At 62.0% G+C, this 57,262-nt stretch carries 51 protein-coding genes and 1 pseudogene (1 of these 52 running past the window's edge); 17 read left to right on the forward strand and 35 right to left on the reverse strand.

What is annotated here, in order from left to right:
- On the reverse strand, positions 1–1,238 hold the 5' portion of the coding sequence (gene arcD, locus ABTV29_RS16315; RefSeq protein ID WP_433765436.1) for an arginine-ornithine antiporter. The gene continues 190 nt to the left of window position 1, outside the view; only the first 1,238 of its 1,428 coding nucleotides appear in the window; it begins with the start codon at positions 1,236–1,238; its stop codon lies off the left edge, out of view.
- A gap of 418 nt (positions 1,239–1,656) precedes the next feature.
- On the opposite strand from arcD (ABTV29_RS16315), the gene arcD (ABTV29_RS16320) reads away from it, so the two are divergent.
- The 10 genes from arcD (ABTV29_RS16320) to ABTV29_RS16365 all read left to right on the forward strand — a co-directional run bounded on the left by arcD (ABTV29_RS16320) (position 1,657) and on the right by ABTV29_RS16365 (position 11,222).
- Positions 1,657–3,084: an arginine-ornithine antiporter gene (gene arcD / locus ABTV29_RS16320; protein ID WP_433765438.1), complete on the forward strand. Its 1,428-nt coding sequence runs from the start codon at positions 1,657–1,659 to the stop codon at positions 3,082–3,084.
- 31 nt (positions 3,085–3,115) lie between these two features.
- The gene (gene arcA, locus ABTV29_RS16325; RefSeq protein ID WP_433765439.1) at positions 3,116–4,372 is read left to right on the forward strand and encodes an arginine deiminase; all 1,257 of its coding nucleotides are present in this window, start codon (positions 3,116–3,118) and stop codon (positions 4,370–4,372) included.
- A 72-nt stretch (positions 4,373–4,444) separates the two neighbouring features.
- Positions 4,445–5,455, forward strand: coding sequence for an ornithine carbamoyltransferase (locus ABTV29_RS16330; protein ID WP_433765440.1), 1,011 nt, complete (start codon positions 4,445–4,447; stop codon positions 5,453–5,455).
- Positions 5,456–5,609: 154 nt separating this feature from the next.
- On the forward strand, positions 5,610–6,539 hold the full coding sequence (gene arcC, locus ABTV29_RS16335; RefSeq protein WP_433765442.1) for a carbamate kinase: 930 nt from the start codon (positions 5,610–5,612) through the stop codon (positions 6,537–6,539).
- Between the two features lie 62 nt (positions 6,540–6,601).
- Complete coding sequence (locus ABTV29_RS16340; RefSeq protein WP_433765444.1) at positions 6,602–6,964, forward strand: DUF5064 family protein; 363 nt, start codon at positions 6,602–6,604, stop codon at positions 6,962–6,964.
- 51 nt (positions 6,965–7,015) lie between these two features.
- Positions 7,016–7,594, forward strand: coding sequence for a hypothetical protein (locus tag ABTV29_RS16345; protein WP_433765446.1), 579 nt, complete (start codon positions 7,016–7,018; stop codon positions 7,592–7,594).
- Between the two features lie 27 nt (positions 7,595–7,621).
- Positions 7,622–8,293 carry a MarC family NAAT transporter gene (locus ABTV29_RS16350; protein WP_433765448.1) on the forward strand — a complete coding sequence of 224 codons (672 nt, stop codon included), beginning with the start codon at positions 7,622–7,624 and terminating at the stop codon, positions 8,291–8,293.
- Positions 8,294–8,392: 99 nt separating this feature from the next.
- On the forward strand, positions 8,393–8,647 hold the full coding sequence (locus ABTV29_RS16355) for a hypothetical protein (protein ID WP_433765449.1): 255 nt from the start codon (positions 8,393–8,395) through the stop codon (positions 8,645–8,647).
- Positions 8,648–8,709: 62 nt separating this feature from the next.
- Positions 8,710–10,287 carry a DUF3300 domain-containing protein gene (locus ABTV29_RS16360; RefSeq protein ID WP_433765451.1) on the forward strand — a complete coding sequence of 526 codons (1,578 nt, stop codon included), beginning with the start codon at positions 8,710–8,712 and terminating at the stop codon, positions 10,285–10,287.
- Between the two features lie 26 nt (positions 10,288–10,313).
- The gene (locus ABTV29_RS16365; protein WP_433765452.1) at positions 10,314–11,222 is read left to right on the forward strand and encodes a DUF2950 family protein; all 909 of its coding nucleotides are present in this window, start codon (positions 10,314–10,316) and stop codon (positions 11,220–11,222) included.
- Between the two features lie 112 nt (positions 11,223–11,334).
- On the opposite strand, the gene ABTV29_RS16370 is transcribed toward ABTV29_RS16365, so the two are convergent.
- The 3 genes from ABTV29_RS16370 to ABTV29_RS16380 form a co-directional block, all read right to left on the reverse strand.
- Complete coding sequence (locus ABTV29_RS16370; RefSeq protein WP_433765454.1) at positions 11,335–14,223, reverse strand: EAL domain-containing protein; 2,889 nt, start codon at positions 14,221–14,223, stop codon at positions 11,335–11,337.
- Between the two features lie 344 nt (positions 14,224–14,567).
- Positions 14,568–15,416: an SDR family NAD(P)-dependent oxidoreductase gene (locus ABTV29_RS16375; protein ID WP_433765456.1), complete on the reverse strand. Its 849-nt coding sequence runs from the start codon at positions 15,414–15,416 to the stop codon at positions 14,568–14,570.
- Between the two features lie 78 nt (positions 15,417–15,494).
- Complete coding sequence (locus ABTV29_RS16380; protein ID WP_433765457.1) at positions 15,495–16,940, reverse strand: mechanosensitive ion channel domain-containing protein; 1,446 nt, start codon at positions 16,938–16,940, stop codon at positions 15,495–15,497.
- A gap of 287 nt (positions 16,941–17,227) precedes the next feature.
- Here ABTV29_RS16380 and ABTV29_RS16385 point away from each other — a divergent pair, with 287 nt between their 5' ends.
- On the forward strand, positions 17,228–18,871 hold the full coding sequence (locus tag ABTV29_RS16385; RefSeq protein WP_433765459.1) for an acetolactate synthase large subunit: 1,644 nt from the start codon (positions 17,228–17,230) through the stop codon (positions 18,869–18,871).
- Between the two features lie 169 nt (positions 18,872–19,040).
- Here ABTV29_RS16385 and ABTV29_RS16390 read toward each other — a convergent pair whose 3' ends face one another.
- Together ABTV29_RS16390 and ABTV29_RS16395 are read right to left on the reverse strand one after the other, a co-directional pair.
- Entirely contained in the window at positions 19,041–21,101 is a 2,061-nt protein-coding gene (locus tag ABTV29_RS16390; RefSeq protein ID WP_433765461.1) for a pyridoxamine 5'-phosphate oxidase family protein, read from the reverse strand.
- Between the two features lie 159 nt (positions 21,102–21,260).
- Positions 21,261–22,154 (reverse strand): LysR substrate-binding domain-containing protein, encoded by an 894-nt coding sequence (locus ABTV29_RS16395; RefSeq protein ID WP_433765463.1) that lies wholly within the window; start codon positions 22,152–22,154, stop codon positions 21,261–21,263.
- Positions 22,155–22,257: 103 nt separating this feature from the next.
- On the opposite strand from ABTV29_RS16395, the gene ABTV29_RS16400 reads away from it, so the two are divergent.
- Positions 22,258–23,679: an aldehyde dehydrogenase family protein gene (locus ABTV29_RS16400; RefSeq protein ID WP_433771904.1), complete on the forward strand. Its 1,422-nt coding sequence runs from the start codon at positions 22,258–22,260 to the stop codon at positions 23,677–23,679.
- A gap of 244 nt (positions 23,680–23,923) precedes the next feature.
- Here the strand turns inward: ABTV29_RS16400 and ABTV29_RS16405 are convergent, their stop codons facing one another.
- Complete coding sequence (locus ABTV29_RS16405; protein ID WP_433765465.1) at positions 23,924–24,928, reverse strand: aldo/keto reductase; 1,005 nt, start codon at positions 24,926–24,928, stop codon at positions 23,924–23,926.
- Positions 24,929–25,048: 120 nt separating this feature from the next.
- Here ABTV29_RS16405 and ABTV29_RS16410 point away from each other — a divergent pair, with 120 nt between their 5' ends.
- A complete protein-coding gene (locus ABTV29_RS16410; RefSeq protein ID WP_433765466.1) occupies positions 25,049–25,993 on the forward strand; it encodes a LysR substrate-binding domain-containing protein in 945 nt (314 codons plus the stop codon).
- Between the two features lie 129 nt (positions 25,994–26,122).
- Here the strand turns inward: ABTV29_RS16410 and ABTV29_RS16415 are convergent, their stop codons facing one another.
- The 3 genes from ABTV29_RS16415 to ABTV29_RS16425 all read right to left on the reverse strand — a co-directional run bounded on the left by ABTV29_RS16415 (position 26,123) and on the right by ABTV29_RS16425 (position 28,404).
- Positions 26,123–26,365, reverse strand: coding sequence for a DUF2790 domain-containing protein (locus ABTV29_RS16415; RefSeq protein ID WP_433765468.1), 243 nt, complete (start codon positions 26,363–26,365; stop codon positions 26,123–26,125).
- A gap of 291 nt (positions 26,366–26,656) precedes the next feature.
- Positions 26,657–27,280, reverse strand: coding sequence for an NIPSNAP family protein (locus tag ABTV29_RS16420; protein ID WP_433765470.1), 624 nt, complete (start codon positions 27,278–27,280; stop codon positions 26,657–26,659).
- A 107-nt stretch (positions 27,281–27,387) separates the two neighbouring features.
- The gene (locus ABTV29_RS16425) at positions 27,388–28,404 is read right to left on the reverse strand and encodes a succinylglutamate desuccinylase (RefSeq protein WP_433765472.1); all 1,017 of its coding nucleotides are present in this window, start codon (positions 28,402–28,404) and stop codon (positions 27,388–27,390) included.
- An 85-nt stretch (positions 28,405–28,489) separates the two neighbouring features.
- Here ABTV29_RS16425 and ABTV29_RS16430 point away from each other — a divergent pair.
- Positions 28,490–29,050 (forward strand): annotated as a pseudogene (locus ABTV29_RS16430) (TetR/AcrR family transcriptional regulator); the annotation flags it as partial.
- Here ABTV29_RS16430 and ABTV29_RS16435 read toward each other — a convergent pair.
- The 6 genes from ABTV29_RS16435 to ABTV29_RS16460 all read right to left on the reverse strand — a co-directional run bounded on the left by ABTV29_RS16435 (position 29,006) and on the right by ABTV29_RS16460 (position 34,654).
- Positions 29,006–30,010, reverse strand: coding sequence for a DMT family transporter (locus ABTV29_RS16435; RefSeq protein WP_433771906.1), 1,005 nt, complete (start codon positions 30,008–30,010; stop codon positions 29,006–29,008). The pseudogene ABTV29_RS16430 and the gene ABTV29_RS16435 overlap by 45 nt on opposite strands.
- Complete coding sequence (locus tag ABTV29_RS16440; RefSeq protein WP_433765474.1) at positions 30,010–30,708, reverse strand: ABC transporter permease subunit; 699 nt, start codon at positions 30,706–30,708, stop codon at positions 30,010–30,012. Before ABTV29_RS16440 ends, ABTV29_RS16435 begins: the two co-directional genes overlap by 1 nt.
- Before the next feature lie 43 nt (positions 30,709–30,751).
- A complete protein-coding gene (locus ABTV29_RS16445; protein ID WP_433765476.1) occupies positions 30,752–31,465 on the reverse strand; it encodes an ABC transporter permease in 714 nt (237 codons plus the stop codon).
- A gap of 129 nt (positions 31,466–31,594) precedes the next feature.
- A complete protein-coding gene (locus ABTV29_RS16450; RefSeq protein ID WP_433765478.1) occupies positions 31,595–32,377 on the reverse strand; it encodes a transporter substrate-binding domain-containing protein in 783 nt (260 codons plus the stop codon).
- Between the two features lie 28 nt (positions 32,378–32,405).
- The gene (locus ABTV29_RS16455) at positions 32,406–34,409 is read right to left on the reverse strand and encodes an aminotransferase class I/II-fold pyridoxal phosphate-dependent enzyme (protein ID WP_433765480.1); all 2,004 of its coding nucleotides are present in this window, start codon (positions 34,407–34,409) and stop codon (positions 32,406–32,408) included.
- Positions 34,364–34,654 carry a hypothetical protein gene (locus tag ABTV29_RS16460; protein WP_433765481.1) on the reverse strand — a complete coding sequence of 97 codons (291 nt, stop codon included), beginning with the start codon at positions 34,652–34,654 and terminating at the stop codon, positions 34,364–34,366. The genes ABTV29_RS16455 and ABTV29_RS16460 overlap by 46 nt, the downstream gene beginning before the upstream one ends.
- A gap of 245 nt (positions 34,655–34,899) precedes the next feature.
- Here ABTV29_RS16460 and ABTV29_RS16465 point away from each other — a divergent pair, with 245 nt between their 5' ends.
- Genes ABTV29_RS16465 through ABTV29_RS16475 form a run of 3 tightly spaced genes read left to right on the forward strand, consistent with a single transcriptional unit; the run spans position 34,900 to position 38,603 of the window.
- Positions 34,900–36,429, forward strand: coding sequence for an efflux transporter outer membrane subunit (locus ABTV29_RS16465; RefSeq protein WP_433765483.1), 1,530 nt, complete (start codon positions 34,900–34,902; stop codon positions 36,427–36,429).
- Complete coding sequence (locus ABTV29_RS16470) at positions 36,422–37,555, forward strand: HlyD family secretion protein (protein ID WP_433765484.1); 1,134 nt, start codon at positions 36,422–36,424, stop codon at positions 37,553–37,555. The genes ABTV29_RS16465 and ABTV29_RS16470 overlap by 8 nt, the downstream gene beginning before the upstream one ends.
- A 19-nt stretch (positions 37,556–37,574) precedes the next feature.
- Positions 37,575–38,603 (forward strand): DUF2955 domain-containing protein, encoded by a 1,029-nt coding sequence (locus ABTV29_RS16475; RefSeq protein ID WP_433771908.1) that lies wholly within the window; start codon positions 37,575–37,577, stop codon positions 38,601–38,603.
- A gap of 109 nt (positions 38,604–38,712) precedes the next feature.
- On the opposite strand, the gene ABTV29_RS16480 is transcribed toward ABTV29_RS16475, so the two are convergent.
- The 19 genes from ABTV29_RS16480 to ABTV29_RS16570 all read right to left on the reverse strand — a co-directional run bounded on the left by ABTV29_RS16480 (position 38,713) and on the right by ABTV29_RS16570 (position 56,746).
- The gene (locus ABTV29_RS16480) at positions 38,713–39,168 is read right to left on the reverse strand and encodes a hypothetical protein (protein WP_433765486.1); all 456 of its coding nucleotides are present in this window, start codon (positions 39,166–39,168) and stop codon (positions 38,713–38,715) included.
- A 44-nt stretch (positions 39,169–39,212) separates the two neighbouring features.
- The gene (locus ABTV29_RS16485) at positions 39,213–39,560 is read right to left on the reverse strand and encodes a Rieske (2Fe-2S) protein (RefSeq protein ID WP_433771910.1); all 348 of its coding nucleotides are present in this window, start codon (positions 39,558–39,560) and stop codon (positions 39,213–39,215) included.
- A gap of 8 nt (positions 39,561–39,568) precedes the next feature.
- Positions 39,569–39,886: a YciI family protein gene (locus ABTV29_RS16490; RefSeq protein ID WP_433765487.1), complete on the reverse strand. Its 318-nt coding sequence runs from the start codon at positions 39,884–39,886 to the stop codon at positions 39,569–39,571.
- Between the two features lie 3 nt (positions 39,887–39,889).
- A complete protein-coding gene (locus tag ABTV29_RS16495) occupies positions 39,890–40,762 on the reverse strand; it encodes a dioxygenase (RefSeq protein WP_433765489.1) in 873 nt (290 codons plus the stop codon).
- Positions 40,763–40,807: 45 nt separating this feature from the next.
- Positions 40,808–41,875: a maleylacetate reductase gene (locus ABTV29_RS16500; protein ID WP_433765491.1), complete on the reverse strand. Its 1,068-nt coding sequence runs from the start codon at positions 41,873–41,875 to the stop codon at positions 40,808–40,810.
- An 8-nt stretch (positions 41,876–41,883) separates the two neighbouring features.
- On the reverse strand, positions 41,884–43,347 hold the full coding sequence (locus ABTV29_RS16505) for an aldehyde dehydrogenase family protein (RefSeq protein WP_433765493.1): 1,464 nt from the start codon (positions 43,345–43,347) through the stop codon (positions 41,884–41,886).
- Positions 43,348–43,437: 90 nt separating this feature from the next.
- Positions 43,438–44,457, reverse strand: a complete 1,020-nt coding sequence (locus ABTV29_RS16510) for a hydroxyquinol 1,2-dioxygenase (protein ID WP_433765495.1) — start codon at positions 44,455–44,457, stop codon at positions 43,438–43,440.
- Between the two features lie 48 nt (positions 44,458–44,505).
- On the reverse strand, positions 44,506–45,000 hold the full coding sequence (locus ABTV29_RS16515) for a hydroxyquinol 1,2-dioxygenase (protein ID WP_433765497.1): 495 nt from the start codon (positions 44,998–45,000) through the stop codon (positions 44,506–44,508).
- A gap of 240 nt (positions 45,001–45,240) precedes the next feature.
- A complete protein-coding gene (locus ABTV29_RS16520) occupies positions 45,241–46,170 on the reverse strand; it encodes a LysR substrate-binding domain-containing protein (RefSeq protein WP_433765499.1) in 930 nt (309 codons plus the stop codon).
- A gap of 460 nt (positions 46,171–46,630) precedes the next feature.
- Positions 46,631–47,092 carry a nuclear transport factor 2 family protein gene (locus ABTV29_RS16525; protein ID WP_433765501.1) on the reverse strand — a complete coding sequence of 154 codons (462 nt, stop codon included), beginning with the start codon at positions 47,090–47,092 and terminating at the stop codon, positions 46,631–46,633.
- Positions 47,093–47,132: 40 nt separating this feature from the next.
- Positions 47,133–47,522 carry a c-type cytochrome gene (locus ABTV29_RS16530; RefSeq protein ID WP_433765503.1) on the reverse strand — a complete coding sequence of 130 codons (390 nt, stop codon included), beginning with the start codon at positions 47,520–47,522 and terminating at the stop codon, positions 47,133–47,135.
- A 61-nt stretch (positions 47,523–47,583) separates the two neighbouring features.
- Positions 47,584–49,311 (reverse strand): FAD-dependent oxidoreductase, encoded by a 1,728-nt coding sequence (locus ABTV29_RS16535; protein WP_433765505.1) that lies wholly within the window; start codon positions 49,309–49,311, stop codon positions 47,584–47,586.
- Between the two features lie 66 nt (positions 49,312–49,377).
- Positions 49,378–50,295 carry a transporter gene (locus tag ABTV29_RS16540; RefSeq protein WP_433765507.1) on the reverse strand — a complete coding sequence of 306 codons (918 nt, stop codon included), beginning with the start codon at positions 50,293–50,295 and terminating at the stop codon, positions 49,378–49,380.
- A gap of 350 nt (positions 50,296–50,645) precedes the next feature.
- Positions 50,646–51,680 carry a branched-chain amino acid ABC transporter permease gene (locus ABTV29_RS16545; protein ID WP_433765508.1) on the reverse strand — a complete coding sequence of 345 codons (1,035 nt, stop codon included), beginning with the start codon at positions 51,678–51,680 and terminating at the stop codon, positions 50,646–50,648.
- Positions 51,680–52,543, reverse strand: a complete 864-nt coding sequence (locus tag ABTV29_RS16550; protein WP_433765510.1) for a branched-chain amino acid ABC transporter permease — start codon at positions 52,541–52,543, stop codon at positions 51,680–51,682. The genes ABTV29_RS16545 and ABTV29_RS16550 overlap by 1 nt, the downstream gene beginning before the upstream one ends.
- 2 nt (positions 52,544–52,545) lie before the next feature.
- A complete protein-coding gene (locus ABTV29_RS16555; protein WP_433765511.1) occupies positions 52,546–53,250 on the reverse strand; it encodes an ABC transporter ATP-binding protein in 705 nt (234 codons plus the stop codon).
- A gap of 3 nt (positions 53,251–53,253) precedes the next feature.
- Complete coding sequence (locus ABTV29_RS16560) at positions 53,254–53,979, reverse strand: ABC transporter ATP-binding protein (RefSeq protein ID WP_433765513.1); 726 nt, start codon at positions 53,977–53,979, stop codon at positions 53,254–53,256.
- 26 nt (positions 53,980–54,005) lie between these two features.
- Entirely contained in the window at positions 54,006–55,316 is a 1,311-nt protein-coding gene (locus ABTV29_RS16565) for an ABC transporter substrate-binding protein (RefSeq protein WP_433765515.1), read from the reverse strand.
- Positions 55,317–55,399: 83 nt separating this feature from the next.
- On the reverse strand, positions 55,400–56,746 hold the full coding sequence (locus ABTV29_RS16570) for an outer membrane beta-barrel protein (RefSeq protein ID WP_433765516.1): 1,347 nt from the start codon (positions 56,744–56,746) through the stop codon (positions 55,400–55,402).
- Positions 56,747–57,262 lie beyond the last annotated feature (516 nt).

Here is a 57,262-nt window from a genome sequence, read left to right on the forward strand (position 1 = left end):
TACAGCAGCCATACCGCATAGCCCAGGGCGATGGCGCCGATCAACAGATCCTTGGTCCGTTGCGCCGAAGCCTGCTCGTAGGTTTCGCCGCGTCCGCTCAACAGCACCGCATAGGCCGCCGACCACAGGTACGGCACCAGGATCATCGAGGACGCGAGGTAAATCAGGCTGGTATAGGTGCCGGCGGAAAACAGCGTGATGAGCAAAAACAGTTGAATCATGACGTTGGTCAGCCACAAGGCGTTGACCGGCACATGATTGGCATTTTCCCGGGTCAGGAATTCAGGCATGGTCCGGTCCTTGGCCGTGGCGAAGAGAATTTCCGCGCACAGCAGCGCCCACGACAGCAAGGCGCCCAGCAGTGAAATGGCCAGGCCGATGCTGATCAGCAATGCACCCCACGGGCCGACAATGTGCTCCAGCACCGCCGCCAGCGACGGGTTCTGCAAGGTGGCCAATTCCGGCTGGCTCATGATGCCCAGCGACAACAGGTTCACCATCACCAGCAGAGCCAGCACGCCGATAAAACCGATGACCGTCGCCCGCCCGACATCCGAACGTTTTTCCGCCCGGGCCGAATAGACACTGGCCCCTTCAATACCGATGAATACGAACACGGTCACCAGCATCATGTTGCGCACCTGGTCCATCACGCTGCCGAAGCTCGGGTTGCTGCGCCCCCAGATATCGCGGGTAAAGACATCGGCCTTGAAGGCCACGGCGGCAATGACGATGAACATGATCAGTGGCACGACCTTGGCCACGGTGGTCAATTGGTTGATGAACGCGGCTTCCTTGATGCCGCGCAGCACGAGCAAGTGCACGGACCACAACAGGACGGAGGCACAACCAATGGCCACCGGAGTATTGCCCTGGCCAAAGACCGGAAAGAAATAACCCAGGGTGCTGAACAGCAATACGAAATAGCCGACATTGCCCAGCCAGGCGCTGATCCAGTAACCCCAGGCGGACGAGAAGCCCATGTAGTCGCCGAAACCCGCCTTGGCGTAGGCATAGACGCCGGAGTTGAGCTCCGGCTTGCGATTGGCCAGGGTCTGGAACACGAAGGCCAGGGTCAGCATGCCGACGGCGGTAATCCCCCAGCCGATCAGCACGGCACCGGCTTCAGCGCGTTCCGCCATGTTCTGCGGCAGGGAAAATATCCCGCCGCCAATCATCGAACCGACCACCAGCGCTATCAGCGCACCCAAGCGAAGCTTCTGTGTCGGCTGCGACATGCTTGTGTCTCCCTCCACGGCAAAACTGACGTTGTAAAACCATCGACTGGTTGTAACAAACTGTCTGAAAGATAGCGTAATAACCGATTTGCGCTAATGCGAACTTGGCGGCTTTATAGCCAGTGGCAATAACAAAGTAGCGCTTTTACTTCGATTGACTACTTTTCAGGCAAAGGATCCAAAAAGCAAAAAGCCACTCTTTACAAGAATAAAAACTGAACTAATGTCTAGACTCAGTTGTATCCCCACCATTACAGCAAAGCCTCTGGAAAAGGCCTTTGCGGTTATCAATTGATTGGCCGAAATATCATGAGGCCTTCATTTAGCCCGCAGTTGTATGCCATTGATCCAGGTCAGTCGATTGAACAGCGAATGGAAATAGTCTGCTTTCTCTCTTCTCGCACAATGGAGTCAACCTATGTCTGAATCTCCCGGAAAGTTGCGATTGGGTGCACTTGTTGCGCTGGTTGTCGGTTCGATGATTGGCGGCGGGATCTTCTCGTTGCCGCAGAACATGGCCGCCAGCGCCGACGTGGGCGCGGTACTGATCGGGTGGGCAATCACCGCGGTCGGCATGCTGACCCTGGCCTTCGTGTTCCAGACCCTGGCCAATCGCAAGCCTGACCTGGATGGCGGGGTCTACGCCTACGCCAAGGCCGGTTTCGGCGACTACATGGGCTTCTCTTCGGCCTGGGGCTACTGGATCAGTGCCTGGCTGGGCAACGTCGGCTACTTCGTCCTGTTGTTCAGCACCCTGGGTTACTTCTTTCCGATCTTTGGCGAGGGCAATACCGTCGCGGCGATCATCGGCGCATCCGTGCTGCTGTGGGCCGTGCACTTGCTCGTGCTGCGGGGCATCAAGGAAGCCGCGTTCATCAACCTGGTGACGACGGTAGCGAAGATTGTGCCGCTGCTGCTGTTCGCCCTGATCGCGTTGTTCGCCTTCAAACTGGAGATTTTCACCGCCGACATCTGGGGCGTGAAAAACCCGGACCTGGGCAGCGTGATGAACCAGGTCCGCAAGATGATGCTGGTCACCGTATGGGTGTTCATCGGCATCGAAGGCGCGAGCATTTTCTCGGCGCGGGCGGAGAAACGCAGCGACGTCGGCCGGGCCACCGTGATCGGCTTCATCACCGTGCTGCTGTTCCTGGTGCTGATCAACGTGCTGTCGCTGGGCATCATGACCCAGCCGGAACTGGCCAAACTGCAGAACCCGTCGATGGCTGCGGTGCTCAAGCATGTGGTGGGTGACTGGGGTGCGGTCCTGATCAGCGTCGGCCTGATCATCTCCCTGCTCGGTGCGCTGCTGTCGTGGGTATTGCTCTGTGCGGAGATCATGTTCGCTGCCGCCAAGGACCACACAATGCCGGCGTTCCTGCGCAAGGAAAACGCCAATCACGTACCGGTTAACGCCTTGTGGCTGACCAACGCGATGGTCCAGCTGTTCCTGATCATCACGCTGTTTTCGGCCAGTACCTACCTGTCGCTGATCTACCTCGCCACCTCGATGATCCTGGTGCCCTACCTGTGGTCCGCGGCCTATGCGCTGCTCCTGGCGGTGCGCGGCGAAACCTATGAGAACGCTGCGTCCGATCGCAGCAAAGACCTGCTGATCGGCGTTATCGCACTGATTTATGCGGTCTGGCTGATCTATGCCGGTGGCGTCAAATACCTGCTGCTGTCCGCCCTGCTCTATGCGCCCGGCGCGATCCTGTTCGCCAAGGCCAAGCTGGAACTCAAACAACCGGTATTCACCCACGTCGAGAAGCTGATTTTCGCCTTGGTGATCGTGGGCGCCCTGGTGGCGGCCTACGGTCTCTACGACGGCTTCCTGACCCTGTAACGACTGCTTTTTCATCTGGAGGAACACTGAAATGACCACGGAAAAAGTTAAGTACGGCGTTCATTCCGAAGCCGGCAAACTGCGCAAAGTCATGGTTTGCTCCCCAGGCCTCGCCCACCAGCGGCTGACCCCGAACAACTGCGATGAATTGCTGTTCGACGATGTGCTGTGGGTTGCCCAGGCCAAACGCGACCATTTCGATTTCGTCACCAAGATGCGTGAGCGCGGGATCGATGTGGTTGAAATGCACAACTTGCTGACGGACATCGTCGCCATCCCCGAAGCACTGGACTGGATTCTTTCACGCAAAATCACCCCCGATACTGTCGGGGTGGGCCTGATCAACGAAGTGGACTCCTGGCTGCGCACCCTGGAACCTCGCCATATCGCCGAGTTCCTGATCGGCGGCGTCTCCGGCGATGACCTGCCGGACGCTTTCGGCGGCAAGGCGATCCAGATGTTCCGCGACTTCCTCGGCAACTCCAGCTTCCTGCTGCCGCCTCTGCCCAACACCCAGTTCACCCGCGATACCACCTGCTGGATCTACGGCGGCGTGACGCTCAACCCGATGTACTGGCCGGCGCGCCGTCAGGAAACCCTGCTGACCACCGCCATCTATAAATTCCACCCGCAATTCACCAACGCCGACTTCCAGATCTGGTACGGCGACCCGGACAAGGATCACGGCGCTTCCACCCTTGAAGGCGGTGACGTGATGCCGATCGGCAACGGCGTGGTCCTGATCGGCATGGGCGAACGCTCGTCACGCCAGGCCATCGGCCAGCTGGCGATCAACCTGTTCAAGAACAAGGCCGTGGAGAAAGTGGTGGTTGCCGGCCTGCCCAAGTCCCGTGCGGCGATGCACCTGGACACCGTATTCAGTTTCTGCGACCGGGACCTGGTGACGATTTTCCCGGAAGTGGTCAACCAGATCGTCGGCTTCACCCTGCGCCCGGATGAGAGCAAACCAGGCGGCATCGACATTCGCCGCGAAGAAGGCCATTTCCTCGACGTCGTGGCCAAGGCCCTCAACCTCAAAGAGCTGCGCGTCGTACAAACCGGCGGTAACGCCTTCGCAGCCGAACGCGAACAGTGGGACGACGGCAACAACGTGGTGGCAGTGGAACCTGGCGTGGTCATTGGCTATGACCGCAACACCTACACCAACACCCTGCTGCGCAAGGCCGGCGTGGAGGTCATCACCATCAGCGCCGGCGAACTGGGGCGCGGGCGTGGCGGCGGCCACTGCATGACCTGCCCGATCATCCGCGACCCGATCGACTACTAACCCAATGTCCCTGGCCGACACTGCCACGGCAGGCTCGGCCAGGGGGATAACCGATACCTTAGGAGATCCGAAATGGCGTTCAATATTCATAACCGCAATCTGCTGAGCCTGGAACACCACACCACTCGCGAATTGCGCTATCTGCTCGACCTGTCGCGCGACCTCAAGCGCGCCAAATACACCGGCACCGAACAGCAGCACCTCAAGGGCAACAACATCGCGCTGATCTTCGAAAAGACCTCGACCCGTACCCGTTGCGCCTTCGAAGTGGCCGCCTATGACCAGGGCGCCAACGTCACCTACATCGACCCCAACTCCTCGCAGATCGGCCACAAGGAAAGCATGAAGGACACCGCCCGCGTGCTCGGGCGCATGTACGATGCCATCGAGTATCGCGGCTTCAAGCAGGAAATCGTCGAGGAACTGGCCAAGTTCGCCGGCGTCCCGGTGTTCAACGGCCTGACCGATGAATACCACCCGACGCAAATGATCGCCGACGTGCTGACCATGCGCGAAAACTCCGATAAACCGCTGCACGACATCAGCTATGCCTACCTGGGCGATGCCCGCAACAACATGGGCAACTCGCTGCTGCTGATCGGCGCCAAGCTCGGCATGGACGTGCGCATCTGTGCGCCAAAGGCACTGTGGCCAACCGACGACCTGGTGGCACGTTGCAAAAAATACGCTGAAGAAAGCGGCGCCCGCATCACCCTCACCGAAGATCCGAAAGCCGCCGTCAAGGGCGTGGATTTCATCCACACCGACGTCTGGGTATCGATGGGTGAACCGGTGGAAGCCTGGGCCGAACGTATCCAGCAATTGCTGCCTTATCAGGTCAACGCCGAACTGATGAAAGCCACAGGCAACCCGCGCACCAAGTTCATGCACTGCCTGCCGGCGTTCCACAACAGCGAGACCAAGGTCGGCAAGCAGATTGCCGAGCAATATCCACACCTGAAGAACGGCATCGAAGTGACCGATGACGTGTTCGAGTCGCCAGCCTGCATCGCCTTCGAGCAAGCGGAAAACCGCATGCACACCATCAAGGCGATTCTGGTGTCGACTTTGGCTGACCTGTAACGAACGGATCCGGTCAATGTGGGAGCGAGCCTGCTCGCGATGACGCTGGTTCAGACAAACACTTTTGTCGTCTGTTGCACCGCAATCGCGAGCAGGCTCGCTCCTACAGAAGACCAGGGAGCCTGCGACTTCTCTGTTTAGAAGGACTTGCATCATGCGTATCGTCGTTGCTCTGGGCGGTAACGCCCTGCTTCGCCGGGGTGAGCCCATGACCGCTGACAACCAGCGCGCCAATATCCGGATCGCCACCGAACAGATCGCCAAGATCCATCCCGGCAACCAACTGGTCATCGCCCACGGCAATGGCCCCCAAGTCGGCCTGCTGTCGCTGCAGGCGGCAGCCTACACCTCGGTAACCCCCTACCCGCTGGACGTGCTCGGCGCCGAAACCGAAGGCATGATCGGCTACATCATCGAACAGGAACTGGGCAATCTGCTGGACTTCGAGGTGCCCTTTGCCACCCTGCTGACCCAGGTCGAAGTCGACGCCAACGACCCAGCGTTCAAGAACCCCACCAAACCCATCGGCCCGGTGTATTCCAAGGCTGATGCAGAAAAACTCGCCGCCGAAAAAGGCTGGGCGATTGCCCCGGACGGCGATAAATACCGGCGCGTGGTGGCCAGCCCCAAACCCAAGCGCATTTTCGAGATCCGCCCGATCAAGTGGTTGCTGGAAAAAAGCAGCATCGTGATCTGCGCCGGCGGTGGTGGCATTCCGACGATGTACACCTCCCCCGGCAAGCTCGAAGGCGTGGAAGCGGTCATCGACAAGGACCTGTGCTCGGCGCTGCTGGCCGAACAGCTGGAGGCCGATTTGCTGGTGATCGCCACCGACGTCAACGCGGCCTTCATCGACTTCGGCAAGCCGACCCAGAAAGCCATCGCCCAGGCTCACCCCGACGAACTCGAACGCCTGGGCTTCGCCGCCGGCTCCATGGGCCCCAAAGTTCAGGCAGCCAGCGAATTCGCCCGCCATACTGGAAGAGTCGCCGTGATCGGTTCGCTGTCGGACATCGAAGCGATCGTTCAAGGCAAGGCCGGCACCCGTGTGAGCACTGCTACCCCGGGTATCAGCTACCGATAAAACCAAGTTCCGGGCAGGCTCATCCCCTGCCCCGGAACACGGCAATCCAAAGGGGAAAGAAAATGGCCATGTTCGAGCCAGGTCATCTGCACATCGAGCGCCACGCGCTGAACGACAAAGATGTCAGCTACAACATTCATCTCGATTACGAAGTCACCCAGGACCCCAAACAAGGCAAGGGCATGCTGTTTCGGATGCACGGCAGCATCCAGGGCAAGGACCTCGACGAGAAGTTCTACCTGCCCAAGGAAGAGGCCTACAACTTCGCCAGCAATGTGACAAAGATCGCCGAGAAATACGGTATTCCGAAGGCGATGAGCAGCATCGGCTCAATGCACAAACACTATGACCTCATGTTCGAGGACGTCCGGGTGCAACTGAATATGCAGTCCGGGGATACGGTCAATATCGAGCACTTCGAGTGATTGCAGCGCCTTGCCAGGATTCGTGCTGTCCAACCAATAAATGGAACGCTTATGAAACCCATCCGCTCCCTCGCCTCTGCCGTTGCCCTCGCCTCTCTGCTTTCAACCGCCTGCCTCACGGCCCACGCAGCTGATATTCCCTTAGGCAGTCGCGCCATCGAAGGGCATATCGTGTCGCGGGTGTTGGCGGTCGATGCCGCGAACTATCAGGTCACCATTGAAGGCCCCGACAAGACTGAAGTGCCCATCCAGCTCACCAACCAGGCGAAAAACCTGCACAACCTGAAGGTCGGCGACACCGTCGATATCCAGGTGATCCGCTCGGTCGCCTATGTGCTGGACACCCAGGTCGGTGGCGCGCCGGGCGTGAGCAACGAAGCGATGACTGTGCGTTCGACCAAGGATAATCCCAACCCGGGCGGTGAAGCGGTGCGCCAGGTCAAGGTCACCTCGAAGATCACCAAGGTCGACCTGAAAACCCACGAAGTGACCCTGATGCCTCCCGAGGGGAAACTCAAAGTGGTGAAAGTCGAGGACCCACAGCTTCAGGAGCGCATGAAAAACCTCAAGGTCGGGCAGACGGTCGACGCCGTCTATACCGAAGTGCTGAAGGTCCAGACTTCACGCTAGGCCGCGAATAAAGGACCCGGGCTCGATATGACAGATTTGCTCAATGCTATCGGGCTCGGGTTGCTGGCACTGCTGCCGTTGACCAACCCGCCGACCACAGTGGCGCTGTTTCTCGCCCTGAGCAAAGGGCTGAGTCAAAAGGAAAAGAACACCCAGGCGTTCCTGACGTCCTTCTATGTCTTTCTGATCATGGCGGTCACCTACTACATCGGTGCCTTTGTCATGGATGCCTTCAACATCTCCATACCGGGCCTGCGCATGGCCGGTGGCGGGATTCTCGTCATCATGGGCTTGAAGATGCTGTTTCCACCGCCACCCCAGCCCGCGGCCTCCGGCAGCGCAGCGGAACAACCGACATTTGCCTTTATCCCGCTGGCCATGCCGAGCACGGCCGGGCCTGGCACCATCGCGATGATCATCAGTTCCGCCGCCACCATCAAAAACAGTACGTTGTTTCCCCCGTGGGTCCTGCTGGTAGCCCCACCGCTGATCTTCCTGGTGACCGCGCTGATCCTCTGGGTATGCCTGCGTTGCTCGGGATGGATCATGAAAATCATGGGCCAGTCGGGCATTGAAGCCATATCGCGCCTGATGGGTTTTTTGCTGGTGTGCATGGGCGCTCAATTCGCAATTAATGGCTCGGTGGAAATCCTGCAAACCCTCATCGACCACAACGCGCACCTGCTGCGTCCGCAGTAGTTTTTTTCTTTCGCGGCGGGGATGAATGGCCGGTCTTTACCCGGCAGAGAACCTGAAAATCAGCTGTACTGAAATTCCGGGTTCATGGGAGAACGAATCATGAAAATGCCAAGGATGTATGGCTGGTTGGCGATGATTTTTCTGCTGGTGGTGAACGGCGCAGCGTGGGCCGCCACCGAGCGCTCCGAAAAGCGCCGGGCCGCGCGCGATACCCGGCAGGAAACCCGTCAGGATGCACGCCAGACGAAGCAGGACTGTCGAGCGGCCGACGCCAAGAGCAACCCCGAATGCCGGCAGGATAAACGAGAGACCCGCCGGGAAGGACGTCGCAAGGCCAGGGATATCAAGTACTGAATATTGATATTCGGGTTTTGCATCCGATCTGTGGAAATTGATCGATAGATATGGAGAGCACGATGCGCATTCCATTGCTTTACGCGGTGTCGGTCGTAGCGTTGATAAACGGTTATACCTGCCTGGCGCAGGCAGAGGATGCTCCTGCCGCAGCGCCTGCACCGGCGGCTACCCCTGCCACCACCGCAGCGGCACCCGCCGCGGCGCTGCCCAAGGACCCGGTATTCACCCAGGAGCAGCTGGATCAGATGCTGGCGCCCATCGCGCTATATCCCGACCCGCTGTTGGCACAGCTGCTGATGGCCAGTACCTATCCCGGGGAAGTCGCCGAAGCCGTCACCTGGTCCAAGGCCAATCCCAAGGCCACGGGTGATGACGCGGTCAAAAAGGTCGCGAACCAGCCCTGGGACCCAAGCGTCCAGTCGCTGGTGGCCTTTCCGCAGGTACTGGCGACCCTGGGCCAGGATCCGGTCTGGGTCCAGCGCCTGGGTGATGCCTTCCTGGCCCAGCCCGACGATGTAATGGGCGCCGTGCAACGCCTGCGGCATCAGGCCCAGGCCGCCGGCAACCTGCAGAGCAACCAGTATCAAAATGTCACGGTGCAGAATATAACGCCGTCGGCACCGGCTCCCGCAGCTGAATCCACCACGTCCTCAGCCCCTGCCCCGGCCAGCAGCTCTTCCACCATCGTCATCCAGCCCGCCGATCCGCAGGTGGTGTACGTGCCCACCTATAACCCGACGACCACCTACGGCACCTGGGCCTATCCGGCTTCGCCCCCGGTCTACTACCCGCCGCCGCCCGCCTATTACCCGGGGCAGGCGTTGCTGGCCGGGCTGGCGTTCGGGACCGGCGTGGCGATCATCGGCTCGTTGTGGGGCGACTGTGACTGGGGCAACAACGACGTCGACATCGACGTCAATCGCTACAACAACATCAATCGCAACAACCAGATCAACAACGGCAAGTGGCAGCACAACGCCGTACACCGCGATGGCGTGCCCTACCGCGACAACCGCAGCCGTCAGGAGTTCGGCCGCCAACTCAATGGTGCCGAACAACGCCAGGCCTTTCGCGGCGACAACGCCCAGCGCGCCCAGGCCCGTGACAAGGCCCGTGGCGCCATGGACCGCAGCGGTTTCGAGAGACCGGCCACCAGCAACCGCGAGGCCCGTCAACAGGCGCGGCAGGCGCAGTCCGGAATGTCCGACCGCAACCGGCTGCAAGGTGGCACAGACAGACCGCGGGCGGCTGACAGAGGCCAGGGCCTGGACAGAAACCAGATCGCCAACAGAAACCAGGGTGGCGAAAGAAATCAGATTGCCAACAGAGACCAGGGCGGCAACAGAAACATTCGCGACAACCAGCAGCCCCGCAGACAGGACGCCCAAGTGAATCAGCGCCGGCAGGACAGCACCCAGGCGCGTCAGAACTTCCAGAAGCGACCGACCGCCAGCCCCGGCAGTGCCCGCAACAATGCATTCGCCGGTGTGCGCTCTCCGTCTCAATCCAATGCACAAGCCATGCGTGGCCGGGCTAGCCAGGCTTCCGCCCAGCGTCCCAGTGGCATGCGTTCCGGAGGCCAGCATGTCAGCAGGCCCTCCGCTCCAATGCGTTCGAGAGGGGGGGGCCGCCGGTGAACAATTCACGTCGAGTCAAAGTGTTCATGAAGCGGCTTGCGCCCGCCCTGGCGATCAGCGCAAGTCTTTTGTGGTCGGGCATCGCGATGGCGCAGGAGGCTTTTTCCACCCCGGAAAAGGCCGCCGAAGCCTTCGTCAAGGCACTGGGCACCGAGCACGCCGATCAGGCGCGCCTGACCGAGCTGCTGGGTGAGAACTGGCGCAGCGTGATTCCCCGCGAAGGCGTGCAGCGCGAGGATGTGGATGCGTTTTTGAAGCAGTACCACGAGCAGCACCAGATCGAAAAACCCAGTGATCGCAAGGCCATCCTCGCGGTCGGGAATGCCAACTGGACAATGCCCATCCCCATGGTCAAGGACAAGAACGGCTGGCGCTTCGATATGAAGGCCGGCGCCGTTGAAATCCGTGCCCGCCGGATCGGCCGCAACGAACTGTCCACGGTGCAATCGGTGCTGGCCTATCACGACGCCCAGATGGACTACGCGTCGCAGGACCGTGACGGTGATGGCGCGCTCGAATACGCGCAGAAAATCTTCAGCACCCCCGGCGAGCACGATGGGCTCTATTGGGCGGACGACGACACAGGACAGATCAGCCCGTTGGGCCCCATGTTCGGCAACGCCTCAACCCTTGAAGACTGGCATGGCTACCACTTTCGCATTCTCAAGGGACAAGGCCCCTCCGCACCGGGCGGCGCCTACAGCTACCTGATCGGCGACAAGATGAGCCGCGGCTTCGCGCTGATCGCCTGGCCGGCGAAATACGATGACACCGGGGTCATGAGTTTCATGATCAGCTACGACGGCCAGGTGTTCGAGAAAGACCTGGGGCCCGACAGCGAGAAAATAGCGCTGTCGATGAAGCTGTTCGATCCGGATGACAGCTGGAAGGAAGTGCCCACCGATCAAAGCACGGAACAAGCGTCCTCCCTGTAGGAGCGAGCTTGCTCGCGATGGAACCAGGAACACCGTGGGGCATCAGGTGCCCATCGTTATCGTTGACGTCCATCGCGAGCAGGCTCGCTCCCACAGGAGGGGGCTCCGCGTTTCACAGCAAAGAGCTGGCCAGCAACGCTTCCAGCCCCATCGGCTTGGCGAAGTAGTAACCCTGGGCCTGTCCGGCGCCCATTTCGCGCAGCAGGTTCACTGTCTCTTCATCCTCGACCCCTTCGGCCACCACGCTGAGGTCCAGCGACTCGGCCATCCGCACGATGGCCCGGACGATTGCGCGGCTGCGAGGGCTGCTGGTCAGTTCGAGGATGAACGACTTGTCGATCTTCAAGCCGCTGAACCGGTATTGGTGCACATAGCTCAGGGATGAGAACCCCGCGCCGAAATCATCGAGCACCACCGACATGCCGTTGTCGGCCAACTGCTGCATGGTCAGGCGGGCAATGGCCGGCTCGGCCACCAGCGCACCTTCGGTCAGTTCCAGGCAGATCCGCGACGGCTCGACCCCGTGCCGCGCCAGCAGCGCCAGCACTTCGCCGGCGAATTCCGGGCGGGCCATGCTGTAGCTGGAGCAATTGACGTGCACCGCCGGCCAGTTGGCGTGCTCGGGCTGCGCGAGGATCACCGCGATGCGGGTGAGCATGTAAAGGTCCAGTCGTCCGATCAGGCGCAGGCCCTCGACGTCCGGCAAGAACTCGCCCGGGGCAATCACCCGGCCGCCCGGCTGATGCCAGCGAATCAAGGCTTCGAGGGCCAACAGTTCGCCGGTTTCGACGCTGACGATCGGCTGGAAATACGGCAGCAATTCGTCCGTGCGCTTGAGCGCGTTGCGCAGCGCCCCTTCCCGCTCGACCTGGTCGGAAACTTCACGGCGCACTTCCTGGTTGAACACCGCGTAGCTGTCGCGCCCGGCGCTCTTGACCCGGTACATCGCCGCATCGGCATCGCGCAGCAAGTCGGCCGGCTCGTTATGGAACTGACTGTCGGCACTGACGATGCCGATGCTGCAGGAGGAAAACACCTGATGGCCATTGATGAAAAACGGCAGGTCGAACGCCGCCAGGATCCGCTCGCCGATTTCGATCAGCGTGTCCATCGTGGCCTCGGGCGCCAGCACTGAAAACTCATCACCGCCCAAGCGCGCCAGCATGTCGGTTTCTCGCAGGCAACTGCGCAAGCGGTGGGCGACGTGCATCAACAGCAGGTCGCCAAAATGATGACCGAAACTGTCGTTGACCATCTTGAAGCGGTCCAGGTCGATGAACATCACCGCCAGTTGCCCGCCTTCGCTTTCGAACCGCGACCAGGCCAGGTTGAGGCGCTGTTGCAGGTAGGTGCGATTGGCCAGCCCGGTCAGCGCATCGTGGGAGTTTTCGTGTTGCAGCTTGGCATTGGCATGGTCGAGCTCGCGGGTGCGGTTCTGCACCCGGGCCTCCAGCTTGAGATTGGCGGCATGAATGGCTTCGGCGGCGGTACGTCGCGACAATGCGGTATCGATGTGCCGTGACACGAACGTCAGCAGTTCCTGGTCACGCTGGCTGTAGCTCACCTGCGAGGTATAGCTTTGCACGGCCAGCACGCCCCGCACCCCGTCGCCATCGAACAGGGGAATGCCCAGCCAGGAATAGGAGCGCACCGCCTCGTCGATTTCGATTTCACCCCGGTCGGACAGGCGGTCGGCCTCATCGAAATCGATCAGGCAGGGGCGACGCTGGCGGATCACATACTCGGTCAGGCCTCGTCGCCCCCGTCGCGCCGCCGGGCAGACGGTCTGCCGCTCATCGACGTAATAGGGAAAGGTCACTTCGCCGGTCGCGTCTTCGAACATCGCGATGTAGAAGTTCTGTGCGAACAGCAGGTCACCGACAATGCCATGCAGGGTTTGAAAAAACTCGGTCATGTCCACCGGCTGGCTCGACAGCTCGGCAATCTGGAACAACGCGCTCTGCAGGTGCTCGGCGCGCTCGCGCTCGGCCACTTCCTGGCGCAGGGCGTCGTTGACCGCCGACAGTTCCAGGGTGCGGCGCATCACCGTCTGTTCCAGGTCCTCACGGTGCAGAATCCGGTCCAGAGCCATGGCCACGTGGCGGGCGACCACCAGGAACAACGCGCGGTCTTCAGCGCTGTAGGTGCGAGACACCTCGTAGACTTGCATGGCGAGCATGCCAAACACCTCATCGGAGGCATTTTTCAACGGCGCGCCCATCCAGAACTCGGGACGATCACCCACGCAGTAAAAACGGCCCTCGGCCTGGGCTGCGAGAATGCCGGCCGAATCGATCAGCAACGGCTGGCCGGAAGTCAGCACCTGGCCGGTCAGCGACAGGCGCTTGGGGTCAAGGTATTCGTAGTTAGAGGACTCCAGGGCATCGACGTCAATTTTGTCGACGTAATACGGGTAGTCGATTTTGTGGGTATGCGGGTCATACAGCGCGAGGTAGAAGTTCTCCGCGTCGATCAGGCTGGCCAGCAACTGATGCACGCCGACAAGAAAGACCGAGCGGTCGCGGGTCGAGCTGGCCAGGTAGGTGATTTCATACAGCACCCGCTGGGTGATCTGCGCGCGGGCCAGGGTATTGGTCTGGACCTGAATGCCCAGGCGCTGGGCAAAATCGGCAAGCGCCGGCTGCGCGTCATTGTCGAGGGGCGCGAGCAGCCAGCCGAGCACACTTTCGCCTTTACCGGTCGGCCAGCGCTGCAAGCGCCGGGTCCGGCAAAAGGCTTCGAATTCTTCATTGGAAACGCTGGAGGGCCACTGCTCCCGTGGATCGCCCTGCCCGACCAGATACATTTGCTCACCGGCGCGGTAAACGGCCCACGCCGTTGTGTGGGGCCAGTTTCGCGCTGAATCCAGCAGATGTTCGATCATGTCGTCGTTGCCGGCGTACGCCACCGCGGCAGTCTCCGAATTCCCTATCAGTTGAGATGCGACAAGGTCGCAGTCGTTCGATTGCCGCGGCGAGCCGGTCAATTGACGAAAACTCATCAGCGCTCCATGAGCCAGAAACTGGCAAAACTCTCTTACTGATTACTAGCAAAGTGCCGGTGTGTTTCTCCTTTATAGCTTATGAGATCTTTTTTCAATCATTTTATTTCTGCAGGAGAGAGCTGGTTCACACCCAGGCTGGGCACGCGTGCCTTGTAATGATCGTTCCCACGCTCTGCGTGGGAATGCCTCTACGGACGCTCTGCGTTCGGCTTTGGACTCTGGGACGCGGAGCGTCCCGGGCTGCATTCCCACGCGGAGGGTGGGCACGATCAAATTCAGGCCGCCAGCGTCATCGTGACGTCCATCGCGAGCAGGCTCGCTCCCACAGGGACGGGTGTTGTTCATTTGCCCTGCACGAAGGCTTCGAACGCGTCGCCGTAATCGGCATGCCAGCGTGAGAGCGGCGGACGGTTTTCCACGAGATCGCCCGCGGCCCACAGGATCCGGCGTTCATCGAGCGCCCGGGGCACGTCGTTGTCCGGGCAGAGGATGTAAAAATCGCCGGCCTCCATGCGCTCCAGCATGAAGTCGACGGTCTGCTCCGAGGTCCAGGCCCCGGCGGGTTTGTCCTTGCGCCCCTGGGCCGCCAACTCGGTGAAGACAAAGCCCGGGATCAGCAAATGGGCATTGATGGCGCAGCCGGGGGTATTGCGCAATTGGTGTTGCAGCGACTCGCTGAACACTTTCACCCCGGCCTTCGACACGTTGTAAGCCGGGTTGCCCGGTGGCGTGGTAATGCCCTGCTTGGAACCGGTGATGATCACCAGCCCAGGGCGCCCCTGCTCGATCATTCCCGGAACGAAGGCCTGGGTGCTGCGGATGACGCCCCACAGATTGACCTCGATCATCTGCTGCCAGTTGGCGCCGTCGAGCGTCGTGGTCGCCGGCTGAATCCCGGCATTGCTCATCAGCACGTCGACTGAGCCGAAACGCTCCAGCACCGTTTTGCGCAAACTGGCCAGGTCAGTGTCGCGACTGACGTCGGCTTCGAGCGCCAGTACATCTTCGGCGCCCGCCAGGGCCTGTTCGGCGATCTCCTCGGCGGCATTCAGCAGCTTCTGCGCACCCAGATCGGCGATGCACACACGCATGCCCATGGCGGCGAAGCGTTTGGCGGTGGCCAGCCCGATGCCGGCGGCACCTCCGGTGATGACGGCCACGGCACCGGGTTTGAGCACGGGATGGGACATGGTGGGACTCCTCGATTACCTGAGTTTTTGATCGCTGTTCATTCCAGACACGCAGATGCATTCAAGGGTTCGAAGCAATCACGCCCGCCTGCGCAGCCATTGCAGGAAGCCTTTCTTCTCGATGGCTTTGGGCTCCTCCTGCAGCAATGTCTGGGAGATTTGCAAGCGGAATTCCACCAACGCCTTCATTGCTTCACTGATGTCATGGCGGGCTTCCACACAGGGCCGGAAGTACTCCTTCTCGATCCGGTACAGATAACAGAACGTCAGGGCGGCGAAATCCGCCGGCAATGCCTTGCCCGAAACAATCCCGGCTTCGCCGATGACTTCCCCCGGCCCCATGCGTCCGGCTTCGAACTTGACGCCTCCGCGGCTCAAGGCCACCGTCACCACGCCCGATTCAATGATGTACAAGTGCTCACTGATCTCCCCGCCCGGCAGGATCATTTCCCCGGGCTGGAACGCCTGGCGGGTCATGTTCTGGCTGACTTTGTCCTTCTCTTCGTCACTCAAGGTCGTGGAAAAAATGCTCGAGTGGTCCAGCAACGCCCGTGCCCGCGAATGCCGCACCGGCTCGTTGGTCTCGACCGTCGACAACCAGTTGATACCGGCTGCCAGCAAATGCCGGTACGCCAGGTCGAACAACTGATTGCGCACGGCGCGCTTCTGATCCATGGAAATCACGAAACCGCTGACTTCGTATTCCACCCCGCCGCTGCCGGTGCTCTTGATAGTGATCTTGGGCGCCGGTTTGGTCAGCAGGATGCGGCAGCCCTGCGCCGCCCGTTCCAGGGCATCGAACACTCGGTTGGGCCGAATATGGGGGCTGATCAGCAGGCTGATGGAAACGCCGAACATGTCGCTGGGGCGACTGAAGTTGGTGATCTTGGCCTTGGCCGCCATCGAGTTGGGGATGACGATCATGCTGCCCTGGGAGGTTTGCAGGAAGGTGGCCCGCCAGTCGATGTCGGTGACCCGGCCTTCGGTGCCGTCGATGGCGATCCAGTCATCGATCTGATAGGGCTTGGTGGTGTTGAGGACGATGCCGGAAAACACGTCGCTGAGGGTGCTTTGCAGGGCCAGGCCGACAATGATCGCCAGGGCACCGGACGTCGCCAGCACGCCCTTGACCGGCAGATTGAGCACGTAGGCCAGGGCGGCGATGACCGCGATCAAAAACAGCCCCGCGCCGAGCAAGTCCTGGATCAGGCGCCCGGTATGCCCGACGCGCTGCATCATCACCGCACCGATGATCACGGTCAGGGTACGCGCGCCGAACAGCCACCAGCCGATCTCCAGGGCCGTGGCCGCCATCTGCAGCGGCACGCTGTCGCCCGCGGGCGCCGGCTCCAGTGGGCTCAGGCCTTCGTTGAACAGCAGCAAACTGTACATCAGGAAAATGACCAGCCGCGCCAGCACCTTCCAGTTGTACTGTTTGGGACTGATCACACGCCACATCACCGTATCGATCAGGAGCAGGATCAGGGCGCCGATCAGGGGGCTTTCAGTGAACATGGACAGCATCAAGCACCTCCAGGCTAACCGCCGCCTGACGTCAAGAATCAAGCCAGTGAGTTCTCGCAATATCTGCCTTTGTAGGATAGCCAGCGGCGGCTGCCCCGTCCTTGCCGCCGGATTCAAGCCCGCCGGGGAACGTCTCGGCCGGACCAACGGTAATGCGCGCCATGGCAATGAGGCGATACTGGGCGATGCAGTATCAAAGACGGTGTTTGCCAGCAGGTTTACCAGTGGCTTGCGCGGCTTTGCGCGGGACCACTGACCCGACACCCCAACCCGAGGTACTAAACAAAATGGCCAAGGCTGCCGATGTCGTTGTGCAATGTCTGGAAAACGAGGGCGTGGAGTTCGTGTTCGGAATTCCCGGCGAAGAAAACCTGGACTTGCTTGAGTCCCTGCGCAAATCCTCGATCAAGCTGGTGTTGACCCGCCACGAACAACCCGCCGGCTTCATGGCCGCCACCTACGGCCGCCTGACAGGCAAGACCGGCGTCAGCCTGTCGACACTGGGCCCGGGCGCGACCAACCTGGTCACGGCCGGCGCCTACGCCTATCTGGGCGGCATGCCGATGCTGATGATCACCGGCCAGAAGCCGATCAAGAAGTCCAAGCAGGGCCGCTTCCAGATCCTCGATGTGGTCGGCATGATGCAGCCGTTGACCAAGTACACCCATCAGTTGGCTTCCGCCGACAACATTCCGTCCCGTGTCCGCGAAGCCTTTCGTCTGGCCCTGGAAGAAAAGCCCGGTGCCGTGCACCTGGAGCTGCCTGAAGACATCGCCGCCGAACAGACCGAGAGCATGCCGATCCCGCCGAGCCTGGTCCGCCGCCCGCTGGCCGAGCACAAGTCCATCGAAGGCGCCGTGGAGAAGCTCAAGGCCGCCCGCAGCCCGATTCTGGTGATCGGTGCCGGCGCCAACCGCAAGATGACCTGCAAGGTGCTCAAGCAGCTGATCGACAACACCGGCATTCCGTTTGTCACCACGCAAATGGGCAAGGGCGTGGTGGATGAGCGCCACCCGCGTTTTCTCGGCAACGCCGCCCTCTCCGCCGGCGACTTCGTGCATCGCGCCGTCGAGGCTGCCGACCTGATCGTCAACATCGGTCACGACGTGATCGAGAAGCCGCCGTTCTTCATGGTCCGTGGCGGCACCGAGGTGATCCACATCAACTTCCGCTCGGCCGAAGTCGATCCGGTGTATTTCCCGCAGATCGAAGTGGTGGGCGACATCGCCAATGCCGTGTGGCAGATCGGCGAGGCGCTGCAAGTCCAGCCGCACTGGGACTTCAGCCGCCTGATGGCGATCCGCGAGGCCAACGAAGCGCAGATCATCGAGGGTGCGGACGACAACCGTTTCCCGATCTACCCGCAGCGCTTCGTCGCCGATGTGCGGCGCGCCCTGCCATCCGAAGGCATCGTGGCGCTGGACAACGGCATCTACAAAATCTGGTTCGCGCGCAACTACAAGGCCCACAGACCCAATACCGTGCTGCTGGACAACGCCCTGGCGACCATGGGCGCGGGCTTGCCGTCGGCGATGGCCGCCAACCTGGTCTACCCCGATCGCCCGGTGGTCGCAGTGTGCGGCGACGGTGGTTTCATGATGAACAGCCAGGAACTGGAAACCGCCGTGCGCCTGAAGATGAACCTCACGGTGATCATCCTGCGTGACGACGGCTACGGCATGATCCGCTGGAAGCAGGCCAACATGGGCTTCACCGATTTCGGCCTGGATTACGGCAACCCGGACTTCGTCAAATACGCCGAAGCCTATGGCGCCAAGGGCCACCGGGTGGAAAGCGCCGAAGGCTTCCTGCCGTTGCTGCAACGCTGCATCGGCGAACCGGGCGTGCACCTGATCGACTGCCCCGTGGACTATTCGGAGAATGACTTCATTCTAAACAGCGAGCTCAAGCGCAGGAGTGCGCTGGTCTGATCTGCCTGCATGGCATCAATGATCGTTCCCACGCTCTGCGTGGGAACGATCAAACACAACCACTGTGGGAGCGAGCCTGCTCGCGATGACGGTGTGTCAGGCGACATGGATGTTGAATGTGCCGGCCCTATCGCGAGCAGGCTCGCTCCTACAGGGTTTCGCACCCGATTCAGATCTCCAGCACCAGCGGCTCGCTACCCTGCGCCGGCACTGCGCAGCAGATCAGCACTTCATCAGCGGCCAGGCCGGGTTCCGGGGTGTTGAGGTAATGCACCTGGCCGCTGCTCATGCGGGTCTTGCAGGTGCCGCAGGAGCCACCGCGACAGCTGAACTCGGGGTTCAGGCCACGGGCTTCCGCCAGTTCCAGCAGGGTCCCGGTGCCCGGTTCCCAGCGTGCTTCCTTGCCTGAGGTGGAAAACAGCACCTTCACCGATTCACTCGACACAGGCACCTGCTGCGCCGCCGGCACGCTGACTTCGGCGTCACGGACCAGCGTGGACGGGCCGAAGGTTTCTGCGTGAATGCGGTCGTCGGGAATGCGCAATTTGCGCAAACCATCGTACAGCGCCTGGGTAAAGCTCCCCGGCCCGCACAGGTAGAAGTCGTAGTCGTTGAGCGGCAGCACGGTCTTGAGCAGCTCGACGTCGATCCGGCCTGTCACGTCGTGACCTTCGCTGCCGTCGCCCTTACCTTCGAGGGGCGGTTGGCTGACCACACGCAGGACCTTCACCTTGTCCCCTGCCCGCGCCGCCAGTTCATCAACTTCCTTGCGGAAGGCCAGATCGTCCACGGAGCGGCTGCTTTGCACCACCCAGGTCGGGCGCATGCGGTTGATGCGTTTGCCCTGGTAAACCACTTCCCGCAGCATCGACAACAGCGGCGTCACGCCAACGCCGGCACCGAGCAGCACCAGCGGACGCCGTTCGGACGCCTGCACGGTGAAGTGTCCTTGGGGCGCGCGCCCTTCGATCCAGTCGCCGACCTGAATCCGCTCATGCAAGTGCGCTGACACCAGACCGTCGCGCTTGACGCTGATACGCAGGAATTGATCCGAAGGTGCGCTGGAAACACTGTAGGTGCGAATCGACGGGGCCTTCTGCCCTTCCAGTTGAACGCGCACGGGCAGGTGTTGCCCCGGTTCAAACCCGGGCAGGCCGACGCCATCGCCAGGTTCCAGATAAAACGAGCGAATGCTGCGGCTTTCATCGACGATGCGCGCCACCCGCAGCGCTCGCCAGTGGGTACGCAGAGCTTCGGCCTGCAGGCGCTCGGCGGCCTGCTCCCAGCTGCCGGTCATCATTGAGTTGGGCGATTCCCCTTCCACTGTATCCACCCAGCGCAGCGGAATCGCCGCCTTGCGGTGAACAACGCGCTGCGGCTTGAAGCGCCACAGCCGCTCGGCGCCCTGGAACGCGGCAATTTCGGGGTCGTCCAGCAACACTTCGGCGGTCCCGCTCATTTGCAGCAGATCACCGCTCTGGAAGTCGATGAACAACAGCCCGGCGCGGGGGTTGAGCAGGATGTTGCCCAGGGTGTTGAAAAACAGGTTGCCGGAGAAATCCGGAATGGTCAGCGTGCCGTCTTCCTCCATGCGTACAAAACCCGGCTTGCCGCCACGATGGGAGGCATCGACCTGGTTCTGGCCATCGCGCTCGACGTAGGTCGCGACATAAAACGAGTCGGCCGTGGTGGTCAGGCGACGCACCAGCGGGTCTGTCGCGGTCAACTCGAGGGCGACGTCCTCGATCTGGTCGGCGAATTCGTACTGGCGCAGATTGATGTAGCGCGGGCAATTGCCGTAGGCCTGGGTGACCGCAATCTCGATGCCGTTCTCCAGCTCACGCAGCACGTTGCCATTCATGCGGTTGCGCCGACGGGTGTGCAGCTCAATGCCCAGCATGCCGATGGCATCGCCCGGCTGCATGCCCTCTTGCGCCGGGTCGTTGGGCTGGGGCTCAAGCTTAATGTGCAGGCGTTCCGGTTCGGGGGAATGCATGAAGCCGGGTTGCCCCGTACGGATCGTGGCCCACACGTCGCCCTGGCGGTCCACGGCGCCAAGCACCACAAAAGGCAATTGCGCATAGAACTCGCGATGCTGGTCCGGCATCCAGGTCCGTGACATTTGTCGCTGGCCGACACCCACCATCATCTCCACCGCACCGACCGCACGTTGCAAGGTCAACTCGCCTTCATGCCAGGGTGAAGGTTGCGCTTTCGTGACTTCATCCATCGGGTGTCTCCTTGCGCCAGTGACTGGGGGGTAACGTCGTGAGCGCTATCTTCCTCCCGAAATCCTTGCGACAGAATCCATACGGATTGCAATCCACTATTTCAGAAACTGAAACGACCGCCCTGCTACGCGCGATCCATGGCGCGTCCGGCAATGAAGTCAGCTGCCTTGCTCGTGGATCAGCTCGATCAGGGCTCGCAGGGCGGCGGGTATGTGGCGATGGCCTGCGTAGTACAGCGAGAGGCCCGGAGCCGCTGGCGTCCATGGTTCCAGGACCTTGACCAGACGCCCGTCAGCCAGCTCGTCCTGCACATAAAACTGCGGCAACTGTGCGAGCCCTGCGCCTTGCCTGACCGCTTCAACCATCAGTAAAGGCGTGTCCAGTACCAAGGGCCCCCGCACCTCGACAGTCAAGGTTTGGTCGTCACGGATGAATTCCCAGGGCGATGCCGCGCCGCCGGGAAGACGTGCCCGTATGCAGGCGTGATCGAGCAGGTCTTCGGGCACCAGCGGCCGCGGGTGCGTGGAAAAATAGCCGGGCGAACCCACCACGGCCATTGGGATGTCCCGGGTGATAGGCACGCGAATCATGTCCCGTGGCACCCGCGTCCCCTGCCGCAGCCCCGCGTCGAATCCTTCGGCGATGATGTCGACCAGCTTTCCTTCGGTGGTGATGTCCACCGTCATGCCCGGATGGCGCTTCAGGAACTTGAGCAAGATCGGCTGGAACACCATGAGCGCCGCACCCAGCGAACTGTTGATGCGCAGCGTGCCTGTCAGGACGGATTGATCCTCGTGCAGGTTTTGCATCGCGTGCTGGATATGGGCGACGGCAGGTTCTATCTGCTCGACGAAGCGCTGCCCGGCCTCCGTCAGCGAGACGCTGCGGGTAGTCCGATGAAACAGCCGCGTACCCAACCGCGCCTCCAGACCGGCGACCGCTTTGCTGACCGCCGTGGTGGACATGTTCAGGTCGGTGGCCGCTGCACGGAAACCCCGCCGCCGGGCGACGGCCAGCACCACTTCCAGTTCGATCAGGCCGCTTTTATACATTGTCCCGGATACCTTGATAATTCATCCGCATTTGAGCGGATTATCGGCACGATGACAAATCGATAGATTGGCCACTCATCAGTACGACGATCCGGGGCAAATCATGTGGAACATCAGCGAGGCATACATCGACGGCAAGTTCGTGCCGGTACAGGGCACGGAAGTCATACAGATCATCAATCCGGCGACCGAAGCCGTGATCGGTACGGCCACCCTGGCCAATCGCGATGACGCACGGTTGGCGATCCACGCCGCCCGTCGCGCACAGCGCACCTTCGCCAGAACCTGCAAGGCCGAGCGTATCGAGATGCTCAGGCAACTTCAGGCAGCCGTATTGAGCAGTGCCGGGCAGATCCGCGACTCGGCCATCGAGGAATACGGCGGCGTGTTCGCCCGCACACAGTGGGTCAGCCAATATGCCTCCCAGTGTTTTGCCAATGCCGCGCAAACACTGGAGGACTACCCCCTGATTCGCACCGTCGGTACGGCGCAGGTCGTGATGGAGCCGGTGGGTGTCTCGGCACTGATCGCGCCCTGGAACAGCGTGGCCGGGACAATTTGCAGCAAGCTGGCCTCGGCCATCGCCGCAGGTTGTACCTCGGTGATCAAACCCAGTGAGCTGAGCCCCTTGCAGTCCCGGGTGATCGCCCAGGCGCTGCACAGCGCCGGCTTGCCGGACGGCATCTTCAACATGCTGTCGGGACGGGGCCAGGATGTCGGTGATGAATTGAGCACCCATCCCGACATCGCCAGGATCTCCTTCACCGGCTCTACGGCCACCGGCAAGCTGATCGCCCGCGCCGGCTTGCAAGGCATGAAACGCGTGAGCCTGGCCCTGAGCGGCAAATCGGCGTCCATCGTGTTGGACGATGCGGACCTTTCCACCACCATCGCACTGGCGATGAATGCCGCCTTCATGAACAACGGCCAGGCATGCATTGCCGGCACACGGCTGCTGGTGCCGCGAACGCGCCTGGATGAGGTCATCGGCGCCGTGCAGGCGTTTGCCGCAACCTTGCACGTCGGTGATCCCAAGGATCCGGACACCGCCATGGGCCCGCTGGCCAGCCTCGCCCAATACCAACGCGTTCAGCACTACATTCAGCGCGGCTTGGCCCAGGGCGCCAGGTTAATTGTCGGTGGCGAGGGTCGCCCGGCCGGGCTGGAACAGGGTTATTTCGCAAGGCCCACGGTTTTCGCCAATGTCAGCCAGGACATGTTCATTGCCCGCGAGGAGATTTTCGGGCCGGTGCTGTCGATCATGACCTATGACAGCGAAGAACAGGCCATCCAGATCGCCAACGGCACGGAGTATGGACTTTACGCCTACGTGTTCTCGAGCGATCTGCAGCGCGCCAGCCACATCGCTTCCCGGCTGGAAGCCGGCACCGTGATGATCAACCGGATCAACCCGGAGCTGTTGGCGCCGTTTGGTGGGGTGAAGCAATCGGGGATTGGCAGGGAGTTCGGGGTTGCCGGACTGGAGTCGTTCCTGGAGGCCAAGACCATCGTAACGGCCCTGTAGGAGCGAGCATGCTCGCGATCGAGGCCGGGCAGTCGACAAAGATGTTGGCTGCCAAGGCCTCATCGCGAGCAGGCTCGCTCCCACAGGGGTTCTATGCTGGACACAAAAATTGCGGCTATACCCAATCCATTGTGGGAGCGAGCCTGCTCGCGATGGCGGCCGCACAGTCGACGATGATGTTGACTGCAAAGGCCTCATCGCGAGCAGGCTCGCTCCTACAGGGGTTACAGGTTGCAGCCAGTCGTTATGCAGGGACCGGCGCGTTGGCCGCGATCAACCCGGCACTGCGCAGTTCTGCCCAGAATGCCGCCGGAATCACCGCTTTGAGCGCGGCCACGTCTTCGGCGATTCGCTCCGGACGGCTGGCACCCGGGATCACCGCGGCCACCGCCGGGTTGGCCAGGGAGAATTGCAGGGCGGCGGCCTTGATATTCACACCATGGGCCTGGGCGATGCGCTTGATGTGCTCGACCTTCTGGATGATCTGCGGGCTGGCCTTCTGGTATTCGAAGTGTGCGCCACCGGCCAGGATCCCTGAGCTGTACGGACCGCCAACCACGATATCGACATTCTGCGCACTCGCCGAAACCATCACGCGCTGCAGTGCACGTTCGTGATCGAGCAAGGTGTAGCGACCAGCGAGCAGCATGCCATCGGGACGGGCTTCTTCCAGATCCAGGGTCAGCTCGATCGGCTCGACGCGGTTCACACCCAGGCCCCAGGCCTTGATCACGCCCTCGTCACGCAGACGGTCCAGGACCTTGAACGCACCGGTGCGGGCCTGTTCGAAGTATTGCAGCCATTGGTCGCCATAGAAGTCCTGGGCGATGTCGTGAATCCAGACGATGTCCAGGTGATCGGTCTTCAGGCGCTTGAGGCTGTCTTCGATGGAGCGCAGGGTCGCGTCGGCGCTGTAGTCATTGACGATCTTGTTGCGCAGCCCGTGTTCGAACACACCGCTTTTTTCACCCAGGTCACGGGCGCTGTTGTCCAGTTCGTCGAGGATCACGCGGCCGACCTTGGTGCTCAGGACATAGTCATCGCGCTTGTATTTTTCCAGCGCGTTACCCAGGCGGATCTCGGAAAGGCCGGCACCGTAGAACGGTGCGGTGTCGAAGTAACGAACCCCGGCATCCCAGGCTGCATCAACGGTGGCCAATGCTTCGGTTTCAGGAATGTCACGGAACATGTTGCCCAGTGGGGCAGTACCGAAACCCAATACGCCTGGCAATTTGTCTTTCAAGCTCATTTTTCAATCCTCTGGATTTTCGAGTGATCGCCGGTGGCGACCGTTGAGCAGATCCTAGATTGCGTAGCACAGACCGTCCAAGACACAATAGGCCACACTTGAGACCTCGCGAGCATCACCATGATCGATCTACGCCAGCTGCGCTATTTCATCGTTACCGCCGAAGAGGAACATGTGGGCCGCGCCGCCGAACGGTTGCACATTTCCCAGTCGCCCCTCAGCCGGCAGATCGCCCAGCTCGAAGAACGCCTGGGCCTGGTCCTGTTCGAGCGCACCCAACAACGCATCCGCCTGACAACCGACGGACGGACCTTCCTCACCGAAGCCCGCGCCCTGCTCACCCACGCCAATCGCCTGGAGTCATTGGGCAAACGCCTGGGGCGTGGCGAGGAAGGCGGGTTGTGTATCGGCTACATCGAAAACGCCATGCACGCCAACGTGCTGCCGGCGGCCTTGCGTGAAGTCCGCGAAATCCGCCCCGGCGTGCACATTGCGCTGCACCACCTGAGCTCCGCCGACCAGCTCGAAGGTTTGCGCCAGCGCAGCCTGGATGTGGCACTGGTCAGCGAGCCGCCAAGCAACGATGACCCGGAGCTGACGCATTTCCAGCTGCTGGAAGACCCGATGCAGTTTGCCTTGCCGGCCGATCATCCGCTGGCGGGCACCGAGCGCCTGCTACCGACCCACGTGCAGGATCTGGACTGGATCGGTGTGAAGTACAGCCAGGGCGAGAACCACCACGCCGATTTCGTCGCGGCCTGCATCCGCGCAGGGTTCACCCCGCAGATCCGCCTTGAGGCCGCCGAGCCCTACACCGCCCTGGGCCTGGTGGCGGCCGGGCTGGGTGTGGCCATGACCCAGAAAAGCCTGAATCAGGCGGCGCATCCTGGGGTGGTGTTCCGCGAGCTGCCCTGGCTGACCTTCACTATGCCGCTGTGGGTGGCCTGGCACCGGGTCACCCTGCGACCGCTGGTGGAAACCTTCCGCCTGATTCTCACCGGCCCCGAGCCGGCGCCCTTTGTTGCGCCGCAACAAAGCATGGTGAGCACACTCGCTCCAATGTAGGAGCTGCCGCAGGCTGCGATCTTTTGACCTTGCCTTCAAAAGTCTTTCTACGAGCAATAAAAAACGCCGCGTCAGACGCGGCGTTTTCAGTTGTTTCAGAAGGGTCAGGAACAGCCCGGATCATCAGCCTCATCCGTTTTGCTGGCCATTACCAAGGATTGTGTAATCCAGGGTACGGGTCACGCCAGTGCTGTCGAGGTAGACCATCTGCGAGTTGATGACACCGTTTACTTTTTCAGGATCCTGGGCGGATTTGATGCTGATGACCCTGGCAATATCCAGCCCTTTCTGATTCGAGCTTGCCTGCGCAGACTCTTGGGCGGATGCAAACACGCTGGCTAACGAAAGTGCGGCGAAAAGTACGTATTTCATGATGAATCTCCGGGATAAGTGGTTTAAGTGAGCAATTTCGAAGTCTGTGCTTGCTCGCTTGAAACCAATTATCAATTCATCATCGCGATGGCGAAAGTTCGCCAAATCAATACTACATATTAAGAAAATCGATCAGCAGAAACCCCCTGATTGATTTTCTGTTTTTTTGTAGGAGCGAGCCTGCTCGCGATGGTCTACAGAGCGACGCGTATATGCAGATATCCCGCGTTATCGTTCGCGACCATCGCGAGCAGGCTCGCTCCTACAGGGGAAAGTATTCCCATGTACCACCTACGCCAATGGTGAAAACGCCGCCGGCAAGTAGATCGTCGAACGCATGTCGCGCAGCTGCGGGCCGGAGTTTTCCGGTGGCCAGACGCCGTCCGCCACCGCCTGGGTGCGTACTTGCAGGCGCTGCTCCAGGTTGCCCCAGGGCCAGATGTGCAGGTAGCGCGGCAAGGCGCCGTCAGTGGCATAAAACGCGGCGTAGACCGGTGAATACTGTTCGGCGGTGCGCGCCTCGATCGCCTTGGCCCAGCCATCGAGGGTCGGTTGCAGGCCGGCACTGATCAGGTCGTAGACCCGCAGTTCGTAACATGGCCCGTGCTTGCCGGGGGCCAGGGGCTTGAGGAAGGGAAACAGGCTGTAGTTTTCGATCCGCAGATCGGTGATGAATTCGTTGATGCCGAAGGCTTGGCCATCCAGCAAAAAGCGTTCGCGCTCCGCCTGCCGCGCGCTTTCGTCGGCAAAACCGCGCAACAGCGCTATCTGGTTCAACTGACCGATCTCCGAGGCCCAGCACCCCATCAGGGTGCCGCCAATCCCGGGCTCGGCCAGTGCCGTTTCAATCCGCGCCAGCGCTGCCGCAACAGTGCGAACCTTTACCGTGAAGGTGATCAACTCGAATAACCGCATGGCGTACTCCGGCCAAAAGCTTGACAGCCGGCAGCCTATGGCAACGCTTTGCAGCGCGGTATTCGAGTGATCCCCCGAGGCCTAAGTGATTTCTTTAGGGCCCCGGCCTAGTTCGGGTCCAGCAACCCGCCGCTCCAGTTACGTGACTGCCGGGTGCCGGTGAACTTCGCCACGCCCATGCCCTGGCCGATCAAGCGATCCCGGTAGCGCGTGACCAGGCGCCCGGTCTGTTCGGCATGCAGCACCACTTCCGAAGACGGGTCGCCCGGCCGGCGCAGGATCCGCGCGAACCGCTGGCCCTCCTCGACCAGATCGCCCAATTCTTTCTCGAAGATCAGCACCCCCGGCTGCGGTGCCAGGATGGTTTCCATGTGGCCCATTTCAACGGCCTCGACAGGCCAGTCGGCGGGCGCCGGCGCGTCATCGATCACGCCGTATCCGCACAGCCAGGCATAGAGGCCTTCGGCATCCTGCTGGGCGAAACGATCATTGACGTCGCCCTGCCCACGCAACTCCAGGGTTGCGGCCATGTGCCGGTCGGCGTTGCCCTCGCGCAGCCATGGGGCAATGATGGTTTCCTCGAAGGAACCGTCCCCGCCCTCGTCCCAGATGATCGCCACGTCCATCTTCATCGCCGCCGCCAGGTCGCGGCCACGGGGCCAGAAACTGCGGTGCACGTAGAGGTAAGGCAGGGCTTCGTCATCGGTGTGCAGGTCGAGCATCACGTCTGCCGTGGCGGCCAGTTGCACCAGTTGCTTTTGCCACTGCTGGACGACGGTCGAGGGCTGCGCCATGGCTGCGGACTGGTCGAAGCCACGGTTGAAATTGTGCCCGGTGGCGTCGTGATGACGACCCAGAATCCGCCCCTGACGAAACTGCCCGATGCCCAGCGGATTGGCCTGCGGCACCACGGTGACGCTGCCCTTGAGCCGCCCTTGCTGTTCGGCCAGCTGAAGGCGTTGCATCAGCAGGTGCAGCACCAGCATCCCGGCGATTTCATCGGCATGCACCCCCGCCTGCAAATGCACGGCCGGCCCGCTGCCGTTGCCGGTGAAACGCCAGGCACCGACCTGAACCGCGTCGCCGTTATTGTTGTGAACATTGAACGAAACATCCTGCGCCATTCGATTGCCCTCCTGTCGTGTATGTCAAAAGCGTCGTCGTGAACGGGACTGGTGATTGAACGAGTGTTCAACTAAGCTCGCAAACATGAGCGATCATCAGGAATCTCCCGTGACCACCATCCCGAAAAACCGCCGCGCCGAAGCCGACGAACGCCGTGAATCACTGGTAGCCGCAGCCCTGCGCTGTCTGGTCCGCGATGGCCACGCCGGTCTTTCCGTGCGCCGCATCGCCACCGAAGCCGGGGTGTCCGTCGGCCTGCTCAACCACCATTTCGGCAGCATCGACGCGCTGATCGCCGACACCTACCAGAAGCTCGCCATCGAGCTGACCACCGCCCTGCGCAACGAAATCGAACAGGCCGGCACCCCGGCGCAAAAGATGGATGCGTTCCTTGTCGGGTCCTTTTCGCCGCGGGTCATGGACCCGCAATTGCTCGGGGCCTGGGTGGTGTTCTGGAGCCTTATCCGCCACTCCGAGCATGTCAGCCAGTCCCACGAAAAAAGCTACGGTGCCTACATCGACCTGCTGTGCCAGTTGCTCGATGACCTGGCCACCAGCGAGGGTTTCCGGATCCACGACACCCGCCTCGCCGCCATCGGTCTATCGGCGATGCTCGACGGTCTCTGGATCGAGTGGAGCCTCAACGCCGAGACCTTCAGCCCGGCCAACGGCCTGCACATCTGTCGTTGCTGGATAAAGGGATTGCGAAACGGAGCATTCGACACCGACGACGTCCTGTGAGGCGTGCCGCCCGAAAATCATCGCCAGGGTGCCGCTGACCGCGATCAGACCGGCGCCGATCATCAGCGACACATCCATCAGCGTGCCCCAGACCAGGCTCGACAACAGGAACGCCCAGATCAGCCCGGTGTACTCGAACGGTGCCAGCACCGTGGCGGTGGCGCGCTGGAAACTGGCGAACAGCAGGAACTGCCCCGCCCCGCCCATCAGCCCGGCGGCGAGCATGCCCAGCCACGCCGGCATCGGCGTCGGGGTGTGGGTCCAGGGCAACGCCACGGCCATGCAGATCACGAACACCACGTTGGTGATCAGCATCTGCTCCAGCACTGAAGTCTGGTCATCCACCTGGCGCAGCTGGATGTAGGTAAAGGCCCAGAACACCGCCGCCAGCAGCGTCAGGACAATCGGCACCGGGTCGGCCATGTTGTTGGGACGACAGGCAATCACCACGCCGATGAAACCGAGGATCAGGGCAAACCACTGCCAGCCGCTGACGCGCTCCTTGAGAATGGTCGTGGCCAGCACCGTGACCATGATCGGCGCCGAGAAATACAGGGTGGTCATTTCCGCCAGGGTCAGGTCCCGCGCCGCCGTGTAGTACAGCAGCCAGGCGGCAATCGACAGCAGGCCGCGCACCACCAGCAGGCGTCGGCTGGACGAACGCCACGCCCGCCGCACCAGTTCCGTACGTCCGGCCAGCAAACAGGCACCCGCCACCACCACGGCGCGCCAGAACAGAATGGTGAACACCGAATAACCGTCCACCAACCACTTGATGCCCGCGTCCTGCAAGGACAGGAATGCATAGCCCACGACACACAGGCCAATGCCTTGCAGCGAGCGGTCAACCCGTGGCTGGTTCATCATGCGGACCTGCGCACCGGGGTTCCCCGGCGTTCGGCAAAGGCGAACAGCGCCTCGATCATGAACGTCAGGCAGATGTAGACCCCGGCCACCAGCAACAGCGGCTCGTACACTTGCAGGGTCTGCGCCCGTACCACGTTGGCCGCGCCCAAAAGGTCAATGACCGCAATGGTCGAGGCCAGTGCCGTGGATTTGAGCAACATCACCGTTTCCCCGGCCAGGGTCGGCAACAGCAGGCGCAGCGCCCGGGGCAAACGCACCCGCAACAGTGCCTGGCGTGGCGTCATGCCAAAGGCCGAAGCCGCTTCCATTTCACCCTTGGGCACCGCCAGCAGGCCGCCGCGAATCACTTCGCCGACATAGGCCCCCACCGAAACCACCAAGGCAAAGACGATGTACCAGTAGCCATCGCGCATGTATGGCCAGAGAAAACTGCCGCGTATCAACGGGAACTGCGCAAAAAGGCTGCCCAGGCCGTAATAGAAGATGTAGATCTGGATCAGCAGCGGCGTACCGCGCGTCACGCTGGTGAAGAACAGGCTGGTCTTGGCGATCAGTTTGTTCTTGGAGATGCGTGCCAGTGCCACAAGCACGGCCAGGACAAACCCCGCCACGCTGGAAATCAGCAGGATGGCGATGGTCGTTTGCAACCCTCGCCCCAACAGTGATGCGTACTCAATTATCCACGCTGGAATCATTTCGTTCTCTCAACCTGTCAATTCGGCCCGTTTGTTCAGCCCATCAGTCGACAATGGGCATCCAGCGACGAATACGTCGCTCCAGCCGTCCCGACAAGTAGTTGGATGCCAGGGTCACCGCGTAATACAGCGCCGCAGCGGTGAGATAGAACAACAGGTATTGACGCGTCGACCCGGCGGCCTGCTTGGCGGTGTACAGCAGCTCGTTGGTACCGACCACGCTGATCAGGGCACTGTCCTTGATCAGGTTGATCCACAGGTTGGCCATCCCCGCCATTGCATAGGGGGCCATGATCGGCAGCGTGACCCGCCGGAACAGGCCGAAGCCGTGCAGGCCGAAAGCTTTGCCCGCTTCGATCTGGCCAAAGGGAATGGCCTGGATCGCCGCGCGGAAGATCTCCGACGCGTAGGCGCCTTGCACCAGTCCCAGCACCAGGATCGCCGCCAGTGGCCCGCTGACGTTTACCGCGTCGTACCCCATCGACTCCATCAACCGGTTCAGGAGCATGGAGCCGACGTAGAACAGCAACAGGATCATCAGCAATTCGGGTACGGCACGGAACAAGGTGGTGTAACCCCGGGCCAGTGCCGCAATCGGCTTGGGCGCGCCGAGCTTGAGGCAGGCCACGACCAGTCCGACGATCAAACCGACCACAAAGGCCCCGGCCGATATCTGCAGGGTCATTCCCAGACCCTTGAGCAACGCTGCGCCCCATCCCTGTTCGCTGAAACCGATCATCTCGAACATTGTTGGCATTTCAGTCTCCGACCTTCAAATCACCCCGCCCCCTGTGGGAGCAAGGCTTGCCCGCGATGGGGCCCGCGAGGACGCCATCGCGGGCAAGCCTTGCTCCCACAGGGATTTGTGATTCCCGATGGCGTGTGTTTAGAACGCTGGCTTCACGTTGATACCGAAGTAGCTCTGGGACAGGTCGTCGTAGTCTTTGCTTGCCAACAGTTCAGTGATGGCCTTGTCGAGTTTGGCCTTGAGTGCGGTGTCTTCCTTGCGAATGCCGGCGCCCACGCCCTTGCCGAACAGAGGGTCGTACGGCACGTTGGTGATATACGCCAGGTCTTTGGCATCCGGAGTCTTGACGAAGGCGGCCATGGCAGTGCCATCGGCCATTTGCATGTCGATGCGGCCGGCAATCAGGTCCGCGTTGACCGAATCCTGGGTGTCGTAATACTTCACATCGGCAATTTTTTCGCCGTAGGCCTTCAGGTAGCTGGCACTTACCGTCGAGTTCTGCACACCAATGGTCTTGCCCTTCAGATCATCCGGAAATTTGCCGATAGTGGTGCCCTTCGGCGCGACAACCGCAACCGCCGAGTCGTAATAGGCCTTGCTGAAGGCGATCTGTTTTTCACGCTCTTCGGTCACCGACATCGAGGAAAAAATCACGTCGATCTTTTTTGCCAGCAGCGACGGAATGATCCCGTCCCATGCCACTTCCTTGATCTCGCACTCGGCTTTCATTTCGCTGCACAGCTTGTGGATCAGGTCCACTTCAAAGCCCTTCCACTCACCGTTGGCCTGCTTCTCGGTGTACGGCGGATAGGGTTCGGCCGCGACCGCGAAACGGATCGGTTGGGCTTGCGCCGCGCTCATGCCGGCCAGCATTACAGCGGCCACGCCGGTGATCCAGGTTGCCAAACGTCGATTTCCCATGATTGTTCCCCGTCTTTTATTGATGTTATTAGCGAGTCTGATGAGCGTTGACGAACTGTCGGCAACGCTCGCTGCGTGGGTGTACGAACACATCGTCCGGCGTACCGGTTTCCTCGATCAGGCCTTGATGCAAGAAGGCGACTTTGGAAGAGACATCGCGTGCGAAGGCCATTTCATGGGTCACCAGGATCATGGTCCGGCCTTCTTCGGCGAGCGAGCGGATCACCCGCAGCACTTCCCCGACCAGTTCCGGGTCGAGTGCCGAGGTGGGTTCATCGAACAGCATGACCTTGGGCCGCATGGCCAGGGCCCGGGCGATGGCCACCCGTTGTTGCTGCCCCCCGGAGAGAAACGCCGGGTATTCGTTGCGCTTGGCCGCCAGCCCTACGCGTTCGAGCAGCGCTTCGGCCCGTTCGGTGGCCTCCGCCTTGCTCTCGCGCAGGACCTGGGTCGGCGCTTCGATCAGGTTTTCCAGCACCGTGCGATGGGGCCAGAGGTTGAAGTTCTGGAACACCATGCCCAGGCTGGAGCGGATGCGTACCAGCTGCTTGGCATCCGACACCAGCGGCTGGCCGGGACGGGTGTGGTTCAGATGAATGCTTTCGCCGTCCACCAGAATGCGTCCCTGGTCCGGCACTTCGAGCATGTTGATGCAACGCAGCAAGGTACTTTTGCCCGAGCCGCTGGCGCCGATCAGCGAGATCACGTCGCCTTCGCGGGCGGTCAGTGATACGCCCTTGAGCACTTCGATATTGCCGAAGCGCTTGTGCAGTTTTTCCACCTCGATCATGGTCCGCACCGTCGCTGGCTGGACGATCGGTTCGCTGGTCACACGGCTGATCGCCGGCTTGGGGGCTTCATCCTTGAGCACCAGGAGAAAATCGCGAATACGCTTGCACGCTTCGGTCAGGCGCTCTTCACCCAAGGTGAAGGACAGGCGCACAAAACCCTGGGCCGGCTCGCCAAAGGCGGCGGCATCGAGCACCGATACCTTCGCCTCGCGCAACAGCCGCCAGGCGAACTCCAGCGACGTCAGGCCGGTACCGCGTACATCCAGCAGGACGAACATGCCGGCATCGGGCTTGAGTACGGCAATCGGCTCGCAACCCGACAGCCCCGCCACCACCAGATCACGGCGCCGCCGATAGATGTCGCGCATGCCATGGCTGACTTCGTCGTGGGCCTGCACCGCCTTGAGCGCGGCCTCCATACAGAACCCCGGCAAGCCGTAGAGCATGCTCAACACCAGGGTTTCGGCATGGGCGACCAGCGCCGGATCGGCAACGATCCAGCCGATGCGCCAGCCGGTCATGGCGTGGGATTTGGACAGGCTGCCGATCACCACGCAGCGCTCGGCCATGCCAGGCAACGCCGCCAGGCTCAGATGGTCGCGCTCGAAGGTCAGGCTTTCATAGACTTCGTCCACCACTACCCACAGGTCGTGGGCAATGGCCAGGTCGGCGATGGTTTGAAGCTCTTCGCGGTTGAGCACCACGCCCGTGGGATTGTTCGGGTTGGACAGGAAAATCGCCTTGGTCCGCGGGGTGATGGCCTGGGCCAGCACGGCGGCGTCGAGGCGGAAGTCATCGTCCGCCGAGCACGGTACCCGTACCAGGGTGGCGCCGGAGGCCTTGAGGGTCGCTTCGTAGGTCACGTACATCGGGTCAAGGGCGATCACCTCGTCGCCGGCACTGAGCAGGCACATCGAAGCGGTGAACAAGGCGTTCTGCGCTCCGGCCACGGTGATCACGTTTTCGGCTTGCACCTCGCGGCCGAACAGTTTGGCGTAGCGCCCGGCGATGGCGTCGCGCAGGGCCTTGCGGCCAGCGATTTCGGTGTAGTGGGTGTCACCTTCGCGCAGCGCTTCGATCGCGGCTTCGGTGATGAAGTCTGGAGTGGGGAAATCTGGATCGCCGACACTGAGAATGATCACATCCTCACCGCGTCGTCGCGCATCGAAAGCCGCGTAGTGAATATCCCAGGCCGCTACACCTTGACCTGAGATCCGCTCAACAAAGGGTGAAAACCGCATGCCAGTGCCTCGTTCAAAATGAAGAAACGCAAGCCCGCAACCAGCCGGGAGAGAAGGTGAAAAAGAACATAATCCAAGCTGAACACTCGTTCAACAGAAAACTGATGAAGATGCGCGTTCAGCGCAAACAGGTCGTTTTTAAAACATTGGCGCCGTTTTTTATTCAACTGTGGGAGCGAACTTGCTCGCGATAGCGATCCGTCAGCCGCCATCGATGTTGCCTGTGCCGCCTTCATCGCGAGCAAGCTCGCTCCTACAGGGGTTCCAGGCTGGTCACAAGAATTGCGGCTATCCCCAATCCATTGTGGGAGCGAGCCTGCTCGCGATAGCGATCCGTCAGCCGCCATCGATGTTGCCTGTGCCGCAGTCATCGCGAGCAGGCTCGCTCCTACAGGGGTTCCAGGCTGGTCACAAGAATTGCGGCTATCCCCAATCCACTCGCCATCCAGCCGTCTATGCTGCTGTGATATTCCTTGGTCGGAAACGCACGATGCGTCCAGATCTGAACCGGTTTTTATTGTGTGCAGCGCTTGCCCTGGGCGGCTGCGTACGGTTGGGGCCGGACTTCCAATCGCCCGCCGAGCCCTGGATCGATCAGTGGAATACGCCGAACCTGGACCACGCCAGCCAGCGCGCGCTGCAACCGGACATCCGCCAGTGGTGGGAGATTTTTGCCGACCCGACCCTGGACCGTTTGATCGCCGAAGCCGACGCCAACAATTCCAGCCTGAAGATTGTCGGCCTGCGGGTCATGGAGGCCCGCGCGCAATTGGGCATCGCCGAAAGCGGCCGCTACCCGCAACTGCAGCAGATCAGTGCCGACAGCGTGTACGTGCATCGCGATCAATCCGGCGGGCGCAACCCGATAGACAGCAGCTTCTGGCAGCACAGCGCCGGTTTCGATGTGGGCTGGGAACTGGATTTCTGGGGCCGCTTCAGCCGTGCCATCGAGGCCTCCGACGCCGCCTATTTCGCCGCCGAGGCCAACTATGACGACGCCCTGGTCCTGCTGCGTGCCCAGGTGGCCGACAGCTACTTTGCCCTGCGCACCACCCAGGCCCGCTTGCGGGTCGCCGAGGAAAACGCCCGCCAGCAAGAACGCAATTACGAGATCACCGAAAAGCTGTTCAAGAGCGGACAGACCGCCGAACTCGACCTGCAACAAGCTAAGACCCAATACCTCGGCACCCTCAGCAGCATCCCGCTGCTGCAGGATCAACTGGTGCGCCTGCGCAATGCCCTGGCAGTGCTGATCGGCCAGCCGCCGGGCGAACTGCCGCTGGTGGTCGAAAACACCGGCCTGATCCCGCTGGTGGATCGTGCCGTGCTGCAGGATGTGCCGGCCCAACTGTTGCTGCGCCGCCCCGATGTGCGCGCCGCCGAGTTGAATGTCGCCGCGCAGTCGGCGCTGGTGGGCGTCGCCGAAACCGATTTCTACCCGTCACTGAGCCTGCTCGGCAGCATTGTCTGGTCCGCCGACACCTTGAGCGGCAGCTCGCGCAGCCTCGACCTGATCGGCGGGCCGAGCCTGCGCTGGAATGTGTTCGATTACGGGCGCATCAGCAACAACGTGCGGGTCCAGGATGCGCGCTTGCAACAGCTGATCGAGGCCTATCGCGACAAGGTGCGCCAGGCCGCGCGCGAGGCAGACGACGCCGCCAACGGCCTGACCCAGGCCTTGCAGCGCGAACGCATCCTGCGTGAGGCCGAAGGTGCGGCGAAACGCTCGCTGGAACTGGCCAACGCGCTGTATCGCGAGGGTTACTCGGACTTTCAACGGGTGCTGGATGCCCAGCGCGCCCTGCTTGATACCCAGGACAGCTACCTGGTCAGCCGTAATGACGCGGTGAGCAACGTGATCGCCCTGTACAAGGCCCTTGGCGGTGGCTGGTACAGCGCCCAGGCCAAGGTCGACCCGGCCACGCGCCGACAAATGGAACAACGCACCGACTGGGGCGACCTGCTGTCCGAGCCCCAACCCGCCGCCTCCTTTCCCAACCCGGTAACCCACCATGACTGACGCCGCGCCTCCCTCCTCCGACGCCCCGCCGCCAGCGCAGCCCGCCGCCGACCCGACAAAGAAAGGCGTGAAATGGGTGTTGCTGCTGATCGTCCTGAGTCTGGCCTGGTACCTGCTGGCGGATCGTTTCACGCCCTACACGCAGCAGGCGCGGGTCGGTGCCTTCGTGATTCCGGTGGCGGCGGAAGTCGCAGGCCGGGTGATCCGCGTCAACGTGCGCAACAATCAGGACGTCAAGGCCGGGGAAGTGATCTTCGAGATCGATCCGCAGCCCTATCAGATCGCCGTCGACCGGGCCCGCGCCGATCTGGAGTCCACCCGCCGGCAGATCGGCGCCAGCACCGCCGGCATCGCGGCCGCGCAGGCCAACCTGCGGGCGGCACAGGCCAACGAGCTCAAGGCCCGCCAGGACAATCAGCGGCTGGAAGGCTTGTACCGCGAAGACCCGGGCACCATCTCCGTGCGCCTGCTGGAAGTGTCCCGGGCCAACCACGAAGCCGCTGTGAGCAAGGTTGCCGCGGCCCGAGCCGAAGTGCAGCGCGCCCGTGAAACCGAAGGCGGCAGCGAAGAGGACAACGCCAAACTGCGCAGCGCGGCCACCGCCTTGTCGAAGGCCGAGCTGGACTTGTCCAACACCCAGGTACGGGCGCGCTCGGCCGGGCTGATCACAGACCTTCGCACCGATGTCGGCCAGTTCGCGGCCGCCGGCAACCCGGTCATGACCCTGATCGCAATCCATGACGTATGGATCAGTGCCGACATGACCGAGAACAATCTCGGCCTGGTCAAAACCGGCACGCCGGTGTCGGTGGTGCTCGATGCGTTGCCCGGCGAAGTCTTCGAGGGCCGCGTGCGCAGTCTCGGCTACGGGGTCAGCGTGGGCCAGCCGGCCGCTCCTGGCACCTTGCCCACGGTGCAGAACAGCCGCGACTGGTTGCGGCCGGCCCAGCGTTTCCCGGTGATCATCGAGTTTTCCGACGAGTCGCTGGCCATGCTCAAGGACAACCGCTCGATACGCGCCGGCGGCCAGGCCGAGGTGATGGCCTTTCCTTCCGAGGGCAATGTGCTCAATCCGCTGGGGCGGATCTTCCTCGGGTTGATGAGTTGGCTTTCCTATGCCTACTGAAAGCGTGCCTACCAAGAGCCTGCCTACCGAGCGTTCACCAAGGGTCCAGCGCGCGGCGCGCCTGGCCACCGGCACCGCGCTGTGCCTGGCCGCCAGTTATGGCCTGGCGTTGCCGATTCCGTTCCTGGCTCCGGTGTTGTGCGCGTTGTTGCTGATTTCCCTCAACCGTCCCTTGTCGTTCAAGGCAGCCATAGCTCTTGGATTGATCGCGATGCTGACCACCGGCATCGGCCTGTTGCTGATTCCGTTGCTGCGGTATTTCGGGTTCAGCGGCGTGCTGCTGATCGGGCTTTGTCTGTTCGCGGTGTTTGGATTTGGCTTGAGGGGCGGCAATAACCTGATCGTTACCCTGCTGGTGATCGGCCTGACCATGATTTCCTCGGCGGGGTTTGCCGACTTCGACCTGGCGCTGACGGTGATCAAGGCGCTGGTCGCAGGACTGTTGTTGGCGGTGATGGTCGGCGTGGTCAGTCACGGATTGTTCCCGGAACCGGCCAATGCCCCCTCCCCACCCGTCGCCCCGCCCCTGCCGGAAAACGAAGTCCACCGGGTGGCGTTGCGCGCGACCCTGATCGTGATCCCGGCGTTCCTGCTGGCGCTGATCGACCCGGCCAGCTACCTGCCCATCGTGCTCAAGGCGGTCAACCTGGGGCAACAGAGTTCCACCACCTCGGCCCGCAGCGCCGGCCGCGAACTGCTGGGATCGACGCTGCTGGGCGGCCTGTTGGCGATCCTGTTCTGGTGTGCGCTCAGCCTGTTCGTGCACCTGTGGATGTACTTTTTGTGGATGCTGCTGTTCGGCCTGATCCTGGCACGCAAGCTCTACGGCCTGAGCCCCGGTCGCTGGAGCCCCGGTTTCTGGATGAACACCCTGATCACCCTGATCATCCTGCTGGGGCAGTCAGTGCAGGACAGCGAGGCAGGCAAGGACGTCTACACCGCGTTTGCGGTGCGCATGGCGCTGTTTATCGCGGTGACCCTGTATGCGTGCCTGATGGTGCATTTGCTGGAACAGCGGCAAAGTCAGAAGCAGTCCCCTCTCCTGTAGGAGCGAGCTTGCTCGCGATGGTCGCGAACGATGACGCGGGAATCCTGATACCCCGCGGTGCACTCCGGTTCATCGCGAGCAAGCTCGCTCCTACAGGGGATGTGTGTTGTCAGGGATTGACCTGATACCCCTTGCCCTGCAGGCAACTGGTATAGGCCGTCGCTGTATTGGCGGTGTTGGTCTTGTTTTGCGCCCGGCGTTCCTGGCGCTGGCGAGAGGCACCGACCACGGCGCCTGCCGCAGCGGTTTGCTTGGCCTGGTTCTGGCGATAATCCTGCTGCTTGTCACTATCGACGCGATCATAGAACTCGTCGTGCTGACGGCCGCGCACCTGGGCGGCGGTGGCTCCGGCGGCCGCGCCTGCCGCGGCGCCCTTGATCCGGCCTCCGGAAGGCGTGGTGGAGGTCGAGGCCGTCTGGCTGGCGGCGATGTTGTTGCACTCGGTGATATCGGCCTGCGTCTGCTGCGAACTCTGCCCCTTCAGCGGCACCACCGATTGGGCCCATCCCTGGGCGCTGAAAACCGACACTACGAGGTACAGGCCGACGAGCGGCAACCTTTTCATGATGTCCTCCGAAATGCGCGTGATTCATCTCGAAAGAGTGTAGTTCAGCCCTCCTCCCGGACCTCCATCACCAGACTATTTTCCACCCGGCGGACCGCCACCGCCTCAAGCGTCGCGCCCTTGCACGGCCCGTCGACACAATGCCCGTCCTCGAAGCGAAACATCGCACTGTGATGGGCACACATCAGCACCTTGCCGCGATAGGTACAGAACTCCTGGGGGCGAAAGTCCAGCGGCACGGAAAAATGCGGGCAGCGATTGATGTACACCCACGCCTGATCGCCCTGGCGCACCGCCACCAGACCGGCGGGATGCAGCTGCCGGTGCTGTGGCAGGCCCAGGGCGCCGCCGTCGGCGATGTCGTCCAGTTGGCACAAGGTGATGGTGGTCAGGGTCGTGGTCATGGCCAACCGCGCATTTCCGGGTTGCCGAGGCTCCAGTTCCAGGGCCGGATCTGGATATTGGCGAACAATCCGGCCTGGACGTAAGGGTCATCCTCAAGGAACGCCTGCACTTCCGGCAGGCTGCCCGCCTCGATCACCAGCAAGGTGCCATTCATCGACTCGCCGGCATCATCGAGGGTCGGGCCACCGAAGCGCACCACCACCCGGTGACTGTCGGTGGCGCGCAAATGCGCCTGATGGCTGGGGCGCAGGCGCTGGCGCAGGGCCAGGGAGCCCGGGTGGTCCGTGGCGAATACCGCAAAGAACTGGCCCATGACTCAGGCCTTTTCCATGACGAATTCGTAGCACGCACGCTTGAACGGCAGCGCCATGCCCAACCGGGCGGACACCTCGTCGTGGCGGGCACAGTCCTCGTAGATCACCTGCAGCGATTGCTTCACGCCAAACACCGCATCGGATGCCAGATACGGGTCATCGTGGTTGAACAGGTGCGTGACCAGCTTGCGATAGCCCGGCACATCAATCATGAAATGCAGGTGCGCCGGCCGCCAGGCATGGCGGTTGGCCGCATCGAGCATGCGCCCCACCGGACCGTCGGTGGGTATCGGGTAGGCCACCGGGACAATGGTGCGAATCGCGAAACAGCCGTCGGCGTCGGTGCGATAACGACCTCGCAGGTTACCGAACGGCTGCTCGGTGTCCTGGCCGGAATACATGCCGTTCTCGGCGGTTTGCCACACGTCCAGTATCGCGCCGGCCAGGGCGTTGCCGTTGACATCGACCACCCGTCCGCGCACCAGCGCCGTCTCGCCCGAGGTGAAGGCCATGTTTTCGCCGAATTCGCGATCGGGCATGCCGTCGATATAGAACGGCCCGAACACCGTGGTTTCGGTCGCCGTGGCGGTGTGTCGATGGTTGATCGCATCCACCAGCATCGACACGCCGAGGGTATCGGACAGCAGGATGAATTCCTGGCGCACCAAGCCGTCGCACTTGTGGCCAGTGTCGGTCAGGAAGCGAATGCCCTCGAACCACTCCTGCTCGGTCAGCTCGACCTCACTGACGAACGCATGCAGGTGCCGGGTCAGGCTTTGCATGATCTGTTTGTAGCGCGCGTTGGGCGCGCCATCGAAGCTGTTCACGGCTTGCCGGGAAATCAGGGTTTCCGCAGCTTTGTCTTGATCGGTCATTGTTGTTATTCCGATGAGATGGTGGGCGCTGCCAGCCTGGAGAGATCAGGCTGGCGCCTGACCCTTCAATGCTCGAGTCAGCAGGGCTTCGATCGGGTCTTGCTCGAACGGCCGCGGATTGTAGTACGGGCTGGCGCAGGCAATTTGCGCCGCTTCAGCCGGGCCATTGGCCGGAAAGCCGATGTCGGCCAACGCCAGGGGAATGCCCAGTTTCTGGTTCAGCGCATACAGCAAGGCACCGACTTCACTGGCCTCGCTGCCACCCAGCGCACGCGCGGCGCGTTGCAAGGGCCCCGCCGCCGCTTCACGGTTGTAATGCGCAGCATGGGGCAGAACGATCGCATGGGCCTGGGCATGGGGCAAATTGAAGGTGCCGCCCAGGGTGTGGCACAGCTTGTGGTGCAAGGCCATGCCCACCGAACCCAGGCAAATGCCCGCCAGCCACGCGCCGTAGAGGGCCTGGCCGCGTGCCTGCGGATCTTCCGGGTTGGCGACCACCCCCGGCAACGACTGCGCCAGCGAACGAATCGATTCTTCAGCCATCAAGCTGATGATCGGGTTGGCGTCCTGGGCGTAGAGCGCCTCGACCGCGTGGGCCATGGCGTTCATGCCCGAGCAGGCGGAAATCTGCGCCGGCAGGGTCAGGGTCAATTGCGGATCGTAGATCACGGTCTTGGGCAGGACCCTGGGATCGCGCCCGGTTTTCTTCAGGCGATTCTCGGTCAGGCCATAGATCGGGGTCATTTCCGACCCGGCGTAGGTAGTCGGTACCGCGACGATCGGCAAGCCGGAATCCATGGCAATCGCCTTGCCCAGGCCGATGGTCGAGCCACCGCCGATCGCCACGCAGCAATCGGCATCCAGACGCGCGGCTTCGACACGGGCCGCCTGCGCCACTTCCAGTGGGACGTGCATCACCGCTTTGGGATAAACCCCTGCCGCGCGATCACCGAGCAACGCCGCGACCCGCTCGCCCAGCCCTTGCTGTTCCGGAGTGGTGAGGATCAGCGCACGCCGCGCGCCGAGGCGCTCGATCTCTTCGGCCAGCGCCGAGAGCTTGCCCCAGCCGAACACCACGCGGGTCGGCAGGCTTTGGTAGATAAACGGATTCATGGCAGGCCTCAACGTTTGTAGTGCGGCGGGATGTTGGCATCGACGTTGACCCAGACCGAACGGGCCTCGGTGTAATCGTGGATCGCCTCGAAGCCCATCTCGCGGCCGTAACCGGACTGGCCAACACCACCAAACGGGCTGCCCGGGCTGACGCGCTTGTAGCAGTTGATCCAGCACATGCCGGCGTGAATGGCATTGGCCATTTTGTGCGCGCGGGCCAGGTTCTGTGTCCACAAACCACTGCCCAGACCGTACTCGGTGCTGTTGGCGATGGCCAGGGCTTCTTCGTCAGTGCTGAAGCGCACCACGGTGACGAACGGGCCGAAGACTTCTTCCTGGCAGACACGATCCGAAGGTTTGGCCTCGACGATGGTCGGTTCCACATAGAAGCCATTGGCCAGGGCCTTGTCGTCCGGGGCCTTGCCGCCGGCGAGGATCTTGCCGCCCTGCTCGATCGCGATATCGATGTAGGCCATCACGCGGTCGCGGTGCAGCGCCGAGGTCAGCGGACCCATTTCGGTCTCGGGATTCATCGGGTCGCCCAGGCGAATGGACTTGGCCAGGGGGATGAAACGCTCGAGGAACTTGTCTGCGATGTCTTTGTGCAGGATCAGTCGCGAACCGGCAATGCAGGCCTGCCCCTGGTTGTGGAAAATTGCCCAGGCCGCGCCATTGACGGCGGCATCAAGGTTGGCATCTTCGAAGACGATGTTGGCGCCCTTGCCGCCCAGTTCCAGCTGGATGCGCTTGAGGTTGCTCTTGGAAGCTTCAACGATCCGGCGCCCGGTGGCGGTGGAACCGGTGAAGGCGATCTTGCCCACGTCCATGTGTTCGGCCAGGGCCTGGCCTGCGGTATGCCCGTAGCCCGGGACCACGTTGACCACGCCCTTGGGGAAGCCGACTTCGGTCATCAATTCGGCGATGCGCAGGGTCGACAGCGGAGTGATCTCCGACGGCTTGATCACGATGGTGTTGCCCGCCGCCAGCGCCGGGCCCATTTTCCAGCTGGTGAACATCAGCGGGAAGTTCCACGGCACGATTTGCGCCACCACGCCAATCGGCTTGCGTTGTACATAGTTGAGGAACCCGGCCTCCACCGGAATCACCGCGCCTTCGATCTTGTCGGCCATGCCGCCGAAATAGCGGAAACACGCGGCGGTGCGCGGTACGTCGAGGCCACGGGAGTCGCGAATCGGGTGCCCGGTGTCCAGGGATTCGAGGCGGGCCAGCTCTTCGGCGCACTCTTCGATCTTGTCCGCCAGTTTGAGCAGCAAGCGGCCACGCTCGGCCGCCCCCAGCGCCGACCACGCCGGGAACGCGCGCTTGGCGGCCGCGACCGCCAAATCAACGTCAACGGCTTCGGCGGCGGCGATGCGGGTGATCAACGAACCGTCATGGGGCGACACGACGTCGATGGTGCCACCAGCGACCGCGTCAACGAAGCGGCCATCGATATAGAGCTGATTTTGCATAATGGTTTCCTCGCACCGCGCGCGTGGCGCAGTGTCTGACTCAATGGCTGGAAGCATGGCCCGGCGAGCCGCCGGGCAGGACGCGAGGTCTCAGAACTCGATCGGGTACGGCGTGAGCTCGCCGCTTTCGTAGCGTTGCGGCAGGTTCGGCGTGGCGTTTTCCCAGACCATCAGCATCGAGCGCTTGGTCGAGTAACCCTGGTGGCGAATGTCGGCTGGCATGGCGCAGATATCGCCGGCCCGCATGGTGATGCGCGCACGGGGATTGCCGTCATCCTTGTCGCCCACGTCCCAGATGATTTCGTCGGACAGCTGCAGGAACCACTCGATGCGGTCATTGCCGTGGAACACCGGCAGGATGAATTCCTCTGTGGTCGGGCAGAACAGGCTGGCCTTGCACACCGAAGTCACCGACGGGTTCCAGGTCACGTCGGAGCGCGACAGGTACTTGAACAGGCTGAAGGCATGCAGTTCGCCCTCGAAGCCTTCGGCGGCGTGGACTTCCGGCTCTTCCTGGGACACGTCGATGAACTGGCGGTTGACCGGCAGATCGTTGCGCAGCGGCGAGTCATCCGGCAGGCCAGGCATGCGCTTGGTGGCGATGCGGAAGCGCTCGATGGCTTCGATGTTGTCGCCGTTCTTGCGGCCGAATGCGCTACCGGTCTCTTCCGGAGCGGCGAACGGGTCGAAGGTGGCGTTGGTCCAGTTGCGCAGGATGGCCTTGAAGGTGGCCATGATCAGCGGCGTTTCGAAGTTTTCGGTGTAGTTGACGCCGGCGGCCTTGAGCGTGCCGTTGAACGTACCGGCGTACAGGTCGACCTTGCCGTAGTAGTTGCGGGTGCCGATGACGTGGTCGAAGTTGACCCAGCCGTAGAAGAAGCCCCAGGCCACGTCGCGCATCATGGCGCGCAGGAACGCGTCGACCGGGATCAGGTGCGAGCGGGTCTGGCCCTTGGCAGGCCAGGTGATGCGGGCGAAATACTCGTCGCGCGACAGTTCGAAGGCGCCGAGTTTGTAGGAGCAGTAGCCGGTGACGGGATGAGGCGCGCTGGCCTGGACTTCATCGTCGGCGAACAGTGCGGTTTCAGCAGCGGTTTCAAGCATGGCCATGGCGGGATTCCTTTTATTGTTTGGGAATGGACGGTCGGATCGAACAGATCACTTGAAGCAGATGTCTGCCCACTTCTCGACCGACAACGGGCCTTTGATGGTCTGCTGCAGGATCACGCCAGGGCGGCTGGATTCGAAGCGATACGCCGTGCCCACCGGCAACAGGCATTGATGGCCGCGCTTGAGCAGCACGTAGCCCATGGGTTTGCCCGCTGGCACTTCACCGGCCAGGTGCGTGCCCTCGCTGTCCTTGAGCGGCGCATCGAGCTTGAGGAAATCGACCCGCACTTCACCGTCCATGACAATGGCGAACTCATCGTGCGCGGCGGTGTACCAGGGCGACTGGCCTTCGGCACGCAGGGTTTCGATCACGTAGCCGAGGTTGTAGCCGACGATGACCTTTTCATAGGGAAGGGATTTATCCGCGACTTCGAAGATGTTCGAAAAAGCGTAGTGACTGGCCTGGCCGCTGATGATTTCAACCGAGCCTTTGCTGTACTTGTCCAGCGAGCCGAAGACCGTTTCGATTGCTGCGCTACTCATGGTTCTCACCGTTTTGTTGTTGTAGTAACCGTGAGCCAACAGTACGTCGCGACAGGTCCAGGGACAATTAGCTGACCGGCGACAACAGTGTTTGCAAAACGCGAACACTGCGGCGCACAGGCTTCTCTGTAGGAGCGAGCCTGCTCGCGAAAAACGCCCGGGCAAAGCGTTCATTCAGGCATAGCGCGTTATCGTTGACGCCCATCGCGAGCAGGCTCGCTCCTACAGGGACGGGGGTGTTCAGCGAATCCAGCCACGCTCCAGCAAAGGCACGTCCCAGTAGGGTTCGTCGCCGAAGTTGTCCACCAGAAAGTCGATCAAGGTCCGCACTTTCAGGGCCCTGCGTTGGGTCGCGGGGTACACCGCGGAGAAACTGAAGGACGACAACAGGTAGTCGGACAACACCGGAATCAGCCGTCCGCTCTGCAAATCTTCGCTGGCCACCAGCGTCGGCAGGCAGACAATCCCCACCCCGGTCTGTGCGTAATCGCGCAACAAATGCACCGAATTCGAACGCACCTGGCCCGGCAGACTCAGTTCGACCTGTTCGTCTTCACGGTTAAAGACCCAGCGGTTACGCGACGGATAGCCCTCGTACAAGGCGATCTTGTGTTGCAGCAGCTCCTGGGGGTGGGTCGGCACGCCGAATTCGCTGGCGTAGTCCGGGGACATGCAGAACAGGCGGCGCACGGTGAACAGCTTGCGCTCGATCAGGGTTTCAGCCATGGGCGGGAACATCTGGAACGCCACGTCGAAGCCTTCTTCGATGGGGTCCACCACCCGGTCATTGACGATCACATCGACCTCGATGTCCGGATACAGCCGGGTGAACTCGGCGAGCAGGTGGCCGAAATGGCTGATGGCAAAGCCCGGGAGCATCTGCACGCGCAATTTGCCGGTGGGTTTGGCCCGCAGTTCGCGCATGTGTTCGGTCAGCGAGTTGAAACCGGCGACCATGTCCGCGCACTCCTTGTAGTACGTCTCCCCCACTTCGGAGAGCCGCACATGGCGGGTGCTGCGGTGGAACAGCGGCGCGTTGATGAATTGTTCCAGTTGCTGGATGCGGTGGGTGATCACTGAACGGGTCACGCCCAGTTGCTGGGCAGCCTTGGCGAAGTTGCCGGTCTCGGCCACCCGCACGAAGGCTTCGACACTGAGTAAACGGTCCATGGGGGCAGGTTCTCTGGAGGCTTTTATTATTGGCGTACCGCGAGGTTAGCCTGTTGGCGGCCTGCGCTCCAGATCCCGAGATCGCGAATGGGTTTCGGGAATACCCCCGATCCACTGTAGGAGCGAGCCTGCTCGCGATGGACGTCAACGATAACGCTGGCGGCCTGACACCCCGCGGTGCCTGGGCCTCCATCGCGAGCAGGCTCGCTCCTACAGGTGAGGGGTGCTGCGAGCCCCTCGGTGATCAGCGATTGAGCCCTCATCGCGAGCAAGCCCGCTCCCACAGGGATCCATGGTGGCCACGGGATTTGTGTTCACCGAAGATCAAAACTGTAGGAGCGAGCCTGCTCGCGATGGACGTGAACGATAACGCTGGCGGCCTGACACCCCTCAGTGCCTGCGCCTCCATCGCGAGCATGCTTGCTCCTACAAGTGAGGGGTGCTGCGAGCCCCTCGGTGTTCAGCGATTGAGCCAGGGGTAGCGCGCGGTGTCCTTGTTGCCGTAATCCGGGTCCAGATAGATGAAGCAGCGCTGGATCTTGAAGTCGCGGATTTCGAACACGTCGACCCAGTAACCGGCACTCGCCGCCGTTGGCACGCCCGCGCGCCACGGCCCGTCGACGTGCTCGCCGAAGCTGGTGCCTTCACACACCAGGGTGTCGGTGCCGGTGAGTATCCAGTTGAAATGCGCGTAGTCGTGGGTGATCGACTTCAAGCGTGCGCCCAGGTCGCCGAACATCTGCCCGATCTGTTCGCGGCCGGTCGCCAAGCCCCATTTCGGGAACAGGACCTGGGCGTCTTCGGCAAACAGGTCGAGGATGCTGCCGCCGGTGGAGGTGACACCGCCGTTGTCGAAGGCCTTGAGGTATTCAAGGGCCACCGATTTGCGTTGTTCGTCGGTCATCGTCTGGGTGCTGATCATGGCTGTCTCCGATTCGTTATGAGTATGTTGTGAAGCACTGTCAGTGCAGCGATTTGAGGTAGGTGATGATCTTCTGGCGCTTGGCCGGGTCGTCCTGGGAATAGACCATGGCGCTGCCCGGCGCGACGGTCTGGGCATCGGTCAGCCAGGCATCGAGCAGCTGTTCGTCCCAGACCTTGCCGTCCATGGCCTTGCGGTAGCCATCGCTGTAGGTGAAGTTGCTTTCGCTGGCGACCTTGCGACCGATCAGCCCGAACAGGTTGGGCCCCTGCCCCGGCGGCCCGCCCTTGTCGAAGGTGTGGCAGACCGCACAGTGGTTGGTCGCCATTTTCTGCGCGATTTCCAGCTCGTCGGCCGCAGCGCCGCCCGCCAGGCCTATGCTTGCCGTCAGCAGCAACAGTGCCGCGGCGCGTGGGATGAAGTGGCTCATAATCTTGTTCTCATGCAATCACGGGTTACGCAGCCACGAACGATCGCGGCTGCGGCCAGGTTCAGTTGCGCACCGGTTCCTTGTGCGCCTGATTCGCCGCCCGATAGGCGAAGGCGATGATCGGGCCGAGGGTCGAACCACCGGCCCAGTAGGCCCGGCCGGAAGCCGAAGCCACGCAGTTGCCGACGCCGTACAGGCCGGGAATCGGCGCATTGGCGTTGTTCAGCACCTGGCCGTGGGAGTTGGTTTTCGGCCCGCCCTTGGTGTCGAGGTTGCCGCCGGTGATCAGCGCCGCGTAGTACGGGCCTTTCGCGGACAGCGGGAACATCGTCAGGTTGCCGGTACGCCCGGCCTTGACGGGCCCGGTGAACACGCCCTGAATCACCAGCTCACCGCGATGGAAGTCCAGATCCTTGCCGGTTTTCGCCAGTTCGTTGAAGCGCTTGAGCGTGGCCTTCAGGTTCAGGTTGAAATCCGGGCTGAGCTTCATGCCACCGATGTCGGCGGCATGCTTGTCGAGCCGTTCGGCAATGTTCTTCGCCAGCTCTTCCAGGGTTTCGCCGCGCACCACATGACGGTCGTTGCCGCCCTTGGGCACGATGGGAGAGCCGTATTCGTCGCTGAAGCAGTTGTCCTGGGCCTGCTGGTCCCAGATCGAAAACATCACCAGGTTCGGGTATTCGGACTTGTCGCCATCCCACTGGAAGAAGGTCGGGACCATTTCGTTGTAGACGGTCTTTTCGTTGACGACGCGCTTGCCGTACTTGTTCACCATCAGCATCGAATCGCCGGTCATGGTGAAAATGCCGGACATCGAACCGTCCTTGGCCAGGGCTTTCTCCAACAGGATCGGGCACGACCAGGCGTAGTTCATATTGCGCAACTGCACCCCCAGGTCACTGGAAATGCGGATGAAATCGCCTTCGTTGGTCAGGGCCGCGCAGCCGCCGTAGACCGGGGCGTTGAGGAAGTTGCGGCGCAGTTCCGGATCGTGGGTGAAGCCACCCGTGGCGAAGATCACCGCCTTGCGCGCCCTGACCCGTTGCCGGGTGCCCTCTTCGGTCTCGACTTCGACACCGACCGCTTCGCCCTTGTCGTTCTGGATGACCTTGACCACGCGCTCACCGGTACGAATCTGGATGCCGTCGCGCTTGGCGGCCGCAGTCAGCGTGCGAATCGCCACGCGACCGCCGTCGGACATGCTCGGCCGCGCGTCCTTGGGCAGCAGGACGCGACCTTTCTTGGCCTTGTCTTCGGGCAGTTCATACCAGTAGTCCGGCACGTCCGGGCAGTGGCGGTAAGGCAGAGCATCGCGCTCGGCCAGCAGTTCGGCGGCCGGCGATGCGCTGTCGTAGATGGCTTCGCACATCTCGTATTCCCAATCCGACAGACCGAGTTTCGGTGACGAAGGATCATAGGATTGCGGGCGGCTCAGGCGCGCGACGTAACGCATGTAGTCGGCTTTCTCATCGACGATGCCGGCGTCGCGCATCGGCTTGTTGTTCGGCACCCAGTACCAGAACGCGGCCTTGGCCGCGGTGCCGCCCGGGCTGCCGGCCTTTTCCAGGATGACCACGTCGTTGCCCAGCCAGCGGGCGAACAGCGCGGTCGGCAAGCCACTGCCGCCACCGCCGACCACGACTATGTCGTGCTCCCTGTCGAAGGGCAGTTCTTCTGTGGCCATTGCCCGTGCCGCCACGCCCGACAGCGCGGCAACTGCGGTTCCGGCGGCGCCGGCCTTGATGAAGCTTCGGCGAGACAGTGCAAGTTTTTCGGTTTCTTCAGTCATTTTTATTCTCCGGAACAGGTAGCGGCCACACAGGCAAATCACACTAAACAGGCAGTCATCGATCACTCACCAGTAATGCCAGAGCTGCACGAACAAGCCATCCGTGACCGTGGTGTTGCGCCCTTCCACACCTTTGGAATAGTGGATGGACACCTGGTCCCACATTTTCTGGTTGAATACTTTCTGCACGCCGGGCTTGAGCTGGAACAGCACGCCGGCGCCGAGGGCGGTTTCGTTGGAATCCGAGAACGCAATGCTGTTGTTGTCCCGATCGTCGGAGCTGAAGGTCTTCTGGTAGTCGGCGCTGAGGAAAGGCATGACCTGGTAGGTCGGGCGGTCGACGATGTTGTAGCCCAGGCGCAGGTTGGCGTGGCCGGTGTCGCCGGGTTCGGTGTGATGCGGGCCGTCGCCGCGAATGATCGCGCCCACCAGCAGGTCGATGTTCACCTTGCCCAGCCATTCGTTGTAGAACAGCGAAGGCCACAAGGCATAGGTGTCGCTGCTTACCGAATCGGCGCCGGTCGGCAGTTGCACATAAGCCTGCATGCCGATGGTGCGCAGCGGTGTCGGGTTGTACCAGACCAGTCCGCCGACCAGCGGGTCGCCGAAGCCGCTGACCCGCGTACCGTTGCCGCGAACCGCGATTTCAGGGAGGGTGATGCTGGCGATGAAGCCGGTGTTGGGCAGCCCGTCCATCTTCCAGTAGTGCAGCAACGACGTCAGGCCAACGTAGGTTTCGGTGCCGGGGCCTGCGACCTTGTTGCCGTGGTCGTCGAAGCGCTTGCGGTCGTTGTTGTATTCGAATTCCTGACCCACCGAGTTGTAGGGCTCGGTGAAGTCCGAGCTGAACTGGAAGCTTTGTGGCCGATTGCTGGCAAATGGAATGCCCGATGCCTGTGCCTCGCAGCTTGGATACAGGTAAGCACCCGCTGCACACAGACCCAGGCCTGCCACATTCATCGCGAGACTGAATCCAGTTCTCATCGAAATACTCCGGATATTGTTATTGTTTTCGTGTGCGCAACGATCAGGTTTGCCATTGCGCTACGGAGTCACGATAAGGCCCGCCTTACCCTGCAACAATTGCGAACTCAGCGACTTCTGTGTTCGTGAATTGCAAACAGCGGTGGCGGAAAAATTCGCATCAAAAACACTGCGGCGAGAGGATTTATCCGTGGCGAGGGAGCTTGCTCCCGCTGGGTCGCGAAGCGGCCCCAAAACCAGACACCGCGGTAGTCAGTTACACCGCGTTGCCCGGGTTTGCGACGGCTACGCCGCCGAGCGGGAGCAAGCTCCCTCGCCACGGATGAATCCCCTCGCCGCAGGGATGAACACTACTTGTCGTTTTGAACAGTCAGGCGCCGTTGCATCGGGAAGATCTGCCAGCCCAGGCGCTCGCTGATCAGCCCCCACACCCCTTGCGGCGCCTTGAGCATCATCACCACCGCGACCAGGCCGAGGATGATCATGTACACCGCGCCGTACTGCGCCAGGCAACCGCGCAGCACGAAGTAGATCAAGGTGCCGATCAAGGGGCCTTCCAGGGTGCCGATGCCACCGATGATCACGATAAAGATCACCACGGCGGTCCAGTCCTGCAGGTTGAACGCCGCGTCCGGGGAGATCCGCAGTTTTTGCAGGAATATCAACGCCCCGACCACCCCCGTACACCCTGCGGCCAGCACGTAGACCATCAGTTTGGTGCGAAAGGTATCCACCCCGAGGCTGCCGGAGGCTGGCTCCGAATCGCGGATCGATGCCAGTGCCAGGCCCTGTCGCGAGCGCAGCACAAAGAACACCACTGCCACTGCGGCAATGGCGATGGCCAGGGCGGTGAAGTAGATCAGGGTTTCGCGCCCGTCGCGGTCATTGCCGATCTGCCGCACGATCGCCGCCGGAAGGCTTTGCCCCGAGCCGCCACCGAGGCTGCTCATCTGCGCCAGACCCAGGCGGAACACCTCCGCGACCACCCAGGTACCGATGGCGAAGTAGGCGCCGCGCAGGCGAAACACGACCAGCGCGGTGGGAATCGCCAGCACCGCGACCAGCACGCCCGAGAGCAAAACCGCGAACAATGGCGGTACGCCGAACTGGCTCGCCAGCAGGAACAGCAGATAGCCGCCCAGGCCGACGAAAGCCTGCTGCCCCACCGAGACCATGCCGGCGTAGCCCGCCAGCAGATTCCACATTTGCGCCAGGGCCAGGTAATAGGCGAATTCCACCACCAGCCGCAGACTGGCGCGATCGGCCCACAGCGGCGCGCTGAGCAAAACCAGCACGCAAAGCCCGAGCAGCGACAGGCCGAGGGTGCTGCTGGTGGTCGTGCGCTGGACGCGATACACCGGCGCGGGATTGTTCAAGGCATTCATCAGTCGACACTCCGGGGAAACAGGCCGCGTGGACGCAGGACCAGGATCAGCAGGAACACAAGGTGACCGGCAAGGATCTGCCAGCCGGGATCGATCTTCGCCCCCAGGGTTTGCGCGACACCGAGGATCACCCCGCCCGCCAGCGTGCCCCACAGGCTGCCCAGGCCGCCGATGATTACCGCCTCGAAGCCGTACAACAGGCGCGCAGGCCCCACGGTGGGGTCGAAGCTGGTGCGAATCGCCAGGAACACCCCGGCAATCGACACCACCGCCATCGCCAGCGCCATGGCCAGGCCGAAGATGTGCGCATTGTTCACCCCCATCAGCCGGGCGGTGTGCTGGTCATCGGAGGTGGCGCGGAACGCCCGCCCCAGCGAGGTTTTGTAGAACAGCAGTTGCAGGCCGCCGATGATCAGCAACGCGCTGGCGAACACAATCAGTGGCATCACACCGACGCTCAGGCTGCCAACGCCGACACTGGCGACTTCAAGCTCGCCTTGGGACAGCTTCTGGCTGTCGGCGCTGAAAAATTCCAGCAGCAGGTTTTGCACGATGATCGACAGGCCGAACGTCACCAACAGTGGCGGCAGGATGTCCGTACCCAGCGTGCGGTTGAGCAACCATCGCTGCAGCAGGTAGCCGAAGCAGAACATCAGCGGCACCACGATCAGCAGGCTCGCCAGCGGACTGAAACCCAGCCGGTTGACCACCACCAGCGCCAGGTACGACGCCAGCACGATGAAGTCGCCATGGGCGATGTTGACCAGGCGCATGATGCCGAACATCAGCGACAGCCCCACCGCGAACATCGCGTACAGGCCACCGAGTAATACGCCTTGAAGCAAAGTATTGAGCCATTCCATCACTAGATCCCGAAATACGCGGCTTTGATTTGTGCTTTGTCCGCATCCCCAGGGCGCCCGGTCAGGGACACGCGCCCTTCCTGGAAGCAATAGAAGCGGTCACTCACACTCAGCGCCTGATTGATGTCCTGTTCGACGAGAATCACCGTGGTGCCGTCGGCCTTGATCGAGGGCAGCGCGGCGTAGATGTCCTTGATCGTGGTCGGTGCCAGGCCCAGGCTGATTTCGTCGCACAACAGCAACTGCGGGTTGGCCATCAGGCCCCGGCCAATGGCGACCATCTGCTGCTGGCCGCCGGACAGCGCCGTGCCGGGCCGCTTGCGCAGTTTCTCCAGCACCGGGAACAACTGGTAAATCCGTTTCAGGTTCCAGGGCCCGGGGCGTTTGCTGTAGGCGCCGATCAGCAGGTTTTCCTCGACGCTCAGCGAAGCGAACAGCTTTCTGCCTTCGGGCACTAACGCGATACCGCGCTCCAGCACCTGATTGGCGGCCATGTCGCCAATGGCCTGGCCGTTGAAACGGATGGCGCCGGGCTGGTTGCTGATCAACCCGGCCAGGGAACGCAGGAAGGTCGATTTGCCGGCGCCGTTGGAGCCGATGATCGCCACGGTTTCGCCGGCCTCCAGGGTCAGGCTGATATCGAACAGCGCCTGAAAGTCGCCGTAGCCGGCGCAGAGTTTGTCGATGGACAAAAGACTTGTGTGCATGGCTCAGCTCCCGATGCCCATATAGATGTCCTGGACCCGGGGGTCGGCCATCACACTGTGCGGCTCGCCTTCGGCCAGCTTGGCGCCGAAGTTGATCACCGTCAGGCGACTGACCACCGCCAGCAAGGCGTGCACGATGTGCTCGATCCAGATGATGGCGACGCCCGACTTGTGGATGCCCTGGATGGTCTCCACCAGCGCCAGGCATTCCGGTTCGGTCAGGCCGCCGGCGATCTCATCGAGCAACAGCAGGCGCGGCCGGGTCGACAAGGCGCGCGCCATCTCCAGGCGCTTGCGGTCGAGCAACGTCAGGGAGCCGGCCAGTACGTTGGCCTTGCGCATCAGCCCGGTGAGTTCCAGGGTCTGCGCGCACCATTGGCTGGCTTCCTTGTCCCGCAGCTGCGCACCGAAGGTCGCGCCCACCAGCAGGTTCTCGAACACGGTCATTTTCACGAACGGGTGCGGTATCTGGTGGGAACGGCCGATGCCTTGCCGGCAGCGCTTGAACACCGGCTCGCGAGTGACATCGCGGCCTTCGAAGCGAATGGTGCCCTTGTCTGCCGGCACGCCACCGGCGATCAGGTTGAACAGCGTGCTTTTCCCCGCACCGTTGGGGCCGATGATGCCCAGGGCCTCACCGGGTTGCAGGTCCAGGCTCATGGCGTCCGTAACCTTTACCGAGCCATAGCTCTTGTGCACGTCGCTCATTTGCAGAAGTGGTTGTTGCATGGTGCACCCTGTTCCTTGAAGCCTGATCAATAGGTAATGGCCTGCATCTCGCCGCCCAGCGGGATCGCCGGTGCGGTGGCATTGTTGGTCACGATCAGGTCGTATTTGCTGTCATTACCCAGGCGCCACTGACCGCTGACCAGCGGGGTCTTGGCGACGTTCTTCACCGGCCCGCCGTTCCAGTTGATCGGTCCGACCACGGTGTTGAGGTTGGTCTTGAGCAAGGCATCGCGCACCGCATGGGCATTACCCACTTCTTCGGTGCGCTTGAGGATGTCCACCGCCAGTTCGAACAGGGCGTGCACGAAGCCCAGGGGCTGGGTCCATTGCTTGCCGGTGGCCTGGGTGAAACCCTGGGCCAGCTGCGCGGCGCTGGCGCCGGTCAATGACGAACTGAACGGGTGCGTCGGGCTCCACCAGATTTCGGTCGACAGATTGTTGCCGGCCTTGCCCAGCGCCTCGACCGCCGTGGGGAACAGCAACGCCTTGCCCACCGACACGGCCTTGGGCTTGAAGCCCTGCTGGCGCGCCTGGGTCCAGAAGGTGCTGAGGTCCGGTGGAATCACCACGCCGGTCACGACCTCGACCTCGGCCTTCTTGAAGGCGGCAATCTGCGCCGAGAAATCGTCGGTCAGGCTTTGGAAGCGGCCCGGGTCGACCAGCTGAAAGCCCTTCTGCGCCAGCACCGGCGGGAAGCCGAGTTTCTGATCGCCCCAGGCATTGCCGTCGCCGTCGTTGGGAAACAGGCCACCGACCACTTTGTTGGATGGCATCGCGCCCCACATCGCGGTGTAGGCACCGATCACATCTTCCAGGCCCCAGAAGAAGTGGTAGGTCCATTCGAAACCCTGGTCCGGCTTGCCGCCACGGGTGAAGAACCAGGGCTGCCAGGGCGCAACCGTGGAGATGCAGGGGATCTCGTTGATCTCGCACTGGTCGGAGACCGGGTTGGTGGTTTCCGGGGTCGACGACACCAGCATCAGGTCCACCTGATCCGACAGAATCAGCTCGCTCGCCACTTCCGCCGCGCGGTTGGGGTTGGACTGGCTGTCCTTGACGATCACTTCCAGGCGATAGGCTTTGCCGCCGATGTCGATGGTGTTCTTCAGCACCTGCTTGAGGGATTCGATGATGTAGTTGTCGGCCGCGGCAAACGGCGCCAGCGGCCCGGTCTGCGGGCTGACATAGCCCAGGCGGATCACTCGCTCAGCGCCGATGGCGAACTTGAACGGCATGCTCGCCAGTGCCACGCCACCGGCGGCAACACCGGAAGCACGCAGGAAATCGCGGCGGGAGAAATCGCGGCCAAACAGGTTTTTATCGTTGTTGTCTGTCATGTAGGTACTCCAATAGCCGGGTCGAACGGGGTCGCAACGTGTGGCGAGGCCATCACGCAGGGTCGGGGTAATCGCGAGAGGTCTTAAAAGAACAGCGTGACGTCGAAGGACGCGACGACCTGCGAGTCCTTTTCCCCATCGGCGTAGGCATCGCGACCGGGGCCGGAGTGGATGTCGTAGCGCAGTTCCGGGCGCAGGCGAACGTTGGGTGTCGGCGTCCAGGCCAGGTTGGTGGTGACCCCGTAGAAGCTGCCCCAGGTTGGATCGGGGATACCGGTATTGGGGTCGATGTTGGCCATCATCACGTGCACCGGCGCGTCGGTGTAGAACCACTCGGCGCGGCTGTTCCACATCAGGTTTTCGCTGAGCTTGTGATACCAGTTCAAATCGGTGCCGTACCAGGTGCCGTCTTTTTTGTTGGCGAACCCGGCGAAAGCGCCCTGCTCCTGCTTGCCGTAGTTCAGCTCCAGGGCCACGCGGTTGTTCGGGTCGAGCACTTGCGACAAGGTCAGGTAGGAGGCCAGGCGCTTGTAGTCGTCATCCTTGGTGCCCGCCGGTATCGGCGAGCCGCAACTGCATTCGGCAAAACTGTCGCCGGCGCCGTTGCCGTAGATGTTTTCCCAGTCGATCCAGGTGTTGAAGTCCGCCGAACGCCAGCGCAGGTTGGCGATCACGTCCGGGTCGTGGTTGGGGTCCTGCAGGTTGTTCCAGCCCTGGACCACGCCCAGTTCGAAGCCGAGCATGCTTTCGCCGGGTGCCGAAGGCAGCTTGAACGAGTACAGCGCACCGGCATGCTTGGCCGGGCCGTGCATGAAGGAATAGGTGTGGGAATAGAAATCCGTCGGTGCCGGGGACGGCAAGGCGAAGCCGATTTCGTTTTCCAGCGGGGTATGGAAGATACCGATCATCAGGTCGGAGCCGCCGAGCACCGGGAAGTAGAAATCGACGTAGGCCTGGGCAATGGTCAGCGCCGGGTCTTCAGGCTTGTTGTTGCGATTGGCGCTGAGGTCCTCGTCCCAGCCGTAGGTCTTGAAGAATCGCGCATCCTTGCCGTACAGCGTCGTGACGTTGAAACCCCAGTCGGCTTCCTGCGGCATGGGCCCCGGGAATGGCCCCACGCGACCGACCACATTGCTCTTGGGTTTCTTCTCCACAGCCAGGGCGAACTGGTTGAGGTTCACCCCTTCATCGGTGTTGAAGAAGCTCTGCTTGCTGACGTCATCCGTGCCGTTGTTGTTATAGATCACACCCGCCTGGGCCCAGCCGTAGATCTTGATGCCGTGGTCACGCTCCAGGCTGTCGCCGAACACATTGCGCACCAGCGAGCCCATCGGATCGTCGGCGGCCAGGGCCATCGAGGGGAACAAAATGTCGGCACCCAGAACGGGGGCGAACAGGGTTGCTGCGCAAACCCATGCACGAATACTCATACCTGCCTTCCTTATTTTTATTGGGCCGCTCACCCCGAAGGGGACTCACACCTACGAGAACCCCTACGAGTACAAGGCCGAAAACAAGGTGCGACGCTTGAGAGTCTGTCTTGACGAGCCCTGGCTGGAGCTCCACCCGATCATTGGCGAATCGTGGTGTTCGGCGTGATGGAGGCTACAAGCCAGCCCATACACCAACAATTCCAATCTCGGCGACTTCAGTGTTTGCGTATTCAGAACAATGAGGATGGGATTTGTGTTTGCGGGGAATCAAAACTGTAGGAGCGAGCCTGCTCGCGATGGCGGTGGGTCAGGCAAAGGAGATGTTGAGGCTGCCGGCCCCTTCGCGAGCAGGCTCGCTCCCACAGGGATCGCGGGTGAGCACAAGATTGGTGGTCACTGACGATCAAAACTGTAGGAGCGAGCCTGCTCGCGATGGCGGCGGGTCAGGCTATGGAGGTGTTGTGGCTACCGGCCTCATCGCGAGCAGACTCGCTCCTACAGGGATCGCGGGTG

The organism is Pseudomonas putida, from assembly GCF_050989985.1.
Taxonomy (GTDB): Bacteria; Pseudomonadota; Gammaproteobacteria; order Pseudomonadales; family Pseudomonadaceae; genus Aquipseudomonas; species Aquipseudomonas putida_AI.

Bases quoted from the DNA above. Each gene is read 5' to 3' on its own strand.
- arcD (WP_433765438.1), top strand. From the start codon at position 1,657: ATGTCTGAATCTCCCGGAAAGTTGCGATTGGGTGCACTTGTTGCGCTG.
- arcA (WP_433765439.1), top strand. From the start codon at position 3,116: ATGACCACGGAAAAAGTTAAGTACGGCGTTCATTCCGAAGCCGGCAAA.
- ABTV29_RS16330 (WP_433765440.1), top strand. From the start codon at position 4,445: ATGGCGTTCAATATTCATAACCGCAATCTGCTGAGCCTGGAACACCAC.
- arcC (WP_433765442.1), top strand. From the start codon at position 5,610: ATGCGTATCGTCGTTGCTCTGGGCGGTAACGCCCTGCTTCGCCGGGGT.
- ABTV29_RS16340 (WP_433765444.1), top strand. From the start codon at position 6,602: ATGGCCATGTTCGAGCCAGGTCATCTGCACATCGAGCGCCACGCGCTG.
- ABTV29_RS16345 (WP_433765446.1), top strand. From the start codon at position 7,016: ATGAAACCCATCCGCTCCCTCGCCTCTGCCGTTGCCCTCGCCTCTCTG.
- ABTV29_RS16350 (WP_433765448.1), top strand. From the start codon at position 7,622: ATGACAGATTTGCTCAATGCTATCGGGCTCGGGTTGCTGGCACTGCTG.
- ABTV29_RS16355 (WP_433765449.1), top strand. From the start codon at position 8,393: ATGAAAATGCCAAGGATGTATGGCTGGTTGGCGATGATTTTTCTGCTG.
- ABTV29_RS16360 (WP_433765451.1), top strand. From the start codon at position 8,710: ATGCGCATTCCATTGCTTTACGCGGTGTCGGTCGTAGCGTTGATAAAC.
- ABTV29_RS16365 (WP_433765452.1), top strand. From the start codon at position 10,314: ATGAAGCGGCTTGCGCCCGCCCTGGCGATCAGCGCAAGTCTTTTGTGG.
- ABTV29_RS16370 (WP_433765454.1), bottom strand. From the start codon at position 14,223: ATGAGTTTTCGTCAATTGACCGGCTCGCCGCGGCAATCGAACGACTGC.
- ABTV29_RS16375 (WP_433765456.1), bottom strand. From the start codon at position 15,416: ATGTCCCATCCCGTGCTCAAACCCGGTGCCGTGGCCGTCATCACCGGA.
- ABTV29_RS16380 (WP_433765457.1), bottom strand. From the start codon at position 16,940: ATGCTGTCCATGTTCACTGAAAGCCCCCTGATCGGCGCCCTGATCCTG.
- ABTV29_RS16385 (WP_433765459.1), top strand. From the start codon at position 17,228: ATGGCCAAGGCTGCCGATGTCGTTGTGCAATGTCTGGAAAACGAGGGC.
- ABTV29_RS16390 (WP_433765461.1), bottom strand. From the start codon at position 21,101: ATGGATGAAGTCACGAAAGCGCAACCTTCACCCTGGCATGAAGGCGAG.
- ABTV29_RS16395 (WP_433765463.1), bottom strand. From the start codon at position 22,154: ATGTATAAAAGCGGCCTGATCGAACTGGAAGTGGTGCTGGCCGTCGCC.
- ABTV29_RS16400 (WP_433771904.1), top strand. From the start codon at position 22,258: ATGTGGAACATCAGCGAGGCATACATCGACGGCAAGTTCGTGCCGGTA.
- ABTV29_RS16405 (WP_433765465.1), bottom strand. From the start codon at position 24,928: ATGAGCTTGAAAGACAAATTGCCAGGCGTATTGGGTTTCGGTACTGCC.
- ABTV29_RS16410 (WP_433765466.1), top strand. From the start codon at position 25,049: ATGATCGATCTACGCCAGCTGCGCTATTTCATCGTTACCGCCGAAGAG.
- ABTV29_RS16415 (WP_433765468.1), bottom strand. From the start codon at position 26,365: ATGAAATACGTACTTTTCGCCGCACTTTCGTTAGCCAGCGTGTTTGCA.
- ABTV29_RS16420 (WP_433765470.1), bottom strand. From the start codon at position 27,280: ATGCGGTTATTCGAGTTGATCACCTTCACGGTAAAGGTTCGCACTGTT.
- ABTV29_RS16425 (WP_433765472.1), bottom strand. From the start codon at position 28,404: ATGGCGCAGGATGTTTCGTTCAATGTTCACAACAATAACGGCGACGCG.
- ABTV29_RS16435 (WP_433771906.1), bottom strand. From the start codon at position 30,010: ATGAACCAGCCACGGGTTGACCGCTCGCTGCAAGGCATTGGCCTGTGT.
- ABTV29_RS16440 (WP_433765474.1), bottom strand. From the start codon at position 30,708: ATGATTCCAGCGTGGATAATTGAGTACGCATCACTGTTGGGGCGAGGG.
- ABTV29_RS16445 (WP_433765476.1), bottom strand. From the start codon at position 31,465: ATGCCAACAATGTTCGAGATGATCGGTTTCAGCGAACAGGGATGGGGC.
- ABTV29_RS16450 (WP_433765478.1), bottom strand. From the start codon at position 32,377: ATGGGAAATCGACGTTTGGCAACCTGGATCACCGGCGTGGCCGCTGTA.
- ABTV29_RS16455 (WP_433765480.1), bottom strand. From the start codon at position 34,409: ATGCGGTTTTCACCCTTTGTTGAGCGGATCTCAGGTCAAGGTGTAGCG.
- ABTV29_RS16465 (WP_433765483.1), top strand. From the start codon at position 34,900: ATGCGTCCAGATCTGAACCGGTTTTTATTGTGTGCAGCGCTTGCCCTG.
- ABTV29_RS16470 (WP_433765484.1), top strand. From the start codon at position 36,422: ATGACTGACGCCGCGCCTCCCTCCTCCGACGCCCCGCCGCCAGCGCAG.
- ABTV29_RS16480 (WP_433765486.1), bottom strand. From the start codon at position 39,168: ATGAAAAGGTTGCCGCTCGTCGGCCTGTACCTCGTAGTGTCGGTTTTC.
- ABTV29_RS16490 (WP_433765487.1), bottom strand. From the start codon at position 39,886: ATGGGCCAGTTCTTTGCGGTATTCGCCACGGACCACCCGGGCTCCCTG.
- ABTV29_RS16495 (WP_433765489.1), bottom strand. From the start codon at position 40,762: ATGACCGATCAAGACAAAGCTGCGGAAACCCTGATTTCCCGGCAAGCC.
- ABTV29_RS16500 (WP_433765491.1), bottom strand. From the start codon at position 41,875: ATGAATCCGTTTATCTACCAAAGCCTGCCGACCCGCGTGGTGTTCGGC.
- ABTV29_RS16505 (WP_433765493.1), bottom strand. From the start codon at position 43,347: ATGCAAAATCAGCTCTATATCGATGGCCGCTTCGTTGACGCGGTCGCT.
- ABTV29_RS16510 (WP_433765495.1), bottom strand. From the start codon at position 44,457: ATGGCCATGCTTGAAACCGCTGCTGAAACCGCACTGTTCGCCGACGAT.
- ABTV29_RS16515 (WP_433765497.1), bottom strand. From the start codon at position 45,000: ATGAGTAGCGCAGCAATCGAAACGGTCTTCGGCTCGCTGGACAAGTAC.
- ABTV29_RS16520 (WP_433765499.1), bottom strand. From the start codon at position 46,170: ATGGACCGTTTACTCAGTGTCGAAGCCTTCGTGCGGGTGGCCGAGACC.
- ABTV29_RS16525 (WP_433765501.1), bottom strand. From the start codon at position 47,092: ATGATCAGCACCCAGACGATGACCGACGAACAACGCAAATCGGTGGCC.
- ABTV29_RS16530 (WP_433765503.1), bottom strand. From the start codon at position 47,522: ATGAGCCACTTCATCCCACGCGCCGCGGCACTGTTGCTGCTGACGGCA.
- ABTV29_RS16535 (WP_433765505.1), bottom strand. From the start codon at position 49,311: ATGACTGAAGAAACCGAAAAACTTGCACTGTCTCGCCGAAGCTTCATC.
- ABTV29_RS16540 (WP_433765507.1), bottom strand. From the start codon at position 50,295: ATGAGAACTGGATTCAGTCTCGCGATGAATGTGGCAGGCCTGGGTCTG.
- ABTV29_RS16545 (WP_433765508.1), bottom strand. From the start codon at position 51,680: ATGAATGCCTTGAACAATCCCGCGCCGGTGTATCGCGTCCAGCGCACG.
- ABTV29_RS16550 (WP_433765510.1), bottom strand. From the start codon at position 52,543: ATGGAATGGCTCAATACTTTGCTTCAAGGCGTATTACTCGGTGGCCTG.
- ABTV29_RS16555 (WP_433765511.1), bottom strand. From the start codon at position 53,250: ATGCACACAAGTCTTTTGTCCATCGACAAACTCTGCGCCGGCTACGGC.
- ABTV29_RS16560 (WP_433765513.1), bottom strand. From the start codon at position 53,979: ATGCAACAACCACTTCTGCAAATGAGCGACGTGCACAAGAGCTATGGC.
- ABTV29_RS16565 (WP_433765515.1), bottom strand. From the start codon at position 55,316: ATGACAGACAACAACGATAAAAACCTGTTTGGCCGCGATTTCTCCCGC.
- ABTV29_RS16570 (WP_433765516.1), bottom strand. From the start codon at position 56,746: ATGAGTATTCGTGCATGGGTTTGCGCAGCAACCCTGTTCGCCCCCGTT.